At 73.1% G+C, this 56010-nt stretch carries 51 protein-coding genes (2 of these 51 only partly in view); 36 read left to right on the plus strand and 15 right to left on the minus strand.

Annotated features, from left to right (window positions below; genetic code table 11):
* Window positions 1–127 carry the start of a S41 family peptidase gene (locus ACH4E8_RS08705; protein ID WP_398445711.1) on the minus strand. The gene continues 3269 nt to the left of window position 1, outside the view, so the window shows 127 of its 3396 coding nt (coding positions 1–127); the start codon lies at window positions 125–127; its stop codon lies beyond the left edge, outside the window.
* A gap of 221 nt (window positions 128–348) precedes the next feature.
* On the opposite strand from ACH4E8_RS08705, the gene ACH4E8_RS08710 reads away from it, so the two are divergent.
* The 4 genes from ACH4E8_RS08710 (at window position 349) to ACH4E8_RS08725 (ending at window position 6875) form a co-directional block, all read left to right on the plus strand.
* Window positions 349–924, plus strand: a complete 576-nt coding sequence (locus ACH4E8_RS08710) for a TetR/AcrR family transcriptional regulator (RefSeq protein WP_398445713.1) — start codon at window positions 349–351, stop codon at window positions 922–924.
* 301 nt (window positions 925–1225) lie between these two features.
* The gene (locus ACH4E8_RS08715; RefSeq protein WP_398445715.1) at window positions 1226–3457 is read left to right on the plus strand and encodes an MMPL family transporter; all 2232 of its coding nucleotides are present in this window, start codon (window positions 1226–1228) and stop codon (window positions 3455–3457) included.
* Between the two features lie 203 nt (window positions 3458–3660).
* Window positions 3661–5799, plus strand: a complete 2139-nt coding sequence (locus ACH4E8_RS08720; RefSeq protein WP_398445717.1) for a DUF362 domain-containing protein — start codon at window positions 3661–3663, stop codon at window positions 5797–5799.
* Window positions 5800–5807: 8 nt separating this feature from the next.
* On the plus strand, window positions 5808–6875 hold the full coding sequence (locus tag ACH4E8_RS08725) for an NAD-dependent epimerase/dehydratase family protein (protein ID WP_398445719.1): 1068 nt from the start codon (window positions 5808–5810) through the stop codon (window positions 6873–6875).
* Window positions 6876–6906: 31 nt separating this feature from the next.
* Here ACH4E8_RS08725 and ACH4E8_RS08730 read toward each other — a convergent pair whose 3' ends face one another.
* Together ACH4E8_RS08730 and ACH4E8_RS08735 are read right to left on the minus strand one after the other, a co-directional pair.
* Window positions 6907–7311, minus strand: coding sequence for a hypothetical protein (locus ACH4E8_RS08730; RefSeq protein ID WP_398445721.1), 405 nt, complete (start codon window positions 7309–7311; stop codon window positions 6907–6909).
* 30 nt (window positions 7312–7341) lie between these two features.
* Window positions 7342–8604: a hypothetical protein gene (locus ACH4E8_RS08735; RefSeq protein ID WP_398445723.1), complete on the minus strand. Its 1263-nt coding sequence runs from the start codon at window positions 8602–8604 to the stop codon at window positions 7342–7344.
* Window positions 8605–8829: 225 nt separating this feature from the next.
* Here ACH4E8_RS08735 and ACH4E8_RS08740 point away from each other — a divergent pair, with 225 nt between their 5' ends.
* The gene (locus ACH4E8_RS08740; RefSeq protein ID WP_398445724.1) at window positions 8830–9297 is read left to right on the plus strand and encodes a hypothetical protein; all 468 of its coding nucleotides are present in this window, start codon (window positions 8830–8832) and stop codon (window positions 9295–9297) included.
* A 58-nt stretch (window positions 9298–9355) separates the two neighbouring features.
* On the opposite strand, the gene ACH4E8_RS08745 is transcribed toward ACH4E8_RS08740, so the two are convergent.
* Window positions 9356–9706, minus strand: a complete 351-nt coding sequence (locus ACH4E8_RS08745; protein WP_398445726.1) for an SsgA family sporulation/cell division regulator — start codon at window positions 9704–9706, stop codon at window positions 9356–9358.
* Window positions 9707–10089: 383 nt separating this feature from the next.
* Here ACH4E8_RS08745 and ACH4E8_RS08750 point away from each other — a divergent pair, with 383 nt between their 5' ends.
* From ACH4E8_RS08750 to ACH4E8_RS08770, 5 genes are all read left to right on the plus strand, one after another.
* Entirely contained in the window at window positions 10090–11283 is a 1194-nt protein-coding gene (locus ACH4E8_RS08750; protein ID WP_398445728.1) for an energy-coupling factor ABC transporter permease, read from the plus strand.
* 2 nt (window positions 11284–11285) lie between these two features.
* Window positions 11286–12068, plus strand: a complete 783-nt coding sequence (gene cbiQ, locus ACH4E8_RS08755; protein WP_398445729.1) for a cobalt ECF transporter T component CbiQ — start codon at window positions 11286–11288, stop codon at window positions 12066–12068.
* Entirely contained in the window at window positions 12065–12847 is a 783-nt protein-coding gene (locus ACH4E8_RS08760; RefSeq protein ID WP_398445731.1) for an energy-coupling factor ABC transporter ATP-binding protein, read from the plus strand. The genes cbiQ and ACH4E8_RS08760 overlap by 4 nt, the downstream gene beginning before the upstream one ends.
* A gap of 269 nt (window positions 12848–13116) precedes the next feature.
* On the plus strand, window positions 13117–14280 hold the full coding sequence (locus ACH4E8_RS08765) for a serine hydrolase domain-containing protein (RefSeq protein ID WP_398446104.1): 1164 nt from the start codon (window positions 13117–13119) through the stop codon (window positions 14278–14280).
* Window positions 14277–15092: an SDR family NAD(P)-dependent oxidoreductase gene (locus ACH4E8_RS08770; protein ID WP_398445733.1), complete on the plus strand. Its 816-nt coding sequence runs from the start codon at window positions 14277–14279 to the stop codon at window positions 15090–15092. Before ACH4E8_RS08765 ends, ACH4E8_RS08770 begins: the two co-directional genes overlap by 4 nt.
* Before the next feature lie 91 nt (window positions 15093–15183).
* On the opposite strand, the gene ACH4E8_RS08775 is transcribed toward ACH4E8_RS08770, so the two are convergent.
* On the minus strand, window positions 15184–15675 hold the full coding sequence (locus tag ACH4E8_RS08775) for a hypothetical protein (protein ID WP_398445735.1): 492 nt from the start codon (window positions 15673–15675) through the stop codon (window positions 15184–15186).
* On the opposite strand from ACH4E8_RS08775, the gene ACH4E8_RS08780 reads away from it, so the two are divergent.
* Entirely contained in the window at window positions 15674–15982 is a 309-nt protein-coding gene (locus ACH4E8_RS08780; protein ID WP_398445737.1) for a hypothetical protein, read from the plus strand. The genes ACH4E8_RS08775 and ACH4E8_RS08780 overlap by 2 nt on opposite strands.
* Before the next feature lie 298 nt (window positions 15983–16280).
* Window positions 16281–16886: a GNAT family N-acetyltransferase gene (locus ACH4E8_RS08785; protein ID WP_398445738.1), complete on the plus strand. Its 606-nt coding sequence runs from the start codon at window positions 16281–16283 to the stop codon at window positions 16884–16886.
* A gap of 555 nt (window positions 16887–17441) precedes the next feature.
* Here the strand turns inward: ACH4E8_RS08785 and ACH4E8_RS08790 are convergent.
* Entirely contained in the window at window positions 17442–18605 is a 1164-nt protein-coding gene (locus ACH4E8_RS08790) for an NADAR family protein (protein ID WP_398445740.1), read from the minus strand.
* Between the two features lie 179 nt (window positions 18606–18784).
* Between ACH4E8_RS08790 and ACH4E8_RS08795 the strand changes: the two genes are divergently transcribed.
* The 3 genes from ACH4E8_RS08795 to ACH4E8_RS08805 all read left to right on the plus strand — a co-directional run bounded on the left by ACH4E8_RS08795 (window position 18785) and on the right by ACH4E8_RS08805 (window position 22968).
* Complete coding sequence (locus ACH4E8_RS08795; RefSeq protein WP_398445742.1) at window positions 18785–21574, plus strand: BTAD domain-containing putative transcriptional regulator; 2790 nt, start codon at window positions 18785–18787, stop codon at window positions 21572–21574.
* A 61-nt stretch (window positions 21575–21635) separates the two neighbouring features.
* Complete coding sequence (locus ACH4E8_RS08800) at window positions 21636–22166, plus strand: VOC family protein (protein ID WP_398445744.1); 531 nt, start codon at window positions 21636–21638, stop codon at window positions 22164–22166.
* Window positions 22150–22968 (plus strand): MerR family transcriptional regulator, encoded by an 819-nt coding sequence (locus tag ACH4E8_RS08805; RefSeq protein WP_398445745.1) that lies wholly within the window; start codon window positions 22150–22152, stop codon window positions 22966–22968. The genes ACH4E8_RS08800 and ACH4E8_RS08805 overlap by 17 nt, the downstream gene beginning before the upstream one ends.
* 288 nt (window positions 22969–23256) lie before the next feature.
* Here the strand turns inward: ACH4E8_RS08805 and ACH4E8_RS08810 are convergent, their stop codons facing one another.
* Both ACH4E8_RS08810 and ACH4E8_RS08815 read right to left on the minus strand, forming a co-directional pair.
* A complete protein-coding gene (locus tag ACH4E8_RS08810; protein WP_398445747.1) occupies window positions 23257–24117 on the minus strand; it encodes an ABC transporter permease in 861 nt (286 codons plus the stop codon).
* The gene (locus tag ACH4E8_RS08815; protein WP_398445749.1) at window positions 24114–25004 is read right to left on the minus strand and encodes an ABC transporter ATP-binding protein; all 891 of its coding nucleotides are present in this window, start codon (window positions 25002–25004) and stop codon (window positions 24114–24116) included. Before ACH4E8_RS08815 ends, ACH4E8_RS08810 begins: the two co-directional genes overlap by 4 nt.
* A gap of 220 nt (window positions 25005–25224) precedes the next feature.
* On the opposite strand from ACH4E8_RS08815, the gene ACH4E8_RS08820 reads away from it, so the two are divergent.
* The 3 genes from ACH4E8_RS08820 (at window position 25225) to ACH4E8_RS08830 (ending at window position 27991) form a co-directional block, all read left to right on the plus strand.
* Window positions 25225–26232, plus strand: a complete 1008-nt coding sequence (locus ACH4E8_RS08820) for a helix-turn-helix domain-containing protein (protein WP_398445751.1) — start codon at window positions 25225–25227, stop codon at window positions 26230–26232.
* A 102-nt stretch (window positions 26233–26334) separates the two neighbouring features.
* A complete protein-coding gene (locus ACH4E8_RS08825; protein WP_398445753.1) occupies window positions 26335–27354 on the plus strand; it encodes a DUF5954 family protein in 1020 nt (339 codons plus the stop codon).
* Between the two features lie 181 nt (window positions 27355–27535).
* A complete protein-coding gene (locus tag ACH4E8_RS08830) occupies window positions 27536–27991 on the plus strand; it encodes a GNAT family N-acetyltransferase (RefSeq protein WP_398445755.1) in 456 nt (151 codons plus the stop codon).
* Between the two features lie 301 nt (window positions 27992–28292).
* Here ACH4E8_RS08830 and ACH4E8_RS08835 read toward each other — a convergent pair whose 3' ends face one another.
* The 3 genes from ACH4E8_RS08835 to ACH4E8_RS08845 form a co-directional block, all read right to left on the minus strand.
* Window positions 28293–28790 (minus strand): YbaK/EbsC family protein, encoded by a 498-nt coding sequence (locus tag ACH4E8_RS08835; RefSeq protein WP_398445757.1) that lies wholly within the window; start codon window positions 28788–28790, stop codon window positions 28293–28295.
* A gap of 69 nt (window positions 28791–28859) precedes the next feature.
* The gene (locus ACH4E8_RS08840; RefSeq protein ID WP_398445759.1) at window positions 28860–30500 is read right to left on the minus strand and encodes a penicillin-binding transpeptidase domain-containing protein; all 1641 of its coding nucleotides are present in this window, start codon (window positions 30498–30500) and stop codon (window positions 28860–28862) included.
* Between the two features lie 141 nt (window positions 30501–30641).
* Entirely contained in the window at window positions 30642–32366 is a 1725-nt protein-coding gene (locus ACH4E8_RS08845; protein WP_398445761.1) for a dolichyl-phosphate-mannose--protein mannosyltransferase, read from the minus strand.
* Window positions 32367–32501: 135 nt separating this feature from the next.
* On the opposite strand from ACH4E8_RS08845, the gene rsmI reads away from it, so the two are divergent.
* The 6 genes from rsmI to ACH4E8_RS08875 all read left to right on the plus strand — a co-directional run bounded on the left by rsmI (window position 32502) and on the right by ACH4E8_RS08875 (window position 38575).
* The gene (gene rsmI / locus ACH4E8_RS08850) at window positions 32502–33395 is read left to right on the plus strand and encodes a 16S rRNA (cytidine(1402)-2'-O)-methyltransferase (protein WP_398445763.1); all 894 of its coding nucleotides are present in this window, start codon (window positions 32502–32504) and stop codon (window positions 33393–33395) included.
* A gap of 340 nt (window positions 33396–33735) precedes the next feature.
* Entirely contained in the window at window positions 33736–34197 is a 462-nt protein-coding gene (locus tag ACH4E8_RS08855; protein WP_398445765.1) for a hypothetical protein, read from the plus strand.
* Between the two features lie 106 nt (window positions 34198–34303).
* On the plus strand, window positions 34304–35176 hold the full coding sequence (locus ACH4E8_RS08860; RefSeq protein WP_398445767.1) for a TatD family hydrolase: 873 nt from the start codon (window positions 34304–34306) through the stop codon (window positions 35174–35176).
* A gap of 168 nt (window positions 35177–35344) precedes the next feature.
* Complete coding sequence (locus tag ACH4E8_RS08865) at window positions 35345–36730, plus strand: ubiquitin-like domain-containing protein (RefSeq protein ID WP_398446106.1); 1386 nt, start codon at window positions 35345–35347, stop codon at window positions 36728–36730.
* 19 nt (window positions 36731–36749) lie between these two features.
* Entirely contained in the window at window positions 36750–37643 is an 894-nt protein-coding gene (gene rsmA, locus ACH4E8_RS08870) for a 16S rRNA (adenine(1518)-N(6)/adenine(1519)-N(6))-dimethyltransferase RsmA (RefSeq protein ID WP_398445769.1), read from the plus strand.
* On the plus strand, window positions 37640–38575 hold the full coding sequence (locus ACH4E8_RS08875; RefSeq protein ID WP_398445771.1) for a 4-(cytidine 5'-diphospho)-2-C-methyl-D-erythritol kinase: 936 nt from the start codon (window positions 37640–37642) through the stop codon (window positions 38573–38575). Before rsmA ends, ACH4E8_RS08875 begins: the two co-directional genes overlap by 4 nt.
* Before the next feature lie 193 nt (window positions 38576–38768).
* On the opposite strand, the gene ACH4E8_RS08880 is transcribed toward ACH4E8_RS08875, so the two are convergent.
* A complete protein-coding gene (locus ACH4E8_RS08880; RefSeq protein WP_398445773.1) occupies window positions 38769–39188 on the minus strand; it encodes a winged helix-turn-helix transcriptional regulator in 420 nt (139 codons plus the stop codon).
* 74 nt (window positions 39189–39262) lie between these two features.
* On the opposite strand from ACH4E8_RS08880, the gene ACH4E8_RS08885 reads away from it, so the two are divergent.
* From ACH4E8_RS08885 to ACH4E8_RS08935, 11 genes are all read left to right on the plus strand, one after another.
* Window positions 39263–40087, plus strand: a complete 825-nt coding sequence (locus ACH4E8_RS08885; RefSeq protein WP_398445775.1) for an SDR family NAD(P)-dependent oxidoreductase — start codon at window positions 39263–39265, stop codon at window positions 40085–40087.
* Window positions 40088–40365: 278 nt separating this feature from the next.
* The gene (locus ACH4E8_RS08890) at window positions 40366–40632 is read left to right on the plus strand and encodes a hypothetical protein (protein ID WP_398445777.1); all 267 of its coding nucleotides are present in this window, start codon (window positions 40366–40368) and stop codon (window positions 40630–40632) included.
* A 131-nt stretch (window positions 40633–40763) separates the two neighbouring features.
* Window positions 40764–41603, plus strand: a complete 840-nt coding sequence (locus ACH4E8_RS08895) for a glycosyltransferase family 2 protein (protein WP_398446108.1) — start codon at window positions 40764–40766, stop codon at window positions 41601–41603.
* Between the two features lie 74 nt (window positions 41604–41677).
* Window positions 41678–43498 carry an ABC-F family ATP-binding cassette domain-containing protein gene (locus tag ACH4E8_RS08900; protein WP_398445779.1) on the plus strand — a complete coding sequence of 607 codons (1821 nt, stop codon included), beginning with the start codon at window positions 41678–41680 and terminating at the stop codon, window positions 43496–43498.
* A gap of 394 nt (window positions 43499–43892) precedes the next feature.
* Window positions 43893–45683, plus strand: a complete 1791-nt coding sequence (locus ACH4E8_RS08905; RefSeq protein ID WP_398445781.1) for a PQQ-binding-like beta-propeller repeat protein — start codon at window positions 43893–43895, stop codon at window positions 45681–45683.
* An 88-nt stretch (window positions 45684–45771) separates the two neighbouring features.
* On the plus strand, window positions 45772–47682 hold the full coding sequence (locus ACH4E8_RS08910) for a PQQ-binding-like beta-propeller repeat protein (RefSeq protein ID WP_398445783.1): 1911 nt from the start codon (window positions 45772–45774) through the stop codon (window positions 47680–47682).
* A gap of 252 nt (window positions 47683–47934) precedes the next feature.
* Window positions 47935–48609, plus strand: a complete 675-nt coding sequence (locus tag ACH4E8_RS08915; RefSeq protein WP_398445784.1) for a LuxR C-terminal-related transcriptional regulator — start codon at window positions 47935–47937, stop codon at window positions 48607–48609.
* A 512-nt stretch (window positions 48610–49121) separates the two neighbouring features.
* The gene (gene galT, locus ACH4E8_RS08920; RefSeq protein ID WP_398445786.1) at window positions 49122–50174 is read left to right on the plus strand and encodes a galactose-1-phosphate uridylyltransferase; all 1053 of its coding nucleotides are present in this window, start codon (window positions 49122–49124) and stop codon (window positions 50172–50174) included.
* The gene (galE, locus tag ACH4E8_RS08925) at window positions 50171–51136 is read left to right on the plus strand and encodes a UDP-glucose 4-epimerase GalE (protein WP_398445788.1); all 966 of its coding nucleotides are present in this window, start codon (window positions 50171–50173) and stop codon (window positions 51134–51136) included. Before galT ends, galE begins: the two co-directional genes overlap by 4 nt.
* Window positions 51133–52266 (plus strand): galactokinase, encoded by a 1134-nt coding sequence (gene galK / locus ACH4E8_RS08930; protein WP_398446110.1) that lies wholly within the window; start codon window positions 51133–51135, stop codon window positions 52264–52266. The genes galE and galK overlap by 4 nt, the downstream gene beginning before the upstream one ends.
* 378 nt (window positions 52267–52644) lie before the next feature.
* Entirely contained in the window at window positions 52645–53436 is a 792-nt protein-coding gene (locus ACH4E8_RS08935; protein WP_398446111.1) for a LuxR C-terminal-related transcriptional regulator, read from the plus strand.
* On the opposite strand, the gene ACH4E8_RS08940 is transcribed toward ACH4E8_RS08935, so the two are convergent.
* Window positions 53395–53892 (minus strand): MarR family winged helix-turn-helix transcriptional regulator, encoded by a 498-nt coding sequence (locus tag ACH4E8_RS08940; RefSeq protein ID WP_398445789.1) that lies wholly within the window; start codon window positions 53890–53892, stop codon window positions 53395–53397. The genes ACH4E8_RS08935 and ACH4E8_RS08940 overlap by 42 nt on opposite strands.
* 130 nt (window positions 53893–54022) lie before the next feature.
* Here ACH4E8_RS08940 and ACH4E8_RS08945 point away from each other — a divergent pair, with 130 nt between their 5' ends.
* Window positions 54023–54850, plus strand: coding sequence for a trans-aconitate 2-methyltransferase (locus ACH4E8_RS08945; RefSeq protein WP_398445791.1), 828 nt, complete (start codon window positions 54023–54025; stop codon window positions 54848–54850).
* Between the two features lie 270 nt (window positions 54851–55120).
* Here the strand turns inward: ACH4E8_RS08945 and ACH4E8_RS08950 are convergent, their stop codons facing one another.
* Both ACH4E8_RS08950 and ACH4E8_RS08955 read right to left on the minus strand, forming a co-directional pair.
* Window positions 55121–55804: a TetR family transcriptional regulator gene (locus ACH4E8_RS08950; protein WP_398445793.1), complete on the minus strand. Its 684-nt coding sequence runs from the start codon at window positions 55802–55804 to the stop codon at window positions 55121–55123.
* Window positions 55801–56010: the final stretch of an acyl-CoA desaturase gene (locus ACH4E8_RS08955; RefSeq protein ID WP_398445795.1), read on the minus strand. Its footprint extends 846 nt past the window's final position; only the last 210 of its 1056 coding nucleotides appear in the window; its start codon lies off the right edge, out of view — the gene reads right to left on this strand; the stop codon is at window positions 55801–55803. Before ACH4E8_RS08955 ends, ACH4E8_RS08950 begins: the two co-directional genes overlap by 4 nt.

Consider the following 56010-nt stretch of genomic DNA (forward strand, 5'->3'; position numbering starts at 1 on the left):
AGGCCCGCCCCGGGCGTTCGCCCGCCGGGACGAGCGGGGCGACCCACAGGTCGTCCTCGGCGGCGAAGCACACCAAGTCCTCGTGCAGGTGCGGATAACGGAGGTACGCCACGTCGTCGTCGCTCACGCCCCAATGCTTTCCGGGCGCGGCGGGCGAGGCAACTCCTCATCCTTTATGGAACTCATGTCGGGGTCGGAAGGTTGAGCGCCCTTCGGGTGATGAAACCCACAGCGAAACGATTTCGTTTCGCTTGGACCTTCGACTATCGTATTTTGAGTACGAAACCGTTTCGTTCGTTTCCGAACGAGTCGCCCGAGTCCCCGCGAGTCCCGAAGGGAGGCCGACCGATGTCCCGCAGCCGACTGACCCCCGAGCGCGAGGCCGAGCTCTTCGACGCCGTGCTCGATCTGCTGCGCGAGGTCGGATACGACTCCCTGACCATGGACGCGGTCGCCGCCCGGACCCGTGCCAGCAAGGCGACCCTGTACCGGCAGTGGCACAACAAGCCGGAACTGGTCACCGCGGCGCTGCGGCACCACTCGGGACCCGGTGCCGACAGGGTCGACACGGGGAGCCTGCGCGGCGACTTCCAGGAAATGATGTTGCGGGTGGACGACTGCCAGCTGGAGAAGGACTCGGCGCTGATGCGGGGCCTGACCCTGGCGGTCAACACCAACCCCGATCTGCTCCGGGTGCTTCAGGAGAAGCTGATCGAACCCGAGCAGAACGAGTTGCGCGTGGTGATCGACCGGGCGGTGGCGCGGGGCGAGGTCCGTACGGACAACCCCGCGCGCGAGTTCGTGCCGCACATGCTCTTCGGAGCGTTCTTCGCCCTACAGATGATCGAGGACCGGGTCCCCAACCGGGATTTCCTCACCCGCTACATCGACGCGGTCGTGCTGCCGGCCCTGGAGGCACGATGATCCGTCGTGGTTTTCCTGCCGGGGGTCCGGGGGTCGTCCCCCGGGGGATGCAGCATCGACGCGGTCGTGCTGCCGGCCCTGGAGGCGCAATGACCTCCACGAACCGGTGCGCACCCGTCGCGGACCGATGTAGCGCGATGTAGTCCCACGAGGCCCGGACTCCCCGTCTCCCGGGCGCCCTCGACTCTCCCCTCCCCAGCAGAACCGCTCAGCCCCAGCTCGAAACCTGACGCGCGCCGCTCTCGTCGTCGGGCCGACTCCCCCTGCCCTGTATACGTCTCACCAACGGGAGTACGCCCTCGTGGCCACGTTCCTCTACAAACTCGGGCGGTTCGCCTTCAGGCGCCGCAAACTAGTCGCCCTGCTGTGGGTGGCACTCTTCGCGATCGCCGGTGTCGCCGCCTCCTCCGCCGCTAAGGCCGAGGACCCGGGCTTCGCCCTGCCGGGCACCGAATCCCAAAAGGCGTTCGACCTGATGGAGGAGCGGTTCCCGGGGGCCAGCGCCGACGGCGCGTCCGCGCGCATCGTCTTCAAGGCGCCCGCCGGTCAGAAGATGACCGACGACGGGCCCAAGGCCGGGGTGAACGAGTTCATCGCGGACCTGAAGAAGGGCTCCACCGAGATCGCGTCCGTCGTGGACCCGTACTCCGGCAACGCCGTCTCCCAGGACGGCAGCACCGCGTACGTCTCGGTGTCCTACAAGGTCAACACGATGGAGCTCGAAGACAAGAGCAAGGAGTCGCTGACCGACGTCGCCAAGGAGGCGCGCGACTCCGGGCTCACCGTCGAACTCGGTGGTGACGCCACCATGGTCGAGCAGCACAGCACCGGCGCCGAGATGATCGGCATCCTCATCGCCGCCGTCGTCCTGGTGATCACCTTCGGTTCGCTCATCGCGGCCGGTCTGCCGCTGTTGACCGCCATCATCGGCGTGGGCATCGGCATCTCCACGATCACCGCGCTGGCGAACGTGCTGGACCTCGGCACCACCACCTCCATGCTCGCGATGATGATCGGCCTCGCGGTCGGCATCGACTACGCGCTGTTCATCGTCTCCCGCTACCGCGCCGAGTTGGCCGAGGGCCGGGAGAAGGAGGAGGCGGCCGGTCGCGCCGTCGGCACCGCGGGCTCCGCGGTCGTCTTCGCCGGTCTGACCGTCGTCATCGCCCTGGCCGGCCTCGCGGTCGTCAACATCCCGATCCTCAGCAAGATGGGCTTCGCCGCCGCCGGCACCGTCGTCATCGCCGTCGTCATCGCGATCAGCCTCATCCCGGCGCTGCTGGGCTTCGCCGGGGACCGCATCCTCGGTCGCAAGGCGCGCAAGGCCCGCAAGGCCGGCGCCCACACCAACAAGGGCCTGGAGGGCGAGAAGCCGAAGCTGGGCGTCCGCTGGGCGCGCTTCGTGCTGCGCCGCCCGGTCGCGGTGCTGCTCACCTCGGTGGTGGGCCTCGGTCTGATCGCCGTCCCGGCCGCCTCGCTCCAGGTGGGTCTGCCGGACGAGGGTTCCTCGTCGCCGGCCTCCACCCAGCGCAAGGCGTACGACCTGCTGTCGGACGGCTTCGGCCCCGGCTTCAACGGTCCGCTGAGCATCGTCGTGGACGCCAAGGGCAGCAAGGACGCCCAGGGCGCGGTCGACGAGGCCGCCGCGATGATCGGCAAGATGGACGGGGTGGCCGCGACCATCCCCGGCGAGCTGAACAAGGCCGGCGACACCGGCATGATCACCGTCGTGCCGAAGGAGCGGCCGTCCTCCGTGGAGACGGAGAACCTGGTCGAGAACATCCGCGGCAAGAAGGACGACCTCAAGGCCGACACCGGCGCCACCCTGTTCGTGACCGGCGCCACCGCGCTGAACATCGACTTCTCGCAGAAGATGAACGACGCGCTGGTGCCCTACCTCGCGCTGGTCGTCGGACTCGCCTTCCTGCTGCTGGTGCTGGTGTTCCGCTCGATCCTGGTGCCGCTGAAGGCCGCGCTCGGCTTCCTGCTCTCCGTGGTCGCTGCGCTCGGTGCGGTCGTCGCGGTGTACCAGTGGGGTTGGCTCGCGGACCTGTTCAACGTCGAGCAGCCCGGCCCGATCATGTCGATGATGCCGATCTTCATGGTGGGCGTGGTCTTCGGCCTCGCCATGGACTACGAGGTCTTCCTCGTCACCCGGATGCGTGAGGCGTACGTCCACGGCGAGCGGCCGGGCGAGACCGTCGTCACCGGCTTCCGGCACGGGGCGCGGGTCGTCTCCGCCGCCGCGATCATCATGATCGGCGTCTTCGCCGGCTTCATCAGCTCCGGCGAGCAGATGGTCATGATGATGGGCTTCGGCCTCGCCATCGCCGTCTTCTTCGACGCGTTCGTCGTCCGGATGGCGATCGTCCCGGCGGTGCTGGCGCTCCTCGGCGACAAGGCGTGGTGGCTGCCGCGCTGGCTCGACAAGGCGCTGCCGAACGTGGACGTCGAGGGCGAGAAGCTGCACAAGCAGCTCGCGGACAGCCCGGAGGACCCGGACGGGGACCGCCAGCTGGTCGGCGTCCGGTAAGCGGACGACGTCCGCCGGACGTGCACAGGGCCGTGCCCACCACTTCTCCGGAGGTGGTGGGCACGGCCCTGCTGCGCGTACGCCCGATGTGCGTACCCCGCCTTCCGGTCCGGACACGAGGCGTCCGCCACCCGCCGGCCGCCGTTGCGTGCAGTAGCATCCCCGTACCGATTTGGGGTGTTGTGTACCCAGAGGTGGAGACCATGGAGACGCTCCCGGAACCCAGCGCGCCGACCGTCGTCGCCGTGGTGCGTTCCACGCGGACCCGACCGCTCCTCCCGCGGCAACTGCTCTCGGACGCCGTCGCCCGGGCGGGCCTGTGGGAACGGCTCGCCGCCCGCACCGCCGGCGGCCCCGGGGAGCCCGCGGTCCTGCTGACCCCCGGGGCCTCCTCGTACGGCGACGCCACCACCGCCGTGAGCGCCCCGCTGGTGGAGCACCTGGTGGACCTGCTGTACGAACGGGGCTACCGGAACGTCGCCGTCGGCGGCGCCCGCTGCGGCCCGGACACCTGGCTCGCGGGCACGGGCGACGCCCACCACCGGCTCGGCTACCGCGGACGCACCGCGCAGGGCAACGCCTACCGGCTCGTGGACCTGGCGCAGGACGTCGTCCCCGTCGACTTCCCCGCCGCCAGCACCCTCCACGGCAGCGGCATGTCCCGCCGCTGGCTGGAAGCGGACTTCCGCATCAACATCGCCAAGAACAGCACCCACCCCGAGTACGGGTACGCCCTGTGCCTGGCCAATCTGCTGGGCGTGCTGCCGCATGCCGACAAGCACCACCACTACCGGGCCAGGCGCGACGCCGCTGAGGTCGTCGCGGCCCTCCTCGCCACCTGCCCGCCGGACTTCCACGTCGTCGACGCCGTGGTCAGCAGCCACGGCTGCGCCGGGTCCCACGTGGGCCGGCCCCTGGAGACGGGCACGGTCGTCGCCGCCCCCGACGGCGTCCTCGCCGACCTGGCCGGGGCCCTGCTCATGGGCGTGGACCCGGTCTCCTCGCCGCTCACCGCACGGATCGCCCAGCTCAGCGGAGTGCCCGCGGACTACCGCGTGGACGGCGACCTCACGCCGTACCAGGGCTGGCGCAACCCCCCGCGACTCCTCACGGAGGCCGTCCGCAGGCTGCACCCGGACGGGCGGGCGCACCGGCTGTTCAGCATCGCGGCCTGGCGGGTCGACCCCGGCGCCGCGACGGTCACCGACACGGCCCTCGCCCGCCTCTCCCGGGGCCTGACCGCCCTGATCCGGGGCGCGGACGAGAACCCGGTGGCCCTGGCCGCGCTCTGCACGACGGTCGGAGCCGCCGCCACCACGTCGGCCACGGTCCAGGCGTGGCGCAACGGCTACGGGAAGGAGCGGATCCGCCGGCGGGAGGTCTCCCTCGGCGTCGACCCCCACACCTACGCACTCGCCGACTTCGACCGCATCGACGACGTCCTGCGCCCGGTGGAGGGCATCGTCGACGCGCTGCCGGCGGACGCCTGGCGGATGCGGTGGCAGCACGTGGGCCACGCGATCCTCTTCGGCTGCGAACGCACCGTCCGCGCCCCGTACGCGGAGTTCGTCCGCCGGGTCGAGATCTGCCGCTCCATCAGCTACATGACCGACTACCTCGGCGGCCGGGTCCACGTGGTGTCCCGGGACGCCCACGGCCGGCCGACCCGGCAGATCGAACGCAACATCTACCTCGCACAGCCCAACTACCTGGCGTTCTACGGCGGCCCGCCCATCGACGTCTGCAAGCTGGAGTCGATCGCCTACGAGGAGCGGTCCCAGCGGATCTCCTGGCGCACGGTCCACAGCCCCAACCGCTCCGCGGACTACGACGACGGCTCGGTGACCTACTCCCCGGCCGACGACGGCCGCGCGACCCGGATCGCCATCCGGGTCCGGCAGAAGTTCACCCTGCCCCTGACCTGGCAGGTCTTCCGCCCAGAGACCCGCCCGGCGGTACGGGACCCGCTGGTCCAGGACTCGTACCGGAGGTTCTTCACCCGCACCCTCGACAACTTCGAGGCCCACTACGAGGGCCGCCCGTACCGGATCGGCCGCCGCTGGGACGAGCGCGACGACGCATGGGCGTCCGAACTGCCCACCCAACGGTTCACCGACGCCGTCCACCTGGTGCGGGGCGCGGCCCGGCAGGCCCTGGCCGCCGGGCGGCTGCACGGCAGCCCGGGGCCGGACGGCTACCGGCACGTGGCCCCCGGCGACGCGCCGCCCGGCTTCCAGCCCTTCGAGGAGCTGCGCGAGACGCTGCGCCCGGCGTTCAGCGGCTTCGGCCGGGGGCTGTGGGAAGCGGTGGCGCGCGACAGGTCCCCGAGGCAGCCGTCGTGAGGGCCTGTGTGACCGGCGCTTCCGGACTCGTCGGGGCCCGGGTGGTCCAGGCCCTGCGCGACGCCGGCCACGACGCCGTGGCGCTGGTCCGCCCCAGCAGCGAGACCGGCCGGCTGGCCGCGCTCGACGTCCCCGTGGCGCGGGCCGGGCTGGACGACCGCACCGCGCTGCGGGCCGCGTTCGAGGGCTGCGACACGGTCTTCCACTGCGCCGCCGTCTACACGTACTGGGACGCCACCCTGGCGGAGCTGACCCGCGACAACGTGGACGGCACCCGGGCCGCCCTGCTGGCCGCGGCCGAGGCCGGGGTCCGCCGGGTGGTGGTGACCTCCTCGTCCGTCACCTGCGGCTCCTCGGGCGGGCCGGTCGCCCGGGACGAGGACTGCGTGCCCGGCGGGGAGTACCTGCCCGACTACTTCCTCAGCAAGACCGAGCAGGAACGGGTGGCCCTCTCCTACGGCGCCGAACTGGGCCTGGAGGTGGTGGCGGCCTGCCCGACCATCGTCGTCGGCGGGCCCGACCGGCGACTCGTTCCGAGCAACGCCCTGCTCGTCCGCTATCTGGCCGACCGGCTGCGCACCAGCTACCCCGGCGGCTGCAACATCGTCTCCGTCCGGGACGTCGCCCGCGGCCACGTCCTGCTCGCGGAGCGCGGCACCGCCGGGGGACGCTACCTGCTGGGCGGCGAGAACTGGGCCTGGCGGACCATCCACCAGACGGTCTCCGAACTGTGCGGCACCCACGGGCCCTGGGCGAACGCCTCGCACACCGGTGCGTACCTGGCGGCGACGGCGGCGGAGGTCCGAGCGCTGCTGAGCGCCCGTCCGCCGGCGACGACCCGGGCGGAGGCCCGGACGATGGGGCGCTACTACTGGTACCGCCACGACAGGGCCGCCGCCCTGGGGTACGCGCCGCGGCCCGCGCGCCGGGCCCTGGCCGAGGCGCTCGGCTGGCTGGTGACCAGCAGGCACCTGCCGGACCGGATCCGGGCCGGCCTGAGGCTGCACCCCGAGGTCACCGACAGCCGCGAACTCGTCCCGCGGCCGCTGGACGGGGAGACGGGCACGCCGGGCTGAGCGGGCGGAGCGGTCCGGGTGGCGGCGGGGGTCACTTCTTCGTGCTGCGGGACCTGCTCTTCGCGGCCGTTCCCCCGCTCTTCGCCTGCGGCGCGCCGGCCTGCTCCGCCCGGGCGGTGTCCTCCGCGACGGCGTGGAAGCGCTCCGCGAGCCGCTGCTCGTACTCCCGCGTCAGCTCCGTCACGCTCCGGGCGTAGTCGATGCCCAACTCGGCCTGCGCCATGGCGAACCGGGCGCCCTCCTCGCTCACGAACCTGTAGTACGCGGTGTAGGCGTCGGCCAGCGTGGGGCGGCCGGTGAGCAGCCCCGCACCGAGCCGTAGCTCGTCGCTCCACAGGGCGGCCTGGAGTTCGGCGACCCGGGTCGCGGCGGTCCGGAAGCGCTCCCACGCGTCCTCGATCTCGGTGCTCTGCTGACTCGTGCTGGTGGTGGCCATGGGCGTTCGTCCTCCTCGGAACGGTTCGGGTCAGGCCGGGGACGCGGCCGGTGGCGGCGCCGGGGCGGGCTCCGGGCTCAGCAGGGTGCTGTGGTGGAACCCGAGTCGGGGGTCGGTCCAGACGGGCAGTTCGGGGACGTAGTCGCGCAGCTCCGGCATCCGGGCCCGCAGCCGCACGGTGTTCGCCGGGTAGTCGTACACGGTGATGGTGTTGAGCCCCCGGTTGGCGGTGAACAGCAGGCTCTGGTCGGCGGAGAGCTGGCAGGCGTACACCGAGTCGAGCAGGGTGCCGCGGGTGACCCGCAGGGCCCCGACGAAGTGCTTGCTGCTGGGGATGGGCGATCCCCGGGTGAAGGCGTCGGTGACCTGGCGGGCCGCTTGGCGGGCGGAGCGCACCTGCGTCGCCAGGCGCGGCCGTTCGTCGATGACGCGGTAGGAGGCGAAGTCGGCGAGGTCGATCATGACGATGGTGCCGCTGCCGCCGTTGCAGTAGATCAGCTCGCGGTCGGAGATGCAGACGTCGGAGTTGATGTGGGCGGGCACGTGCTGGCTGCCCGTCCAGTGCCGCAGGATCCGCCCGGACTCGGCGTCGATCTCGAACACGTACTCCTTGAAGTAGGCCGCGGCCCACTCGTGCCAGTCCCAGCCCTCCTGCGGTCGCACCCGGAACGACAGCGCGTAGAACCGGTCCTCGCTCGGATGGCAGGCCACGTGCCAGCAGGTCGTCGGCAGCGGAATCCGGCGGGCGGTCCGCTTCTCCAGGTCGAAGACGCCGACCTCCGCGGCCTCGCCCCGGCCCGGGTGGTCCATCCCGCCGTAGACGAGGTAGCGGCCGGACGCGGTGCGCTTCATGGCGTGCGGGAGTTTGAGCAGGTGGTCGCCGATGCGCTCGGCCCGCGTGGGGCGGTCGAGGTCCAGCAGCCACAGCCCGTCGCCGATCGCGGTCACGCCGTGCGTCCCGTCCAGCCACACCATGTGGGTGCTGCTCTTGATCGCCGCGTCGGGCGTCTCGAACCGCAGCGTGGAGACCCGATCGGACTCGTCCAGTGAGCGGACGTCGTAAAAGAGGAGCTGCTGACCCGCGTTCCCGAGAAATCCGAATTTCCGGTCCGGGGTGATGCTGACGGCGTGCCCGCCCGCTACTCCGTCGTAGTACTGCACCCGGTACGCATATTCGCCGCTGATCGGGTTGTAACGGAATGCGCAGACGCCGGCGGCGCCCTCCAGGCCGTTCATGCCGTTTCCGTCGAGGGCGATGTGAAAGGCGTAGGGATATCGGTCGGAATGGGCCATGGGAGTCATTAGGGGCCGTTCTGGTGACGCCGTGGCGCAAAGGAGTTCAGGCCGTTTTCATCATCCCACCATGCGGGCTCACTTTCCTGCTTTGGGTGAACCCCGGGCCCTGTCGTTCCGGCGGGTCACGGCAGGTTCACATACGGTGAAAAAGGAAGTCCGGGGTGGCCTTCCCCGACCCGGTGGGCGGCTTGGCCCCGGCCAGTAGCCTTCGAGAGGAAAGAAATGGTCGACGCGCAGCACAAATTGAAGATCCTCCAGGAGAACGCCGCGGTGGGGCATCACGGTGACGGCGGGCTCTATAGCTTTACCGTCGACCTGCACGCTCTTCCGAACATGACGAGCAAGGTCGACGAGAAGGGCGTCGTGCACACCTTTGAGGCCCCCAAGAACTGGGACTGGGTCAAGTACGCGGCGTACTACTACTACAACAGCACGGATCAGACGATCGTCGGGTCGGGCACCATCGATCCCGGCACGCTCAAGGTCGAAGGAAAGAAGCTGACGTTCACGCGCGACGTGCAGCTGAACACCGACAAGGCGCACAGCGATTTCCTCTGCTACAACCTGGCCCTCACTCCCCAGGACGACGCGGACTCGGGGGAGACGCACGACGGCACCGCGGCGCTCGTCGGATCGGACGGCAAGGAGCTCGCCAAGAAGGTCTTCCTGTACGCGATCATCGACAGCTGAGCCGCCGCGGCGCGGCGTCGACCGGTGGGGCGGGCCCGGGGCCTGGCCGTCGGGGGTGTCAGGCCCTGGGGGCGGTCGCGGCTGCCGCGTACGTGTGGCGCAGGAAGCTCTTGAGGACGGTGGTGTCGAACTGGACCACCGAGACCCCGTCCGCGGAGTGGAACTCCACCACGGCCTGCACCCGGCCGCAGGGCCAGACCTCCACGTCACCGCTGCGGGCCGGTGCGCGCAGGCCGGACTCCAGCAGTTCGCGGGGGAAGGTCCAGCCCGTGCCGCCGGGGAAGTCGAACCGCACGGCCTTGGGGTCCTCGTCCGGCTCGTAGGACATGGCGACGCGCACCGGCCGGTACTGGGGAGCGTCCGTGACGATCCGGCCCCATGCGTGGTCTTCGACGGTGGCGGCGGGCATCGGTCGCTCCTCACGTCATGCAACACTCTTAGGCTTTTTTAACTTTTGCGTCTAATGTCCCATATTTTGGGCTACGGCCGCTCGACGGCCCTTGTGCAATTTTTTGCGTTCACGCTTCTTTTGTGACCGAGGCGCTCTTGCACACCATGTGCAGGTGGGCGCAGTCTGTGCTGCTGTCCGCACCGCGCACACCGCACTGCACAGCACTGCCACTGCACAGCACTGCACGCTCCGCATCGAGCGTGCACCGGTCCGCTCTGCCGACGTTCGCCCGCACCGCTGCCACCTGCCCGCACCGCTGCCTTCTGCTCGCGCCCGCATCGCTCGCCGCGCTCTTCTCGGTTCGCCTCGGTTGTCATCGCCTTTCCGATCCGGAGCCAGCCATGCATGTTCCCGACGGATTCATCAACGCACCCGTTTCGGCCGCCTCCGCCGTCGCCGCCGCCGGGGTCGTCGCGATCGGCCTGCGCGGCGCCCGCCGCGAGCTGTCCGGCGCCGGCGCCCCCATCGACCTCGGGGGCGATCGCACCGCGCCCCTCGCCGGGCTCGTCGCCGCCTTCGTCTTCGCCGCGCAGATGCTGAACTTCCCCGTCGCCGCCGGCACCAGCGGGCACCTCATCGGAGGCGCGCTCGCCGCGGTCCTCGTCGGGCCCGCCACGGGCGTGCTGTGCATCACCGTCGTCCTGCTGCTCCAAGGAGTGCTCTTCGCGGACGGCGGCCTCACCGCGCTCGGCGTCAACGTCACCGTCATGGGCGCCGTCGCCGTCGGCACCGCGTACGTCCTGTTCCGCGGGCTGCTCGCGGTGCTGCCGCGCCGCCGCGGCTCGGTCACCGTCGCGACGTGCGTCGCCGCCTTCGCCTCCGTCCCGGCATCCGCCGCGGCCTTCACCCTCCTCTACGCCGTTGGAGGGACGACGGACGTGCCGATCGACACGGTGCTGACCGCGATGGTCGGCGTGCACGCGCTCATCGGGATCGGCGAGGCCGCGATCACCACGCTCACCGTCGGCGCGGTCCTCGCCGTTCGCCCCGACCTGGTGTACGGGGCCCGCGCCCTGGTCGCACCGCTCAAACTGCGGGTCGGCGGCGAACTGGTCGACGCCCGACCGGCGGCCCGCGCCGCCGCGCTCGGGCTGGGGGCGCACCGCTCGCCCCGCTTCCCCCGCGCGCTGTGGCTCACCGGGCTGGTCGTCGCGGTCGGACTCGCCGGATTCGTCTCCCACTACGCCTCCGCCGAGCCGGACGGGCTGGAGAAGGTCGCCGCCGACGAGGGCTTCGACCGGACGGCGGAGGAACACGCGAGCGCCGAGTCCCCGCTCGCCGACTACGGCATCGACGGCATCGCCGACGCCCGGCTCTCCGTCGGGCTGGCCGGGGTGATCGGGGTGGGGGCGACCGCGGCCGTCGGCACGGGGGTGTTCGCGGTGGTCGTGGTGCGCCGGCGCCGCACCCGCACGGCGGGGGAGGGCGCGCCGCCGACCGCCGAACTCGGCCCCGGGCGCGGGGACGGTTCCGGCCGCGGGGACGGTTCCGGGCGGGCGTACCCACCGCCGGTCGACCCGGGCGAACGGGCCTGAGCGTGGGCGCCGGCCATCGACCGCACCGGCTGTACGTCCCCGGCCGCTCGCCCGTGCACGCCCTGCCGCCGCACTGCAAGCTCGTCGCCGTCCTCGCCTTCGTCCTCGTCGTCGCGGTCACGCCGCGCGAGGCGGTCTGGGCCTTCGGGCTGCACGGCGCGCTGCTCGCCGCCGTCGCCCGCGCGGCCCGCGTACCCCTGCGCCGGCTGGCGAAGCGGCTGCTGATCGAGGTGCCCTTCGTCGCCTTCGCGCTGCTCATGCCGTTCGTGGTGCCCGGCGAACAGGTCGATGTGGCCGGTGCGGAGCTGAGCGTCCCCGGGCTGTGGGGCGCGTGGAACGTCCTCGCGAAGGGCACGCTCGGCGTCGCCGCCGCCGCGCTGCTGGCCGCCACCACCGAACTGGGCTCCCTGCTGCTCGGCCTCCAACGGCTGCGGCTGCCCGGGCTGCTGGTCCAGATCGCTTCGTTCATGGTCCGGTACGGCGACGTGGTCGCCGACGAGATGCGGCGAATGGCCGTCGCCCGGCGCTCGCGGGGCTTCGAAGCGCGCGGCGTGCACCACTGGGGCGTGCTGGCGAGGTCCGCCGGCGCGCTCTTCATCCGCTCCTACGAACGCGGGGAACGGGTGCACCTCGCGATGCTCAGCCGCGGATACGCGGGCGAACTGCCGCCGATCGACACCGACACGGCGGACGGGGCGGCGGCGAGCCGGGCGCAGTGGTCGTGCGCCGCCGCGCTGCCGGCCGCAGCCCTGGCCGTCTGCCTCCTGGGATGGAGCACCCGATGAACGAGCCCGCACCGCTGTCCGCCCCGCTCCCGCCGGCGCCCGCGTCCCTGCGCGTCCAGGGCCTCGCCTACGCCTACCCCGACGGTCACCAGGCCCTCTACGGCGTGGACCTGACCGTCGCCCGAGGCGAACGCGTCGCCCTCCTCGGCCCCAACGGCGCCGGGAAGACCACCCTCGTCCTCCACCTCAACGGCATTCTCGGCGGCGGCCTCGGCACGGTCGCCGTCGCCGGGCTCCCCGTCGAGCGCCGCCACCTCGCCGAGGTCAGACGGCGCGTCGGCATCGTCTTCCAGGACCCCGACGACCAGCTCTTCATGCCGACCGTCCGCGCGGACGTCGCCTTCGGGCCGGCCGCCGCCGGGCTGCGCGGACCGGAGCTGGAGGACAGGGTCACCGCGGCGCTGCACCGGGTCGGCATGGCCGAGTACGCGGACCGGCCGCCGCACCACCTCTCCTTCGGGCAGCGCCGCCGCGTCGCGGTGGCGACCGTCCTGGCGATGGAGCCCGAGATCCTCGTGCTCGACGAGCCCTCCTCCAACCTCGACCCGACCTCGCGCCGCGAACTCGCCGACGTCCTGCGCTCCCTGACCGTCACCGTCCTGATGGTCACCCACGACCTCCCCTACGCACTGGAACTCTGCCCGCGCTCCGTGATCCTCGACGAGGGCGTGATCGTCGCGGACGCCCCCACGGGGGCACTTTTGTGCGACCGCGAACTGATGCGGAAGCACCGACTGGAGCTGCCCTTCGGGTTCGACCCCAGCTCCGTGACGCCTTGACCCGCCGACTCCATGACTGGGTGGTCACTGCACCCGACTGACCCGGAAGTCATCAGGGCCCGCCGACGTTGCACCATGGACGGATGCGTGGAAGCGGAGCGGAGGGGACGACGGTGGACGTACGGGGCACGGCCGACACGATCGACACGGCAGGCGTGACCGACACGGCGGCCGGCGCGGTGGACGTACGGGACGCACCGAACGCCCACGGCACGGGGGCCGCCCGCGGCACGGTCGATGTGCGCGCTGTGGTCGATGCGCGTGGCGTGGTGGACGTGCACGGCACGGTGGCTGCCGGTTACGAACCGGTGCGGGACGCCTTCGTCCGCAACTTCCAGCAGCGCGGCGACCGCGGCGCCGCCGTCGCGCTCTACCGCGACGGTCGCCAGGTCGTCGACCTGTGGGCGGGCACCCGCGACGTGGACGGCGACGAACCCTGGACCGCCGACACCGCGCAGATCGTCCGCTCCGTCACCAAGGGCGTTGCGGCGGCCGCCGTCCTGCTGCTCCACCAGCGCGGCCGGATCGACCTGGACGCCCCCGTCGGCAGGTACTGGCCCGAGTTCACGGCGGGGGGCAAGGAACGCGTCCTGGTCCGCCACCTCCTCGCCCATCGCTCCGGCGTGCCCGCCCTGGACCGCCCGCTCACCCCCGCCGAGGCCATCGACGGCGTCACAGGACCGGCGGCAGTCGCCGCCCAGACCCCCGCGTGGGAGCCCGGCACCGCCCACGGCTACCAGGCGCAGACCCACAGCTGGCTGCTGTCCGAGCTGGTGCGCATGGTCACCGGCCGCACCATCGGCCGCTGGGTCGCCGATGAGATCGCCCACCCCCTCGGTCTGGACTTCTGGATCGGGCTCCCCGCGCAGGAGGCCGGCCGGGTGGGCCGGATCGGCCCGGTGGCCGAGCCGGCGACCGCGGACGGCGGCGGCCTGCGGCTCCGCCCCAAGCGCTCCGTCTCCGAGGCGTACCGGGACCCCGAGTCCCTGACCCGCCGCGCCTTCGGGGCGATCACCCCGCTGCCCGACGAGAACGACCCCGCCTATCTGGCCGCCGAACTCCCCGCCTCCAGCGGGGTGTCCACGGCCCGCGCCATCGCCCGCTTCTATGCCGCCACCATCGGCGAGGTCGACGGCGGGCTGCGGCTCTTCGCGCCCGCGACGCTCGCCCTCGCCCGCACCGAGGAGTCCGCGGGGCTCGACCGGGTCCTGGTCGTCCCCACCCGCTACGGACTGGGCTACATGCTCCACGGCCCCGCGGCCCCACTGCTGGGCCCCGGCTCCTTCGGCCACCCCGGCCGCGGCGGCTCCCTCGGCTTCGCCGACCCCGAGAGCGGGGTCGCCTTCGGGTACGTAACCAACGGGCTGCGCAAGGGAGTCACCGCCGATCCCCGTGCCCAAGCGCTGATCCGGGCGGTACGTTCGGCCCTATGACCAGTGGACTGAAACGTTTCGACGGATACGGCGTACTGATCACGGGCGCGGCGCGGGGCATCGGTGCGGCGACCGCCCGCCGGCTCGCGTCCGAGGGCGCGCGGGTCCTCATCACGGACATCGACGCCGCGGCCGCGGAACGGACTGCCGCCGAGATACCCGGCGCCGAGCACTTCGGCTGCGACGTCGCCGACCGCGCCCAGGTGGAGGCGGCGGTCGCCCGCGCCGTCGAACGCTTCGGCACCCTCGACGTCCTGGTCAACAATGCCTTCTCCTGTTCTCCCGACGCTCCGGTCTTCGAAGACGAGTCCGACGCGACCTGGGCGCTCGACCTCGACATCACCCTCAGCGGCGCCTTCCGCTGCGCCCGTGCCGCACTGCCGCACCTCGCGGCGTCCGGGCGGGGCGCGATCGTCTCCATCGGCTCCGTCAACGCCGAGGCGGACTTCGGCAACCACGCCTACAGCGCGGCCAAGGCGGGCCTCGCCTCGCTGACCCGTACCCTCGCCGGCTCCGCCGCGCCCCGGGGCGTACGCGTCAACCAGGTCAACCCCGGCACGATCCGCACGCCCGGCTGGGACGGCCGCGAGGCCGCACTGTCCGCGCTCGGCGAGCGCGTCTATCCGCTGGGCCGGGTCGGCGAACCGGAGGACATCGCGGCGGCCGTCGCCTTCCTCGCCTCGCGCGACGCGGCGTGGATCACCGGAACCGTGCTCAGGGTGGACGGCGGCCTGCTGGCGGTGCGCTCGGAGTTCACCCGCATCATCACGGAGGCGGGCGAGGGAGACGCGGAGGAGCCGGCGTGGGCGTGACGGACGCGGGACGGATGCGTGAGGGGCGGGGGGAGAGAGGCGGCGATTGGGGTCGACCGGCTCCGGCCCGTCAGGGGGATGGCCCTTCCCGTCAGCGACGGCCGTCCATGACGCGGTAACCCCCCTCGATCACGTCCGCATCGGGCGCCTTGACGGAGCACTTCGGCACTTCGGGCCGGTCCGCTGCCGCAGGGGGCGTGATGGCCACGCGGCTCGGGCCCTTGCCCCCCTTCGGTATGTGGAAGCTCAAGCCCATCCGGGCGGTCGGCTTGCGCTCCAGGAACTCCTGCCAATACGGGCCGGCTTCGACGATCCGACCCGTGACGGCCACCTCGGAGCCGTCGACGCGGAGGCAGTCGACCTTGAAGTTCCCCCAGTTGAACAACGGGGGCCGGCCGTCCGGCTGCGGCACCAGATGCTGGATCCGGAACGTGCCCCAAGCCTTCGCTCCAGCCGTCGCACCGGATGCGGCCCCGGCGCCGGCAGCGGACCCAGCTCCTGCCCTCGCCCCGTCGCGCGCAGGGACGGTGCCACGGGCATCGACGAAGATGCGGATCTCGTCCTCCGGCACGGGATAGTCCATGCGGCCCCCACCCTTGATGCCCACCACGGCCGGCGCCGCGGCCGCCGCGATGACCGGGCGCTCCGCCGGCCTGTCGGAATCCGCACTGGCCGGGGCGCTGGCCACGCCCATCGTCGCGAGGACGACGGCGAGCGGGACCACGAAACGCACGGACGACTTCAGCGTGGACTTCGGCGCTGACTTCACCGTGAACTCCGACGTGGGCTCCGACGCGAACTCCGACGCGGACTTCGGTGCCGACTCCGACGCGGGCGTCCACGCGGACTTCGGTGGCGACTCCGACGCTGACTTCGCAGTCGACCTGTGAGCGGACTGCAACGGTGACTTGAACATGGTGGCCTTCCCCCTTCGCGCTGGGCCGCAGGGCCGAGACAGCCGCAGCGACACCCGGCAGCCGCCCACCGCGACGGCCGCTCAGGTCCACCTCCGATCCTGCTGGAACGACCGCCCCCAGCCATCGCGCGCAGGAGCGAATTCCCTCTCCCCCGTTTGGGGGAGCGCCCCGAGAAAGCACCTCCCCACTCAGCCGACCCCGCAGGTCACAGCCGTTTCCGCGACCAGACCCCCGCCCCCGCTCCCATGATCACCCTGTGCAGAATGTCCGCATGGCGATAAAGAGCATGCCGAAGCCGGCCGTGATCGAGGACGCCGCGCAGATCAGTCGTTCCCTGGCGCTGGCCTTCGACGACGACCCGATGATGCGCTGGTTCTTCCCCGTGGACTCCTCCCGCGAGGCTTCCCTCACCAGCTACTTCTCCACGATCTTCACCCGGCAGTACGTCCACAACGGCGTGTGCGAGCGCACCGCCGACGCCGCGGCGTTCTGGGTGCCCGCCGAGGCGCAGGACAAGGCCGTGCCCGACGCGGAGACCATTCAGCACCTGACGGACCTGCTCGGCGAGCGCGCGGGCCTGTTCAAGGACGCCGTCGAGACCGCCGCGCAGCACACCCCGCAAGAGCCGCACTGGTCCCTGGCGCTGATCGGCGCCGACCCCGCCTGCCAGGGCCAGGGGCAGGGCGCCGCCCTGGTCCGCTCCGGCCTGGCGAAGGCCGACGACGCGGGCCTGCCCGTCTACCTGGAGTCCTCCAAGAAGTCCAACCTGCCCTTCTACGAGCACTTCGGCTTCACCGTGCGTCACGAAGTGCAACTCCCCGGCGGCGGCCCGGTGCTGTGGGGCATGTGGCGCGAGCCGCGCCCGACCGGCGCGTAACCGCAGCGCTGCCGACGGCACGCGGGACGCCCCCGCGTGCCGTCCCCCGTGCCGCCGCCGCGCGCTGCGCAGCCGCTCCGCACCGCCGCCGCGCCGGCTGCGCACCCCTCATGACCCCGTAACCACCGTGCGCACGAGGGACGGTCGATCACTCGATGGGGGAACGGCGGTGCCGGCGCCCATGCGCGTGGCTACGCTCCCCGCCATGTCCGTGCTTGAGCCCCCGCGGTGTCCCGCCTGCCCTGGCAGACCGTCCCTCTGGAAGGACACCACAAGCGTCGTGCCCGCACGGCCCGACCGGTGGCGCTGGTACTGCACGGGCTGCCGGGGCGAGTGGGAGCCGACGTTCGAGCAGCGGATGAAGTTCACGTACGGATCGCACGGATCGCACGGAGCACCCGGATCGCACGGATCGCACGGAGCACACGGATCGCACGGAGCACACAGAACATCCGAAGCGTCCGAAGCATCCGGGATGCCCAAGGCTCACGGCAGCGCGACCGGTTCGCGCGAGGGGGACCAGGAGACGCACCGCCCGCCCCGCGGCTGACGGCGTCAGCCGACGCCCGCCGCCTCCGCGTGCAGTTCCGCGCGCACCAGTTCCAGCAGGCGCCCCATCCAGTTGCGCCCCCGGCCGCCGTTGTCGCCCCAGAAGTCCGAGTCGTCGTCGTAGAGGACGGTCGCGTCGCCCGTGCCCCGCAACACCGCAGCCAGCTCGGGGTGCTGGGCGTACTTGGCGCGCAGCAGACGGGTCATGACGGCCGTGCGCGCGCCGTCGAAGCCCTCGCGGCGCGGCGCCGCCGTCGCGAGCCGGCGAGCTTGGTGCGCGGACTCCGCCGCCGCGACCGCCGCCCGCGCCGCGGGCTCCGTCCCGGCCACCGACAGCGCCCAGTACGCGTGCGCCACCGTCGGATAGGTGGTGCCGTCGAGCTCGATCGGTGCCGGGTAGCCGTTGCGCAGCGCCGACTTGCCCGGGTTCTCGGAGCGCCCGTTCGGGAAGGTCTGGTAGATCTGCAGCGCCGGCCCGTACGACTGCTCCGGACCGTCGACCGGAGTGCGCGCCGCGTACTCCGCCGCCCACCGGTCGCGCTCCTCGAAGTACGCGACGGCCTCCTCGTACTCCTCCGCAGTCACGACGTCCGCGCTCGCGCCCTCCGCGTCGCCCGCCGCCTCCGCGTCGTCCTCCGAACCGTCCGGCAGCGTCCCGCCCGGCCCCGCGACCAGCGCTTGCAGCGGCCAGTCCTTGTAGTCCATGTCGCCGAGCGCGTAATGGCGCTGGGACTCGGGGATCGCCAGGTACGCGGTGCGCGCCGCGGCGCGGTTGGCCTCCGTGCGGTCCGCGAGGAAGACGTCCACCAGGGCAAGGCACCGGCCCGTGGAGTCCGGACGGCCGTTCAACCGGGCGATCGTGTCCCGGATTTCCGCGAGCAGCAGCTCGGGCGTGATCCACGTGTACGGCTCGGCGAACTTCCAGCTCGCCAGTTCGTGCCCGGACGCCCGGGCGCCGTCCTCCAGCGTCGTCGCCACCCAGCCGCTGGCCAACTTGCGTTCGAACTCCGCCAGCGTGACCAGTTCCCAGCAGTCGACGAGCCCGTCCGCGTAAATGGTGAGGTCGGTGAGGTAGTAGTTGCCACCGTTGAGGATGAAGGCGTGGCGCCAGGTGCCGGGTATGCGGCGGCCGTCCGCCGTGCGGTGGATGGTGCGATTGCTGCGGATCATGCGGTCATTGTGCCGGTCGGGCCGGAGCAGGTTCGCGTCATTTAGGCGGCTACGCACCGGAACGCGCCGTGGAGCGTGGACCTTTGCGTGAGCACGACACCTCCCGGGTATCTTCGGTCCGGCCCCGGCACCGACCGTCCGGGGCCGCACCGACCGGGGGACGACGGGGCGAGCACACCTTGAACACACCGCACGACGCGGCACGGCCGCACGCCCTCGCCTTCCAACTGCTGGGACCGGTCACCGCCCGCACCGCCGACGGACGGCCGCGCCCGCTCGGCTCGCCGCAGCAGCGCGCCGTCCTCGTCGCGCTGTTGCTGCGCGAGGGGCGGCCGGTCACCACGGAGGAGATCGTGGACGGCGTCTGGGGCGAGGCGACCCCGCGCTGCGCGTACGGCGCGGTCCGCACGTACGTCTCCAACCTCCGCACCGCCCTCGCCCCCGAAGCGCCGACGGGCCCCGGCACCGACTCCGGCCCCGACCGCGGCCCCGCCTCCGACCGTGACCGTGACCGTAAAGCCTGTGATCGCGGGCGGTCCGTGGTGTCCGTGCCCGGTGGGTACGCGCTACCGCTGACCGGCCACCTCGTCGACGCGCTGCTCTTCGAGCGCGAGACCGCCGACCGCTCCGGCGACGCGCGCACCGTCCACGACCGGCTCGCCCGTGCCCTGGAGCGCTGGCAGGGCGTCCCGCTCGCCGGCGTCCCCGGACCGTACGCGGAACGCCAGCGAGCCCGGCTAGCGGAGGTCCGCCGCAGCGCCCGGGAAGCCCTCCACGGGTGCGCGCTCGACCTCGGCCGGCACGCGGACGCCGTCCCCGCCCTCAGCGCGCTCGTCGCCGAAGAGCCCTTCCGGGAGCGGCCGTACGAACTGCTGCTGCTCGCCCTGCACCGCGCCGGCCGCCGGGCCGAAGCCCTGGAGGCGTACGGCCGCGCCCGACGGCTCTTCCGCGCGGAACTCGGCATCGAACCCGGGCGCCAACTCGCCCTCCTGCACCGGCGCATCCTGACCGCCGACCCGGAACTCGCCACCTGGACCTCAGGCGTACCCGCCGCTCCACCGGTCCCCGTGACCCGCCCCGAACCCGCCGTCCCGCAAACACCGGCACCACCCCAGGGTGCAACCGGAACAACCGCAACTCCCGCAATCACGGGAACGACTGCAACAACCGCAACACCCGGAACGACTCCGCCCCAGCAACTCCCCGCCGACACCGCCGACTTCACCGGTCGCGCCGCCCTCGTCGACGAGCTGCGCACCCTCCTCGCCCGGGCCGCCCACGGCAGCGACGGACGGGCCGTGACCGTGGTCACCGTCACCGGCACGGCCGGCGTCGGGAAGACCACCGTCGCCGTGCACGTCGCGCACGCGCTGGCCGCCGAGTTCCCCGACGGCCGCTTCCACGTCGACCTGGGCGCCGGCAGCACCCCCGCCGACCCCTCCGCCGTGCTCCTCGGCTTCCTCACCGCCCTCGGCGCCCCGCCCGACCGCATCCCGCTCGACCCCGAACAGCGCGCCGCGTACTTCCGCACCGCCCTCGCCGGCCGCCGGATGCTGCTCGTCCTGGACAACGCGTACGACGCCGAACAGATCAGGCCCCTGCTGCCCGGCACCTCCGGCTGCGCCGTGCTGATCACCACCCGCTCCCGCTCGCTGGCCGTCCCCGGCGCGCACCGCCTTGACATCGATGTCCAACCGGAGGACGAGGCGTTGACGCTGCTCGCGGCGATCGCCGGGCCGGAGCGGGTGGCCGCGGAGCCGGCCGCCGCCCGTTCGCTGGTCGCCGCGTGCGGCCGGCTGCCGCTCGCCGTGCGGATCGTCGGCTCCCGGCTCGCCGCCCGCCCCGGCCACGGCCTCGCCGCCCTCGACGCCAGGCTCCGCGACCAACGCGCCCTCCTCGACGAGCTGCACGTCGGGGACCTGGCCGTCGAGACCGCCTTCCACCTCGGCTACCGCAACCTCGCCCCCGAACCCGCCCGCGCCTTCAGGCTGCTGTCGCTGCTGGACGCCCCGAGCCTGCCGCTGCCCGTCGCCGCCGCGCTCCTCGGACAGGACGAGCGCACCGCGGAGCGGCTCGCCGAAACCCTCGTCGACGCCGGCGTGCTGGAGCCGTACGGCCCCGAGCGCTACCGCTTCCACGACCTGCTGCGGCTGTACGCGCGCCGGCTCGCCGAACGCACCGACGGCGACGACGAGCGCGGCGCCGCGCTCCACCGCGTCCTGGACCTGCTGTGCGCGAGCGTCGTGCGGGCGGCGCGGGCCGCGGTGGACCCGCCGCCGCCCGCGGTGTGGATCGAGCCGGTCGGGCACGAAGGCATGCCCTTCGCCGGCATAGACGAGGTCAGGGCGTGGTTCCGGGCCGAACGCGCGCTCCTCGCCGGCACCGCGGACCAACTGCTGCGCTCGGGGCCGCGGTCGCTGCGCGGGACCGTCGACCTGCTCGCGATCACCGCGGTCTGCGGCATCTTCGAAGGGCAGGCGCACTACCAGGAGCTGGGCCGGATCGCCGGGGTCGCGGCGGAGCGCGCGGCCGGCTCCGGCGACCTGCTGTACCGGGCGAAGGCGCTGCACATCCGGGGGTGGCTCGCCTTCGTCACCCAGCGGTACGCCGACGCGGAGGCGGAGTTGCGGGCCGCGCTCGACTGCGCGGAGGAACTGGACTGCGCCCAGCGGCGGCACGTCTCGGGGACGCTGCTGGCGCTCGTGCTGTGGGGCCGGGGCCGGCCGGCGGAGGCGGAGGAGGCGATGCGCTGGGCGCAGCGGTACGCGGGGGACCCGGCGGACCCCGACAGCCCGGCGTCCGTGGTGCGCTACACCGCGCGGCTGCACACCGCGCTGGGGCCGGACCGGCAGGACCGCACGGGCGTCAGCCACGTGCTGCGGGAGGTCGACGCGACGGGGACCTCGCTGACGACGCCCGAGGGGGTGCGGAAGTTGGGCGCGGCCCTCCGGGACGGCTCGCGCGGCTGACGGGCCGCCCGCCCGGAACCGGCTTGACCCTCACGTAGCGTGAGGCCGGAGGGTGAGCGGCATGAGCAACCACTACGACGCGTTCGAGTTCAGCCCCGTCCCCCCGCCCGGCCCGGACGCCGTGCCGCCGGAGCCGTTCCGCGGCATCTACGGAATGCCCGCCTTCTTGACCATCCCCACCGGCGACCTGGCGGCGTCGGTGGACTTCTGGACCCGCGGCCTCGGGTTCTTCGAACTCTTCAGCATCCCGGGAGAGTTGGTGCACCTGCGTCGCTGGGCGTTCCAGGACGTACTGCTCGTTTCGGGGAGCCCCGCGGAGCAGACGCCGGCGATGAGCGTCAGCTTCGCCTGCGTGCTCAACCAGCTCGACGCCCTCGCCGATGCGTGCCGCGCGCTGCGTCCGACCTCGGTCGACGGTCCGGTGGACACCCCGTGGACCACCCGCGACGTGGCCGTGATCACCCCGGAGAACGTACGGGTCGTCCTCACCGCGGCGAAGCCGTTCGACCCGGACAGCGAGGAGGCGCGCAACCTCGCGGCCATGGGGATCACTCCGCCCGGCGTCGGCGGCGACAATGAGGTCCATGCCTGATGACCTCGACATCGACCTCGACGGCCTGACCGTGGGGCAGGTCTCGACGTGGGTGGGCGTGACGGTCCGCGCGCTGCACCACTGGGACGAGATCGGCCTCGCGCGGCCGTCGCTGCGCACGCCCGCCGGCTACCGGCTCTACACGGCCGGTGATCTGGAACGCCTCCACCGGATCGTGGTCTACCGGGAGGTCGGCCTCGGCCTGGACAAGATCCGGGCCGTCCTGGACGGCTCGACCGCGGACGTGCCCGGGGCGCTGCGCGCGCAGCGCGCCCAGGTCACCGAACGGATCGAACGACTCCACCGACTCGGCGCCGGGCTGGACCGGATGATCGACGCCCACGAACGCGGCCTGCTCCTCACCGTCGAGCAGCAGGCCGCGATCTTCGGCTCCGGGTGGAACCCGGACTGGCCGGCGCAGGCCCGGCGGCGCTACGGGGACACCCCGCAGTGGCAGCAGTACGCCGAACGCTCGGCGGCCCGCAGCCCGGAGGAGTGGCAGGCCGTCGCGGCGGCCGTCTCCGCGCTCGACCTGGCGCTCGCGGACGCGATGGACGCGGGCGTCGAGCCCGGCGGCCCGGAGGCGAACCGGCTGGTGGAGCGGCACCGCGAGGTCTTCGCCGCGTACTTCCCGCTCAGCAGGCGGATGCAGGTCTGCCTGGCCCGGATGTACGAGGCGGACCCGGCGTACGCGGCGCACTACGACGGCATCCGCCCCGGCTTCGCCGCGTGGTTCCGCCGCGCCGTCGACGAGAGCGCCCGCGCGCACGGCATCGACCCCGCGACGGCGACGTGGGAATGAGCCCCCTCCCGTGCGTGCGGCGCGGGAGGACGCCTTGTGCCGCCGTTTCCCTGCGGGCGCATTGCCCGCTGCGGCCCGGTGGTGGGTTGCTCGCGCAGTTCCCCGCGCCCCCAAAAGCCCACGCCCTGCGCGAACAGCCCACCGCGGTCTGCGGACGAACAGGGGGTTAGGGGCGCGGGGAACTGCGCGAGCAACCCACCACCGGGCCGCAGTGGGCAACGCACCCGCAGGGAAACGGCGGCGGGGACGTCCGGGGCGTCCGGGGGCGCGGGTGCTCGGGGCGTACGGCTAGGTCGGGCGGGAGAGGGCGCGGGCGCGGCGGGCGGAGAGCGACGAGCCCGACTCGCCCCGCGCCATCCGCCTAAGGACCCGCGGGGCCACCGTCAGGCCCACCACCGCCCACACCCCCAAGACCCCCGCCGACTCAAGTGCGCGCCAGGACTCCCCCAGCTCCAACCCCACCGCCGCGTCTGGCAGCAGCGCCGATCGCATGCCGAGGCCCAGCCAGTAGACGGGGGTGAGTTGGGCCAGCCACTGGACCCACTCCGGCAGCGCCGTGACGGGGTAGAAGATCCCGGAGATCCCGATCATCGCGAGCACGGGGAGCTGGATCAGGCCCTGCGCGCGCGTCGAGGTGAGCACCGCTCCCAGCACCGCCCCGATCGGCAGCGTCGCCAGCATGCCGAGGACGAGCACCCACGCCAGCGTGAGCCATTCCCGTACGCCGCCGACCGAGAGGCCGTCGATCAGGAGCAGCCCGGGGACGAGCAGGATCGCGAGGTCCGCCAGCAGCCCGCCGCCGACGCTGACGACCTTGCCGACGAGGTAGCCGCGCACTCCGTGCGGCGTGGCCCGGGCCCGTAGCAGGGTGCCGTCCTCGCGGTCCGCGGTGAGGATCTGGCTCATGCTCACCATCCCCATGGCGACGTTCATCCCGAGGATGCCGGGGAGCGCGAGCGTGCCGAGGAGGTGGCCGGAGGAGTCGTACTCCCGGTCCCGTAGGAAGTACAGGACCACCAGCATCAGCACCGGCCACAGGAAGTGCGACGTCAGGTCGGCGCCGTTGGTCAAGGACTGCCGCAGTTCGACGAGCCCGCGGCGGCAGCCGGTCCGGAGGGCGGGCAGCGCGGTGTGCACGGGCGTCGTCATCGGACGGCCTCCTCGCCCTCGCGCACCAGCGCGAGGTAGGTGTCCTCCAGGGAGGCCCGGTGGACCTCCAGTTCGCCGACCTGGTCACCGAGGCGCCCGAAGAGTTCGCGGACGAAGGCCGTGGAGTCCGCGGGCGCGGAGGCGAAGCGCCGTCCGCCGTGCGTCCAGCGCACCTCGTCGCGGACGGTGGCGCGGCGGGCGAGTTCGGCGGAGGTGCCGTCGGCGACGATCCGTCCGCCGGTGAGGACGAGGATGCGGTCGGCGAGCTTGTCCGCCTCGTGGAGGTCGTGGGTGGTGAGCAGGACCGTGGTCCGCTGGTCCGCGGCGAGCCGTTTGACCAGGTCGTGGAAGTCGGCCCGGGCCTCGGGGTCGAAGCCCGCGGTGGGTTCGTCGAGGAAGAGCACCTCGGGCCGCCCCACGATGCCGATCGCGACGTCCAGCCGGCGCCGCTGCCCGCCGGAGAGCGTCCGCAGCTTGTGGTGGGCCTGCTCCGTCAGCCCCACCGCGGCGATCAGTTCGTCGGTGTCCCAGGGGCGCGGGTGGGTGGCGTCGGAGTACGGCGCGTAGTAGCGGCCGAGGTGGGCGAGGAGTTCCCGGACGCGCCACTTCCCGTGGTCGCGCCAGGACTGGAGGACGACGCCGACGCGGGCGCGCCACGCCTCGTCGCCGTCGGCCGGGTCGACGCCGAGGACCGCGGCGCGCCCCGCCGAGCGGGTCCGGAAGCCCTCCAGGATCTCGACGGTGGTGGTCTTGCCGGCACCGTTGGGGCCCAGCAGGGCCAGCACCTCGCCGTGGCGGGCCTGGAAGGTGACGTCCCGCAGGACGTCGTCGGTCCCGTAGCGCATCCGTAGCCCGGCGACGTCGACGGCCGCTCGCTGATCGCTCATTGCACTGCCTCTTCCTTCACGATTTCGCGAAGGCTATGTTGCGTTGGTGGTGCGTCAAGGTGCGATCGACGGATCGATGTCGCAGGAGAGAGCGTAAATTCTGCCGTTGTTGCAATGGCGTTGACGATGAATGCACCCAGGGCTCCGATTGCGTTCGTTGCAATGGGCTGCCGCTGAACGCATACTGGCGCGTACGACGACGAGGGAGGCGGGCAGCGCGATGCCGGGCGGCAGGCTGAGCCACGAGGAGCGCCGCGCCATCGCTGCCGGGCTGGCCGAAGGGCTCGGTTACGCGGAGATCGCCAGGCGGCTGGACCGACCGACGTCGACCGTCAGTCGGGAGGTGGCGCGCAACGGCGGCCGGAGCCGCTACCGCGCCGAGTACGCGCACCGGGCGACGGGGTGGCGCGCCCGCCGCCGCAGCCCGACGGCCTCCGACGCACCGGTCGACACCGAAACCGGCACCGACACCGAAACCGGCACCGGCACTGGAACCGACGCGCTGGACGCGAACTCCGCCCCGGACCCCGTCGACGCCCGCGCCTTCCGCGAGCAGTTCACCGAGATGATGGTCGGCACGGGCCTGCCCCGGATGGTCGCCCGGGTCCTCACCGCGCTCTTCACCACCGACTCCGGCAGCCTCACCGCCGCCGAACTCGTCCGCGAGCTGCGCGTCAGCCCCGCCTCCGTCTCCAAGGCCGTCGGCTACCTCGCCGGACTCGACCTGCTGCGGCGCGAGCGCGAGGCGGGGCGCCGGCACGAGCGGTACGCCATCGCCGAGGACGTCTGGTTCGGGGCGTGGTCCTCCAGCGCCCGCACGACCGCGGTGTGGGCCGACACCGCGCGCCGCGGCGCCGAGCTCTTCGACCCCGCGTCGCCGGCCGGGGCCCGGCTCGATCAGATGGCGCTCTTCTTCACCCGCCTCAGCGAAGACATGGCGGGCGGCCCCGTCGCCACCGCCGCCGGGGAGAACGCGCTGACCGTGGTCGCGGCCCTGGCGCACGCCGGCGTCCCGCTCACCGTCGCCCAGTTGGCCACCGGCCTCGACTGGCCCGTGGACCGCGTCCTGCGGGCGCTCGCGGACGCGGAGCGGCACCCCGACCTCACCGACCCCGTCGTCCCGCGGCGGGTGGCGCCCGACGCGTACGCGCTCGGCGTGCGCGCGAGCCGGTTGAGCGCCACCCAGTGCGCCGCCCTGACCGTGCAGGCCCGCTCCACCACCCCGTGAATGTGCCCGCACGTTCGAAGCGTCCCCCAAGTGGGCACTGTCTTCTGGCCACTTGACGCTTCACCAACTGCCCCGCCAGTGCGCCGGGACAACAATGTGCTTATGGCTGATGACTGGAAGCGACGGATCGACGAGCTCCACGAGAACCTGGTGCGGCGGGACGATCCCGCGGCCTGGGTCACCGAGGCGGACGCGGTCGAGGCGTCGTACCGCTATCCCGACCTCCTCGTGCGCGGCCCGGTCTTCGGGGTCGCCGCCCAAGAGCGGGAGCGCCCCGGCGAGTGGCGGTTACTGATGCCGGTGATCAGCGGCACCCCGCAGGAGGCCCGGGACGGCCTCAACTCCCATCTGTGGTTCCGGGCCAAGGACGAGACCGACGACCCGCGCGAGCGCCGCGGACTGCTCGACGCCGTCGCCGTCCTGGAGACCGACCCCGTCGACGAGGTGGAGGCGCTGGGCACCCGCTACCGGGTCGTGCGCGCCGACGAGTTCGCCCGCCGCGGCCCCGAGGGACTGGAGCCGCCCCGCCCCACGGACCCGGAGCCCCTCGACCGCACCTGGGAGAGCCAGCGCAACCGCACCTGGACCGACGTGGGACAACTCATCGACCCGGACCGGGAGGAGGGGCTGATGGCGGGCGCGATGAAGCTGGGGCTGCGCACCTTCTGCTACGCGGGCGGCGCCTTCTCCGACGAGATGCTGCGCGACGCGGCCCGGGCGATGGGGGAGTACCCGGAAGTCGCCCTGCTGCCGGTCGGCTTCAGCGTCGTCGAACGGCACGACGGGACCTGGACCACCCGCGGCGTGCTGATGCCGTCCCCGCACGACGCCCGCCGCGTCCTCTACGACGGGCTCAACGAGTTCTGGCCCCTCATCTACCGGCTGAAGGAGGAGGACCGGGAGGCGTACGGTCGCGCCGCGAAGGAGTTCCGCGCCGCCGGCCGCACCAACGACGCCCGCGTCGGCGGCTCTCTCTTCCGCGTCTGCCGCATCGAACGCGCGATCCGCTACGGCCCCGACGGCCCGGAGCCCCCGCGCCCGTCGGACACCGACCAGTGGGGCCCGATGAAGCTCCATCCGACGATGGACGACGACGGCACGATCCACCACGGCAGCGACTGAATCGCGCGCGACGGACGGCGCCCGGCGCGGCGCGCGGACTCGTCGGTCGTGTCCGTAGCCAACGCCCCCATCTTGCTGGCGCCCGGCGCGGCCCCGCCCGGCTGACCGGGCCAGCGCCGGCTCGTCAGGGCGCCAGGTGCGGGGCTCCACCGAATCGCGCTGGAGATTCTAGGCTCGGCGCATGCGGATCACTGTGCGGGCAGCGGTTGAGGCGGACCTGTCGGCGTTGCTGGCTCTCTACCGCGAGTTGAACCCGGACGACGCCCCCTTGCCCCGGGCGTCCGCCGCTGCCGTCTGGGCAGCCATGTCAAGGCAGCAGGGACGGACGATCCTGGTGGCTGATGCCGGCGACACCGTGGCCGGAACGGCTGATTGCATCGTCCTGCCGAACCTGACGCGCGGCGGCCGGGCCATCCTGTTCGTCGAGAACGTCGTGGTGTCCAGCTCCTTCCAGCGGCGCGGTGTCGGCCGGCAGTTGATGGAGTCCGCCGTCCGACTGGGCGAGTCGGCCGGGTGCTACAAGGTCCAGTTGCTGGCGGCGGACGACGAGTACGTCCACACCTTCTACGAAGCGTGCGGTTTCAAGCCCCTGGCAAAGGGCTTCCGCCGCTACATCGCTCAAGGGCCTCGCCCCTGAGGCGATGTCCGCCGAGGGCATGACGGGACCTGCGCTGCCTTGCGCGCGCACCTCCCGTCCCCTGCTCGTTCGTCCTCGGGCCGGTGGTGGGTTGTTCGCGCAGTTCCCCGCGCCCCTAACTCCTCCACCTGACCCGCAGGTGAATGACGGGGACAGCGAAACAGGGCGCTGGGGGTGCCACCACGCCCTCTGGGCGTAGGGGGCGGAACTGCGCGGGCAACCCACCGTCAAGCCGCAGAGGCCATCGCTCCCGCAGGGAAACCGGGGGATCCGCCCAAGCCCGCCCCCCCCGCCCGGAGGGCTACCGCTGGCGGGCGTCGACGAGGGTTGCGTTCGCGTGGGCGATCAGGTCCTTCGGGGGGAGCGGGAACACCGTGTGCGGGGTGCCCGCCGCCGCCCACACCACGTCGTGGGTCAGCAGCGCGCGGTCCGCCAGGACCCTCGTGCGCGTCAGGTGGCCGAACGGCGGCACGCCGCCGATCGCGTAACCGGTCGTCGCCCGGACCAGATCCGCGTCCGCCCGCTTCACCGCGGCCGCGCCGAGCTCCTCGCGCACCCGCTCGACGTCCACCCGCGAGGCGCCGTCCACGAGGACCACGACCGGCTCGCCGTCCGCGGTGAAGATCAGCGACTTGACGATCTCGCTGACGTCGCAGCCGATGGCGGCCGCCGCCTCCGCGGCGGTGCGGGTCGCCTCGGGGAAGCGGCGGACCGGGACGTCCAGGCCCAGTTCAAAGAGGGCCGCGGCGAATCGGGGGTGGGCTTCGGTGCTGCCGTGGGTGCTGTCTTGGGTGCTCATGCCCCGGCACCGTACCGATCCGCGCGGCCCCGGGCGAACCGGTGATCCCGCGGGGCGTGCGTCACCGACTCAGCCGGCCTTCAGGACCTGCGCCACCACCGGACCCGCCGACTCCCCGCCGCGTCCGCCCGACTGCACCGCCGCCGCAGCGGCCAGGTCACCGGCGAACGCGGTGAACCACGAGTTGCTCTTGCTCTGGCCGCCGACCTCCGCGGAACCCGTCTTGGAGCCCTTGTCGCCCGGCACCGCAGCCATCGCCTTCTGCCCCGAACCGCCCGTCGCGTCCGCCCGCATCAGCGCGCGCAGCGTGTCCGCGGTGGCCGTGGGCAGCGGGGTGGCGGTGGCCAACTCCCGGTCGTCCAGGGACTGCGGCACGATCACCGGCTGCTTGAACGTGCCGTGCTTCGCGGTCGCGCTGATCGACGCCATCGTCAGCGCGTTCATCGTGATCTTGCCCTGGCCGATGTACGACGCGGCGGTCTCCGTGCCGCCGGACTCCGGGACCTTCCCGTCGTAGCTGGACGCGCCCGTCTTCCAGTCGAGGCCGATGCCGAAGTACTTGCGCGCCGTCTCGCCGAGCGCCGTCCCCGCCACGCCCTTGTCGGTGAGCGGCTTGATCGCCTTGATGAAGGTGGTGTTGCAGGACCGGGCGAACGCCTGCCGGAAGGTGGGGTCGGCGAGTTCGAACTGCTTCAGGTTCTCGAAGGTGCGGCCGTTCCACTGCACCGTCTTCGGGCACTCGACCTTGGTGTCCGCGCCCTTGACCAGGCCGTGCTCCAGCATCATCGCCGCCGACACGATCTTCATCGTGGAGCCGGGGGCCTGCGCCCCCAGCATCGCCGTGTTGTAGCCGCCCGCGGGGCTGTTGGCGATGGCGCGGATCTCGCCCGTGCTGGGCTTGACCGCGACGACCGACGCCTGCCCCGCACCCTTCCCAGCCTGCGCCGCTGCTTCCTGCACCGCCTTCTCCGCCGCCGCCTGCACCGCAGCGTCGATGGTGGTCTTCAACTCGCCCGGCTTGCCCTCGGTGAGGGCGAGCAGGGTGTGGTCGGCGACGTTCTCGTCCGGGGAGGAGACCACCAGCTCCACGCCGGGCGTGCCGCCCGCCGCCGCACCGTACTTCTTGCGCAGCGCGTCGACGACCGCCGTCAGGGAGGGGTACGCCTCCTTCGACAGCTCCTTGCCGTTGCGGTCCACCGCCTTGATCGGCGGGGCGGACGCCGGGGCCGTCTTGAGGGTGGCGCCCTTCGTCAGCTTGGGGTGGAGCACCGTCGGCTTCCAGTCCACCAGCGCCTTGCCGGTCTTCACCCCGCGCACCACGGTCAGCTCGGAGGCGTACGACCAGGGCTTGCTGGTGCTCTCGTGGGTCACCGTCGCCCGCACCGAGAACGACACCTTCGAACCCAGCGTCTCGCCCGCGGTGAACTTGGCGTCCGAGACCTTGGCCTCGGTGCGGTAGCCGGCGAGCAGCGGCTCCGCCGCGGCGGCGTCGGTGGTCAGCCGCGCGGCCTTCGCCGCGTCCCCGCTCGCCCAGGCGGCGAAGAAGTCCTCCGTCGTCTCCTGGACCTCCTCGGCCGTGGGCGGCCCGGTCTTCTTGGCCGGCGTGTTGTCGTCGCCCCCGCCGAGGAGGGTGTAGCCGCCGTACGCGACGCCCCCGGCCACCACCACGAACACTCCGCCGACGACGGCTACCTTCGCTCCACTGCGCATGATCCGCGGTCCCTCCCGAACACCAACTGCTGCGACTCCTTGAACGCGTTCAAGACCCTAGGACTACCAGGTGGCAGACGGGCGGAACTGTTACGGGACCGCTACGTACGACCGCTCGGCACGCGTGATAAGGGACGTGCGTCACACCCAGGTGTCCAACCACATCCGGGCCCGCCACTCGTCCATCGGGATCAGCGTGCCCGTGTACAGCGGGTGGAAGTAGATGAAGTTCCACAGGATCAGCAGCACCAGCACGCCCGCGCCGATCGCGCCCACCGCCCTGCGCCGTTCGTCCGTGCCCGGCGGACCCAGCATCGCACCGATCATCATCGACACCGCGAGGCACAGGAACGGCACGAACACCACCGCGTAGAACACGAAGATGGTGCGCTCCTGGTACAGGAACCACGGCACCCAACCGGCCGCGATGGCGCAGGCGATCGCGCCCGCGCGCCAGTCGCGGCGGAAGAACCAGCGCCACAGCACGTACAGGATCGCAAAGCAGCCCGCCCACCACAGCAGCGGGGTGCCGAGCGCCAGCACCTCGGCGGCGCAGTTGCCCCGGGTGTCCGCCGGGCAGCCGCCGACGCCGGGCTTCGGGTCCTCGTAGTAGTACGAGACCGGGCGGCCCATCACGATCCAGCTCCACGGGTTCGACTGGTACGTGTGGCCCGAGGTGAGGTTCACGTGGAACTCGTAGACCTCCGTCTCGTAGTGCCACAGGCTGCGCAGCCAGTCCGGGACGAAGCCCCAGGAGGTCTCCCGGCCCGGGCCCGTGGACGCCCACTGCCGGAAGTGGCCGTTGTCGGTGAAGATCCACCCCGACCAGGTCACCACGTACGTGACCAACGCCACCGGGACCGTCGCGACGAACGCCGGCACCAAGTCGCGCCGGGCCACCGCGCGGTAGGGCCGCACCGCGCCGGCCGTGCGCCGGGCGCCCACGTCCCACAGGACGGTCAGCAGCCCGAACGCGGCCATCATGTACAGCCCGTTCCACTTGGTGCCGGCCGCCAGGCCCAGCATCACGCCGGCCGCGATCCGCCACGGCCGGGCACCGAGCCGCAGCGTCTGCGCGAGGTGCGCGTCCGGCCGCAGCACCCCCTCCGCGTCCACCGGCAGCGCCGCCGCCAACCGCGCCCTGGCCCGGTCGCGGTCGACCAGCAGACAGCCGAACGCGGCGAGGACGAAGAACATCAGCACCAGGTCGAGCAGTGCGGTGCGGCTCATCACGAAGTGCAGGCCGTCCACCGCGAGCAACAGGCCCGCCAGACAGCCGAGGAAGGTGGAGCGGAACAGCCGACGGCCGATGCGGCAGAGCATCAGCACCGAGAGCGTGCCCAGCAGGGCGACCATGAAGCGCCAGCCGAAGGGCGTGAAGCCGAAGAGCTTCTCGCCGATGCCGATGATCCACTTGCCGACCGGCGGATGGACGACGTACCCGGGGTCCGTCGGGATCGAGACGGCCGACGGGTCCTTCAGGATCTCCTTGTCGACGTCCTTGGGCCAGGCCCCCTCGTACCCCTGGTTGATCAGGGCCCAGGAGTCCTTGGCGTAGTACGTCTCGTCGAATATCACCGCGTCCGGCTCGCCCAGGTTCCAGAACCGGAGCGCGCCGGCGACCAGGGCGACCAGCAGCGGGCCCAGCCAGGCGGCGGCCCGCAGCAGCGGCTCGACGCGTTCGGGCGGCAGCCCGAACACCGACCAGATCCGCTCGGACGGCTTCGCGTACGGCGGCACCAGCCGCTCGCGCAGCCCGATGACGGGCCTCGGCGCGTACCCGAACCGCCGCAGGCGCTGGGGCCAGCCGGGCGGTTGCGGATCCGTTTCCCTGCCGCTGAGGGGCGATGGCGCGGTACTGGTCACCGCGCCATCGTAAGGAACCCGTCCACGGCCCACCCCCGTCCGCGCCCAGTTGCCCCCGATGCGACGGGCCGGGCCGGGGCACGGACGGTCCCGGGCCGGTCCGCGCGGCGGGGGAGCGGCGGGGACAATGGCGGGGTGAACAACGCGTCGCCGCAGGCAGCCCCCACCGATGGCCACACCGCCGGCACCCTCGTGCTCGCCGGCACCCCGATCGGCGACGTGGCGGACGCCCCGCCCCGCCTCGCCACCGAACTCGCCGCCGCGGACGTCGTCGCCGCCGAGGACACCCGGCGGCTGCGCCGGCTCGCCCAGGCGCTGGGCGTGCAGCCGGCCGGCCGGGTCGTGTCGTACTTCGAGGGGAACGAGGCCGGGCGCACCCCGGAGCTGGTGGAGGCGCTGTTGCGCGGGGAGCGGGTGCTGCTGGTCACCGACGCCGGCATGCCGTCCGTCTCCGACCCGGGCTACCGCCTGGTGGCCGCGGCCGTGGCGCAGGACGTCCGGGTGACCGCGGTGCCCGGCCCGTCCGCCGTGCTCACCGCGCTCGCGCTCTCCGGGCTGCCGGTGGACCGGTTCTGCTTCGAGGGGTTCCTGCCGCGCAAGCAGGGCGAGCGGCTGAGCCGACTGCGGGAGAACGAGCGGGAGCGCCGCACGCAGGTGTACTTCGAGTCGCCGCGCCGCCTCGACGACGCGCTCGCCGCGATGGCCGAGGTCTTCGGGCCGGAGCGGCGCGCCGCGGTGTGCCGGGAGCTGACGAAGACGTACGAGGAGGTCAAGCGCGGCGGTCTGGGGGAGCTCGCGGCCTGGGCGGCCGACGGCGAGGTGCGCGGCGAGATCACCGTCGTCGTCGAAGGCGCCCCGGCGCCGGGGCCGGGCGACGTCGACGCGGGCGAACTGGTCGCGCGGGTGCGGGCGCGGGAGGAGGCGGGGGAGCGCCGCAAGGAGGCGATCGCGGCGGTGGCGGCGGAGGCCGGGGTGCCCAAGCGGGACGTGTTCGACGCGGTGGTCGCGGCGAAGAAGGCGGGAGCGTGAGCGGTTTCGCGCGGTTTCGCGCGGGCGAATCGCGCCTGTGCGTGAGCGCTTGAGCCGTATCCGTGTCCGCACCCGGGTCCGTATCCGTATTCGTCCGGCGATTTCCGCGGATTCCACGGCCGCGGTGTGCAAAATCCGGGTGCGGGGCCCGGGATCCCTTGCGGGGCACGGGTTCCCGACCGGTCAAGTAGTCGGTAAAGGACTAACCTTGAATGCAAAGCATTGACCGGGTTCGATCCCCGCAGGGCATGGAAAGTCCCAAGCCCGCACCATTATTCGACAGGCGCTGATGCGCTCCCGCCGAAAAGGGCGTCCACTGGGTCAGTGGAGAGGAGCTGGCATGAGTGAGATCACCGGCGCGGCACGGGTCCACGAGGCGTACGCCTTCGCCTGCATGCGCTGTGGACACGGTTGGGAACAGGCGTACGAGATCGAGCACCACGTCGACGCCGTCGGGCGCAAGTACGTCGTCTACCGGGCCGACGGGGAGCGGGTGCCGTCCCCCCTGTCGAGTCCCACCTGCACGAACTGCGGCGGACACGTCGTGCGGATCATGCGCGCCGGACAGGTCTCCTCGGTGCTGGACCGCGCGGCCCGCTCCGCCTACCCAGGGCGCGCGCCCCGGCCCGGCGGGCCGGTCGAGCGGCGCCCCGTGCCGATCGCCGGGCCCCTGGGCGCGGAGGAGTACAGCTTGGAGGGGGACGGGGACGAGTCGGCGGAATCGCCCCGGCCACCGCGTCAGCACCACAAGCACCACTGGCACCTCTCCGACCTGCTCCACCCCTTCCAGCACCGCCGGTGACCTCCGACCACCCCCGGCAGCCGCGGGTTCCGGTGCTCACCGGTGACCGCCGGGGGCGCGCACCACCCGTGATCGTCGTGGGCCGTGCCCTCGTACCATCGGCCCCATGAGTGCCAAGTCCGCCCCGCCGCCGCTGCCCGAACCGCTGCGGGTCCCCGTCGCCGACTCCCACACGCACCTGGACATGCAGGGGGGCACCGTCGACGAGGCCCTCGCCAGGGCGGCGGCGGTCGGCGTCACCACCGTCGTCCAGGTCGGCTGCGACGTCGAGGGCTCCCGCTGGGCGGCCCGCACCGCCGCCGAGCACGCCGCGGTGCACGCGTCCGTGGCGCTGCACCCGAACGAGGCCCCCCGGATCGTCCACGGCGACCCGGGCGACGGCGGGCCGCGGCAGAGCGTGCGCGCGCCGGGCGGCGACGCCGCACTGGACGAGGCGCTGGCGGAGATCGACGCGCTGGCCGCGCTGCCGCACGTGCTGGCCGTCGGCGAGACCGGGCTCGACCACTACCGCACCGGACCGGAGGGCGTCGCCGCCCAGGAGCGCTCCTTCCGCGCCCACATCGAGATCGCCAAGCGCCGCGGCAAGGCGCTGGTGATCCACGACCGGGACGCGCACGCCGACGTGCTGCGGGTGCTCGCGGAGGAGGGCGCGCCGGAGCGCACGGTCTTCCACTGCTTTTCCGGAGATGCGGAAATGGCGAAGACGTGCGCGGACGCGGGCTACTACATGTCCTTCGCGGGAAACGTCACCTTCAAGAACGCCCAGCCCTTGCGGGACGCGCTGGCGGTCGCGCCGCGCGAACTCGTGCTCGTCGAAACGGATGCGCCCTTTCTCACGCCGGCGCCGTACCGCGGACGGCCTAATGCGCCGTATCTCATTCCCGTCACGCTGCGTGCCATGGCCGTGGTGAAGGGTTTGGACGAAGACGTGCTGGCCGCGGCGGTCGCGGCGAACACCGCCGAGGCTTTCGGGTACTGACGCATAACGCTTCGTAGCCCTTCGGAGGCTCTCCCGTCCGGGTGGTCCGCCGCGCGGGGCGAGTGGCTGGCTTTGGCGAGCGACGGCCCTCGGATAGCGTCCCGGCGCATCACATCGGGGCACCCCGCGGGAGCGCCCCCCACGGGCGGACGGAGCGTCGTGAGCGATCTGGGCACTGCGGGCGGTGGCTGGGGCACGAGGGCGGCGCCCCCTCGGGACGGCTCGGGGACGGGGCCCGCGGAGCCCCGACCGGACCTGCGGCGGGTCCCCAGCGGGCTGCCCGAGATCGCCCGGGCACAGGCGGTACGGGGAGCGACGGACCCGGACCCGACGTTCTCGGTCCCGGTGCAGAGCACCGCCGCCACCTCGGCCACCGCCGCCCCGGTCACCGCCGCCGCGCCGGCCCCGCCCCCACGCACCGACCGCCGCCGCCGGACCGCCGCGCGCACCGGACGCCCCGGCCGCCCCGACGCCGCCCTGCGCAAGCTGCTGCCGCAGGCCCTCGTCGTCGCCTTCCTCGCCGGCGGCACCTCTGCGTTCCTCGTCAGCGACAAGTCGATCCGGCTCACCGTCGACGGCGTGCCCCGCACCCTGCACACCTTCGCCGACGACGTCGGGGAACTGCTGGACCAGGAGGGCCTGGACGTCGGCAGCCACGACATCGTCGCCCCCGCGCCCGGCACCGACCTGGTCAACGGGGACGACGTGGTCGTCCGCTACGGCCGACCGCTGACCCTCACCCTCGACGGGGTGCGCCGCCGCGTCTGGACCACCGCCGAGACCGTCGAGGACGCGCTGCGCCAACTCGGCGTGCGCGCCGAGGGCGCCCACCTGTCCGCGTCCCGCTCCGCCGCGATCTCCCGCCGCGGCACCGTGCTGGACGTGCGCACCGAACGCGCCGTGACCTTCCTCGCCGACGGCCGCGCCCGCACCGTCCGCACCAACGCGGCGACCGTCGCCCAGGCACTCGCCGAGGCGGGCATCGCGCTCAGCGGCCAGGACACCACGTCCGTACCGGGCGACGGCTTCCCGCGCGACGGACAGACGATCACCGTGCTGCGGATCACCGCCTCCCGCGAGGTGCGCGAGGAGCCCGTCCCGTACGACGTCGTCCGCACCGCCGACCCGACCGCGTTCGTCGGCACCGAGGTCGTCGTCCGCCCCGGCCGCCCCGGCGCCCGCCGCGTCACCCACGCCCTGCGCAGCGTCAACGGTGTGCCCCAGCCGCCCCGCAAGCTCGCCGACGAGGTGGTGCGCGCACCGGTCACCCAGCACGTCCGCTTCGGCACCCGCCCCCGCCCGCGCTCCGTCGCCGGCGCGGACGGCCTGGACTGGGCGGCCCTCGCCCGCTGCGAGTCCGGCGGCCGCCCGGACGCGGTGGACCCCTCGGGAACGTACGGCGGGCTGTACCAGTTCGACGTCCCCACCTGGCGCTCCCTCGGCGGCACCGGACGCCCCCAGGACGCCCCCGCGCACGAACAGACCTTCCGTGCGAAGAAGCTCTACGTCCAACGCGGCGCCAGCCCCTGGCCGCACTGCGGCCGCTACCTCTGACCACCCTTAGGCTGTATCGGTGAGCACCACTGAGCCTTCCGGCGCGCCCGAACCCGCCGCGACCGACGTCCGTGACGCCCTGCTGAGCCCGGCCGACGTGCGCGAGCTCGCGGCGGCGCTGGGCGTGCGCCCCACCAAGCAGCGCGGCCAGAACTTCGTCATCGACGCCAACACCGTCCGCCGCATCGTGCGCACCGCGGACGTCCGCGCGGACGACGTCGTCGTGGAGGTCGGCCCCGGACTCGGCTCGCTGACCCTCGCGCTGCTGGAGGCCGCGGACCAGGTCGTCGCGGTCGAGATCGACGACGTGCTCGCCGCGGCGCTGCCCAGCACGATCGTGGCCCGGATGCCGGAGCGGGCGCTGCACTTCTCGCTCGTGCACTCCGACGCGATGCTCGTCGACGAGCTGCCCGGGCCCGCGCCCACCGCGCTCGTCGCCAACCTGCCGTACAACGTCGCCGTCCCCGTGCTGCTGCACATGCTCGACCGCTTCCCCAGCATCGAGCGGACCCTCGTCATGGTGCAGGCGGAGGTCGCGGACCGGCTGGCGGCGGGACCGGGGAACAAGGTGTACGGCGTGCCGTCCGTGAAGGCGAACTGGTACGCCGACGTCAAGCGCGCCGGCGCGATCGGGCGCAACGTCTTCTGGCCGGCCCCCAACGTGGACTCCGGCCTGGTCTCCCTGGTGCGCCGAGAGCCGCCGAAGACCACGGCCACCAAGGCGGAGGTCTTCGCCGTCGTCGACGCCGCCTTCGCGCAGCGCCGCAAGACGCTGCGCGCGGCCCTCGCCGGCTGGGCGGGCTCCCCGGCCCGCGCCGAGGAGGCGCTGGTCGCGGCGGGCGTCTCGCCGCAGGCCCGCGGTGAGTCCCTGACGGTGGAGGAGTTCGCCCGGATCGCGGAGGCGAAGGCGTGAGCAGCGGCACGGCGGAGGGCGGCACGGTGAACGGCGGCACGGCGGTGACGGTCCGGGTACCCGCAAAGGTCAACATCCAGCTCGCGGTCGGCGGCGCCCGGCCCGACGGCTTCCACGACCTGGCGAACGTCTTCCTGGCGGTGTCGCTGTACGACGAGGTCACCGTGCGGCCCGCGACGGCGCTCACGGTGACCTGCGAGGGCCCCGACGCGGACCAGGTGCCGCTGGACCGCACGAACCTCGCCGCCCGCGCCGCGCTGCTGCTGGCCGAGCGGCACGGCATCGAGCCCGACGTGCACATCCACATCACCAAGGACATCCCCGTCGCAGGCGGCATGGCCGGCGGCAGCGCCGACGGCGCCGGCGCGCTGCTCGCCTGCGACGCGCTGTGGGGCCTTCGCTCCTCCCGCGCCGAGCTCCTCGACATCTGCGCCGAGCTGGGCTCCGACGTGCCGTTCAGCCTGGTCGGCGGGGCGGCGCTGGGCACCGGGCGGGGCGAGCGGCTGACCCCGCTGGAAGTCGGCGGCACCTTCCACTGGGTGTTCGCGGTCGCCGACGGCGGGCTGTCCACCCCGGCGGTGTACGGCGAGTTCGACCGCCTCAACGAGGGCGTGGCCGTACCGCCCCCCGAGGCGTCCGAGCCCCTCCTCGCGGCGCTGCGCGCCGGCGACCCCGTCGCGCTGGCGGCATCCCTCAGCAACGACCTCCAGGCGGCGGCGGTGTCGCTGCGGCCGTCCCTGCGGGAGGTGCTGGCGGCGGGTCTCGCCGCGGGCGCGCTGGGCGCGCTGGTGTCGGGCTCGGGCCCGACGACCGCGTTCCTGACGAAGGACGCGGACGCGGCGACGCAGGTGGCGTCCGCCCTCCTCGCCTCGGGCACCTGCCGCACCGCCCGCACGGCGACGTCCCCCGCGGCGGGCGCGACGGTTCTCTAGTGCCGTGACCGGCAAGCTCTGCCCTGTCGTCCCGTCCGGCACGCGCCCTCGCCGCGTTGGCCGAAACCCCTGGTAGGCCCCCTGTGCCCTGCGGGCACGGGAGGTACCCCCACCGCTACCAGAGCTTCCGGCCGCCTTGCGATCGCACGCACCGGACGACACTCCTCACGGGCAAACATTGCCGGTCACGGCACTAGTCCTCCGGGGCGTCGTCGCCGTGGCGGGACCTCGCCTCGGTGATCTCCGCCTCGTGCCGCACCGCCCAGTCGGCCAGCGCCGACAGCGGTTCGAGGAGCGTGCGCCCGAGCGGGGTCAGGCTGTACTCGACGCCGGGCGGCACCGTCGGCTGCACGTCCCGCCGCACCAGTCCGTCCACCTCCAGGCCGCGCAGCGTACGGGTCAGCATGCGCTGGCTGATGCCCTCCACGGCGCGGTGCAGCTCGTTGTACCGGTACGGGCGCGCGCCGAGGAGGATCACCAGCAGCATGCTCCACTTGTCGCCCACCCGCCGGAAGACCTCCCCGACCGGGCACGCGGCCAGTTCGTCGGCGGGCACCGGGTGGGGCAGTTCGTGCGCGAGCACCGAAGGAACACCGCTGTTCGTACCGGACATGAAAGTGCCTTCTTTCGGCCAGGGGCGGGGCGTCTCACGATGGAGCGGTCACCGCCGAGCCTATGGAGGACGCCGTGCCCGACCAACCGCCGAAGACCGTGCTGATCAGCGGTGGCACCGACGGCATGGGCCGCGCGACGGCGCTGGCGCGGCTCGCGCGGGGCGACCGCGTCACCGTGATCGGCAGCAACGAGGCCAAAGGCCGCGCCCTGTTCGACCAGGCCGCGCACCCCAACCTGACCTTCCTGCGGGCGGACCTCTCCTCGATCGCCGAGACCGAGCGGGTGGCCGACCGGATCGTCGAGCGGTACGACTCCCTCGACGCGCTGGCGCTCTTCGCCAACCGGGTCCACCCCGAACGCGTGGAGACCGCCGAAGGGCTGGAGTCCACCTTCGCCCTGTACTACCTGAGCCGCCATCTGCTCGGCCAGCGCATGGCCCCGCTGCTCGACGCCGCGCCCGATCCGGTGGTCGTGAACGTGGCCGGCGTCGGGAACACCGCGGGCCGCATCCACTGGGACGACCCCCAGCTGACGCGCGGCTACGGCCAGGTGCGGGCCCAACTCCAGGCGGCCCGGGCGAACGACCTGCTCGGCGTCGCGTTCGCGGAGGGCGCCGTCAGCAAGGCGCGGTACGTCCTCTACCACCCCGGCTTCACCCGCAGCGGCGCGGACGGCCACCCGAGCCCGCTGGTCCGGGGCTCGATCAAACTGCTCGCGAGGTTCTTCGCCCGCGAGGTGACCGACGCGGTCCGCCCGGTCGTCGACTGGATCGACCACCCCCCGACGGCCCCCCTCACCGCGGTGGACCGGGGCCGCCCGGTTGCGGCGTCCCTGAAGACGCTGGACCCCGCGGCGGCGGCGCGGCTCTCCGCGTACACGGAGACCTTGCTGCGGTAGCCGGCTCCGCCGGGGATCACGGAACAGCCCTCGGCGGGAGGCAACCCGGGGGCGCTGGGGGTCCCCCAGCGCCCCCGGGCCGCCCCGTCCGGACGCTTCCCGGAGGAGCCGCGCACCAGCGCGAGAGGGGTGGACTGGCGTGCGTACACGACGGTGGGGTGGGAGATCTTTCGGGTGATCAGACCGCTCGGACGGTGTGTGGTGCCACCGCCACCGCACCGCGCGTGATCGATTGAGCCCGAGCCCCGTCCGGATGACGGGCGCTCGGAGAGGAACCCATGAAGAGCATGCTGGGCAAGGCGCTGGTGACCGCCGGTGCCGCGCTGGCCCTTGCCGCCGTGGCGGCCCCCGCGCACGCGTACAACGGCGTGACCGCCGGTGGCGCCGGCGAGTACGTCGCCTCCGCGCACCCGACCCCCTTCGTCGCGGGCTGGGGAATCGGCTTCGCCGAGACCCCGCACGCCTTCGCCGAGGGCGGCGGCTTCGGCTGGGCCACGGACACCGCCGCCGGCGGTGGCTTCGAGGGCGTCGCCGGCACTCGCTGACGCACCTGCCGACCCTTCCGGCCCCGTGCCGTTGCCGCACTCCGCCAACGGTTAGCATCGCCACGCATCACCCTTGAGGAGCGGAGAGTTCATTGGTGCGTCACCCGAGCATCGGCGTCGCGATCCTGACCATGGGCAACCGCCCGGCCGAGCTGACGGAACTGCTCGAATCGGTCGCCCGGCAGGACACCCCCGCGGCCCGGATCGTGGTCGTCGGCAACGGCGCGCCCCTGCCCCCGCTGCCCGACGGCGTCACCGGCGTCGAACTCCCGGAGAACCTCGGCGTCACCGGGGGCCGCAACGCCGCCATCGCGCGGCTGCGCGAGTTCGGCGACGTGGACGTCGTCGTCGACCTCGACGACGACGGCCTGCTGATCGACACCGACGTCTTCAGCCGGCTGGTGAAGCTGTACGAGCAGGACGAGCACCTCGGCGTCGTCAGCTTCCGGATCGCCGACGAGCGCGGCCGCACCGCCCGCCGCCACGTCCCGCGGCTGCGCGCCAGCGACCCGATGCGCGGCGGCTACGTCACCACCTTCCTCGGCGGCGGCCACGGCCTGTCCATGCGGATGCTGGACCAGACCGGCGACTGGCCGGAGGCGTTCTTCTACGCGCACGAGGAGACCGACCTCGCCTGGCGCGCCCTGGACCACGGCTGGAAGATCCTCTACGAGCCCGAGCTGGTGCTCCGCCACCCCTGGACCTCGCCCACCCGGCACGCCGTCTTCCACCGGATGGTCGCCCGCAACCGCGTCTGGCTGGCCAAGCGCCATCTGCCGGCCCCCCTCGTCCCGCTCTACCTGGGCGTGTGGACGCTGCTCACGCTCGCCCGCACCCGCTCCGCCAGCGGGCTGCGCGCCTGGTTCGGCGGCTTCGTGGAGGGCGTGCGCACGCCCTGTCCGCCGCGCCGCCCGATGCGCTGGAGCACGGTGTGGCGGATGACCCGGCTGGGGCGCCCGCCGATCATCTGACCGGTGCGGGGCGGGGCCGACCGCACTCCGACTACCCTGGTAGGTCGATCCGTCCCGCCCCACGCAGGAGAGTAATGGCCGTCAACCTGGTCAATGTCGAGGCCGTCAGCAAGGTGTACGGGACGCGGGCCCTGCTCGACACCGTCTCCCTCGGCGTCTCCGACGGCGACCGCATCGGTGTCGTGGGGCGCAACGGCGACGGCAAGACCACCCTGATCCGCATGCTGGCGAAGCTGGAGGAGCCGGACGAGGGCCGGGTCACCCACAGCGGCGGGCTGCGCCTCGGGGTGCTCACGCAGCACGACTCGCTGGACTCCGCGGCCACCGTCCGCCACGAGGTGATCGGCGACCTCGCCGACCACGAGTGGGCGGGCAACGCCAAGATCCGCGACGTGCTCACCGGCCTGTTCGGCGGGCTGGGCATGCCCGGCTTCCCGCAGGGCCTGGACACCGTCATCGGCCCGCTCTCCGGCGGCGAGCGCCGCCGGATCGCGCTCGCCAAGCTGCTGATCGCCGAGCCGGACCTGATCGTCCTCGACGAGCCCACCAACCACCTCGACGTCGAGGGCATCGCCTGGCTCGCCGCCCACCTGCGGGCGCGCCGCTCCGCACTGGTCTGCGTCACCCACGACCGCTGGTTCCTGGACCAGGTCTGCACCCGCATGTGGGACGTGCAGCGGGGCACGGTCTACGAGTACGAGGGCGGCTACAGCGACTACGTGTTCGCCCGGGCCGAGCGGGAGCGGATCGCCGCCACCGAGGAGGTCAAGCGGCAGAACCTGGTCCGCAAGGAGCTGGCGTGGCTGCGCCGCGGCGCCCCGGCCCGCACCTCCAAGCCGCGCTACCGCATCGAGGCGGCCAACGAACTCATCGCCGACGTGCCGCCGCCGCGCGACACCAGCGAGCTGATGAAGTTCGCCAGCGCCCGGCTCGGGAAGACCGTCTTCGACCTGGAGGGCGTGACCGTCCAGGCCGGCCCCAAGCTGCTGCTGCGCCAGCTCACCTGGCAGCTCGGCCCCGGCGACCGGATCGGCCTCGTCGGCGTCAACGGCGCCGGCAAGACGTCCCTGCTGCGGGCGCTCGCGGAGGCCGCGGAGAGCGACGGCGAGAAGCAGCCCGCGGGCGGCCGGGTCGTCGTCGGCAAGACCGTACGGCTGGCGTACCTCTCGCAGGACGTGACCGAACTCCCCGCGCAGCTCCGCGTCCTGGAGGCGGTGCAGCAGATCCGGGACCGGGTCGACCTCGGCAAGGGCCGGGAGATGACGGCGGGGCAGCTCTGCGAGCGCTTCGGCTTCGGCAAGGAGAAGCAGTGGACGCCGGTGGGCGACCTCTCCGGCGGCGAGCGGCGCCGCCTCCAACTCCTGCGGCTGCTGATGGACGAGCCGAACGTCCTCTTCCTCGACGAGCCCACCAACGACCTCGACATCGAGACCCTGACCCAGCTCGAAGACCTGCTCGACGGCTGGCCCGGCTCGCTGGTGGTGATCTCGCACGACCGGTTCTTCATCGAGCGCACCACGGACCGCATCCTCGCGCTGCTCGGCGACCAGACGCTGCGGATGATGCCGCGCGGCATCGACGAGTACCTGGAGCGGCGCCGCACCGCCGTGGAGGCGGCGGCCGCGGCTGCCGCGCCGGCCCGGCCCGCGGCCCCCGCCGCCGACGCCGTACGGACCAAGTCCGCGGGCGAGTTGCGGGCGGCGCAGAAGGAGCTCCAGCGCATCGAGCGCCAGTTGGACAAGGTCTCCAGCAAGGAGTCCGCGCTGCACGCGCAGATCGCCGAGCACGCCACCGACTTCGAGAAGGTCGCCAAGCTCGACGCCGAGCTGAGGGAGCTGGTCGGACAGCGCGAAGAGCTGGAGATGCGCTGGCTGGAGCTCGCCGAGGACGTCTGATATCGGCCAGTGGCGTCCGGCGCTGACCGGGCGCCGACGCCGGCGTGAGAGCCGCGTGCAGGTCTCGTAACAACGGCATCACGACCCGGTCCGCCCGTGGCCCGGTCCCTGGCCGGGCCCGTTCGGGACGGGGCGCGAGTGATAGAAAGAAGCTCCGCTCGACTGCCGTGAGAACGCGGCTCCATGTCCGAAAACGCTCCTTTCCGGGATACGGCACACGCGTCGAAGTGCGCACCGGAACAGCGGGGGAGGCAGTCGGGCAGTGGACCGCACGAAGGGGGATGCGCTGATGTCTCAGCCGCCCAACCAACCACCGTCGGGGGGCTTCGGAGCGTCCCCGGACGCCTATGGTCCTCCGGAACCCGGGGCCCCGCAGGGGGCCCAAGGACCTCAGGTGCCTCCGCCGCCGCAGGCACCGCCTCCCACACCGCCGATACCGCCCGCCGCGCCCCCGTTCGTACCGCCGCCGGTCGCGCCTCCGTCGCCGCCGGCCGGGTACGGCTACCCGGGCGGCGCCCCGCAGGCCGGTCAGCCCGGCCCGTACGCACCGCAGCCCGCCGGGCCCTACGGCCAGCAGCCGGGTCCGTACCAGCCGGCGCCCGGACCCTACGGCCACCCCGGCGCGGACGCACCGCACCAACAGGGCGCCTACCCCGGGCCGTACCAGAGCGCCTACCCGGGCCCGCCGACGACGCCCGCACCGCTCCCGCCCCGGGGCGGCGGCCGCTTCAAGGGCCGGGCCGCGGTCATCGTCGCCGCTTCCGTCGCCGCGCTGCTGGTCATCGGCGGCGGTACGTACGTCGCCCTCAGCGGTGACGACGGCGGCGCGGACGCCAAGGGCGGCGGGCAGGGCACGCCGAGCCAGGGCACCGACCCCGAGCCGTCCGGCTCCGCCGCCGCCTCCACGGGCGGGGGCACCGGCACCGGCGCCGGCCTCGGCGAGGGCGACGAGGACCTCAACGCCGGGAGCGGACCCGGCGACGCCAAGGCCCTCTTCCGGATCAAGAACGACGTCGACCTGCCGCGCTCCGGCGCCGAGGTCTTCGGCCCGTGGGTCGTCGGCGACACCGTCGTCAAGGCGATGTACAAGCAGGTCGTCGGCTACTCGGTGACCGACGGCCGGGTCAAGTGGACCGTGCCGCTGGAGAACGAGGCGTGCTCCGCCACGCCGCAGCCGTCCGCCGACGGCAAGGTCGTCGTCGGCTACAAGAACGGCCCCACCGACAAGGCCAAGTGCCGCAACCTCCAGATGATCGATGTCGCCGCGGGCAAGGCCGGCTGGCAGAAGGCGATCCCGGAGGTGGACGGCTTCCTCGGCCTGTCCGACCACACGCTCACCATCGCCGGCACCACCCTCGCCGCGGGCGGCACCGGGGTGTCGTACGGCTTCTCGCTCGCCGACGGCCGCGAACTCTTCAAGAGCCCCGCGTCCGGTTGCAAGCCCTTCTCCTACGCGGGCGGACCGAAGCTGCTGGCCGCGGTCAGCTGCCCGACGAAGGACTACAACAAGCCGCGCCACCAGCTCCAGGAGGTCGACCCGACCACCGGCAGGGCGAAGTGGACGTACAGCACCCCCATCGGCTGGGAGATCGACAAGGTCTACTCGGCCGACCCGATCGTGATCTCGCTGACCCGGCGCGAACCCAAGGGCTGGACCGTGCTGGCGCTGCGGTCCGACGGCAAGCTGCGCTCGCAGATCGCCGGCGGCAAGGACAAGTTCCAGGTCCGGTGCGGCGGTTCCTTCGTGGTCTTCGGCCAGAACCTGGAGGGGTGCACCGGAGTCGTCGCCGACGCCCGCAACCTCTACCTGGGCACCGCGCCCGCCCGCGCCGGCGGGGCGAACGAGGTCGTCGCCTTCAACCTCGACACCGGGAAGCCGATCTGGCGCGCGCCCGCGGGCGGCGAGACCTCGGTCGTCCCGCTGCGGATGGACGGCGACCGGCTCGCGGTCTACCGGGAGCCGTCGTACGACAAGGGCGGCGCGGTCGCCGCCATCGCCCCGGCCGGCGGCGCGCCGCAGGTCGTCCTGCAACACCCGGACGGTGCGGCGGAGGCCGAGAACTCGCTCTACTCGCCGCGCCTGGTCTACGCCGACGGCCGGCTCTTCCTCGCCTCGGGCCGGGTGAGCGCCCGGGACGACAAGGCGGAGGCGGAGACGACGACGATGCTCGCGTTCGGCAAGTGAGCGCGCCCGCCGCCGTGGTCCGCACGAACTCCTGCTTCCCGTGCCCTCGAAAGGTCCATTCCGAGGGCGACTTCCAAGGACACCAGTCATGACACAGCCTCCGTCTCCGCCCCCGCCGCCCAACCAGCCGCCGCAGGGCGGTGGGTTCGGTGCGCCGCAGACCCCGCCGCCGGGCGGGTTCGGTCCGCCGCCGGCGTCGCCGCCGCAGCCGCCGACCCAGCCCGCGCAGCCGGCCGTGCCGGCGCCGCCCGGACCTCCCGGACCTCCCGGTCCGCCGCCCGCCCCGCCCGCGCAGGCGCCGCAGGGACCTCCGGCGCCTCAGGCGCCCCAGGGCCAGCCCGGGTTCCCGCCGCAGGCACCGCCCGGTTACGGCTATCCGCAGTCGCCGCCGGCCGCCGCGCCGTACGGCTACCCGGGCCAGCCGCAGCAGCCCCAGCAGCCGCAGGGGTACGGCTACGGCTTTCCGCAGGGCCCCGGCGGACCCGCCGGCCCGGGCGGCTTCCCGACCCCGCCGCCCGCGCCGCAGCCGCCCCGCAAGGGGATGACCACCCAACTGAAGATCGTCGTCGCCGCGGTCGCCGCCGTGGTGCTCATCGTCGGCGGCGGCGTGGTGTACGCCGTCACGCAGGACGACGGCAAGAAGAACGACACCTCCTCGTCCGGCTCCAAGAAGGGCCGTGACAAGGGGGACGACAAGGGCGAGGGCTCGGCGGCCGACGGCGACGGCAAGGAGAAGGCGCCCGACGACGTCAAGTCCCGCGTCGCCTTCCAACTGGCTCCGCCGCCGCTGACGGACGTCACCAGCTTCGACGGCTCCTGGGCCACGGACAAGGCGTTCGTCAAGCCGCACCTGAACTCGGTCGTCGGCTACGACCGCGACAAGGGCAGCCAGCTCTGGCAGATCCCGCTGCCCGGCCAGATCTGCGGGGCCTCGCGCCACAAGTCCGACGACAACAAGGCCGCGGTCCTCTTCGAGGACGGCAAGCGCACCGGGTCCGGCACGAAGAACTTCCTGCCGTGCACCGAGGTCGGCGTCATCGACATGGCGAACGGCAAGCTGCTGTGGTCCGCCTCCGTCACCTCCGACACCAGCGGCGACCGCAAGATCCGGTTCTCCGAGGTCACCCAGTCCGGCACCACGGTGGCCGCGGGCAGCCTCTACGGCGGCGCGGCCTTCGACCTGAACACCGGCAAGGTGCTCTGGAAGCCCACGGCCAACGCGGACGAGTGCGAGGACCAGGGGTACGCCGGCGGGGCCGAGCTGGTGGCGGTCCGCAAGTGCGGTGACTACAACAACGAGCAGCTCACCATCGAGCCGCTGGACCCGACGAACGGCAAGCCCCGCTTCTCGTACAAGATGCCGGCCGGCGTCGAGTACGCCAGCGTCATCAGCAGCAAGCCGCTGGTGGTGGCGGCGGATGTCGGCGACACCGGGAAGTTCGGCATCTCCGACTTCTTCTCGATCGACGACAAGGGCGCGCTGAAGGCGAAGATCTCGGCGACCGGCGACAAGTACGAGGCGCGCTGCCGCTCCACCGAGGTCGAATCCTGCGTCAAGGTCGTGGTCGGCAACGGCCGGATCTATCTGCCGACCGCCGAGACCCAGGCGTCGGGCGAGTCGTACGGCCGCACCAACTCCATCGTCTCCTTCGACCTGAACACCGGAAAGCCGCTGTCGGGCCGGGCGGACGCGGGCGAGAAGTTCACCATGTTCCCGATCCGCATGGACGGCGGGAACGTGATCGCGTACAAGGAACCGCCCTACGCCAAGGGCGGTCAGGTCGTCTCCCTGCACGGCACCACGCTCAAGGAGACCGTGCTCATGGAGAACCCGGACAGCAAGCCGACGCAGGAGGCGGAGACCAGTTTCTCCTCCGACTACGCCGAGTACGTTTACGAAGACGGCCGTTTGTACATCAGCTCGGTTCTGCTGAACAAGGGATCGGGCGGCGACGCCTCCCGGCGGTGGTTGTCCATTGCATACTCGACAGCCGACTGAATAACGACCCCGGAAGTCCCTTAAGATCCTGCGGAATTCCCCGTCCTGCCCCGGAACGGGTTGACTCGTGGGACAGTAGCGACCCGACGCACCGGAAATTCCGGGCGTCGGGTCGCCGCCTTTTGGTCGCCTTTCGGTCACGGGGCACTCGTGCGATTGCGGCATATGGGGGCGCGCGGAGCCGAACGAGCGTGTAGCTTGCCGGGGCACGTGACGCCGGGACGGCGGGACGCCGGGGATGGGAGGAGCTCGATGGGCGTGCGGCTCATGGTGGTCGACGACCACCGATTGCACGCCGAGGCGCTCGCCTCGGCGCTCAAGCTGCGCGGGCACCGGGTGCTCGCCGCGACGGCGCCTGCGGCGGGCGCGGCGGAGTTGGTGGTGGCGCGCGCGCCCGAGGTGTGCCTGCTCGGCACGGCGGCACCGGCGGAACCGGGCGCCTTCGACCCGGTCGTACGGATCAAGCGGGAGCGGCCGCAGGTGGCGGTGGTGGTGCTCGGCCCGGTGCCCAACCCCCGCGGGATAGCCGCGGCGTTCGCGGCGGGCGCGTCCGGGTACGTGCGCCACGACGAGCGGATCGAAGGCGTGGAGCGCGCGCTGATCAAGGCGCGGGCGGGGGAGGCGGTGGTCGCCCCGACGCTGCTCCAGGGCGCGTTCGCGGACCTGTTGAACCCGGTCGCCCAGCCCGACGACGAGGGCCAGCGACTGCTGCGGCTGCTGACGCCGCGGGAGGTGGAGGTGCTGGTGCGGGTGGCGGAGGGCGAGGACACCCGGCTGATCGCGGTGGGCATGGGCATCGCCCCGAGCACGGCGCGCACGCACGTGCAGCGGGTCCTGATGAAGCTGGGTGTGGGCTCCCGCCTGGAAGCGGCCGCGTTGGCCGCGCGCACGGGCCTCCTGGACCGCGCGTCCCCCGGCACGGTCTGACCCACCCGCCCCGGCCCTCTGGCAACCTCGCCGTTGCCCGGCGGGCGCGTTGCCCTCCGCGGGCGATTCGTGCCTGCTCGCACGGTTCCGGGCCCTGTGCCCTGCGGGGAGGCGGCCCCCCGACGCCACCTGTTTCGCTGCCCCGTCGACTGTCTGCGGACCGGGGCTCCAGCGCTCCTGATCCGCTGCTCCCGTCATTCGGTTGCCGGCTGAGGGCAGGGGTTTTAGGGGCGCGGGGAACTGCGCGAACAACCCCCACCGGGCGGTAGGGGCCGATGCGCCTGTGGAACTACGGTGGGTGTGCCTAGGGGGGCACAGAGCGCGGGGAACTGCGCGAACAACCACCACCAGGCCGCAGAGGTCAACGCGCCCGCGGAGCAACGGCGAGGTCGCCACCGCCCCAGGCCCACGGCCCACCGCACAGCGCGAGCGACCCCGCTCGTTGACGGCGAGTGTTGGGTTGTGGTTGTTTCTGTGTTGGGTTGTGTTGGATAAGTTAGGGGGCGCCTCCGGTGAAGAAGACCTCCACCCGGCTCGCCGACGGGCGCGAACTCGTCTACTACGACACCCGCCACCACACCCCCCGCGACGCCGTCGACCGCCGCCCGCTCGCGCTTGAACCGCCCGGCGCCACCGCAGCCGAGATCCGGTGCGACCCGCTCCTCGGCGACTCCGTCGCCATCGCGTCGCACCGGCAGGGCCGGACGTACCTGCCGCCCGCGGACGAGTGCCCGCTGTGTCCTTCGCGGGACGGACGGCTCAGCGAGATCCCCGCGGCGGACTACGACGTCGTCGTCTTCGAGAACCGCTTCCCCTCCCTCGCCGGCCCCACCGGCCGCTGCGAGGTCGTCTGCTTCACCTCCGACCACCACGCCTCCTTCGCCGACCTCGACGAGGAGCGCGCCGCGCTCGTGCTCGACGTGTGGACCGACCGGACCGCTGAACTCGCCGCGCTGCGGCAGGTCGAGCAGGTCTACTGCTTCGAGAACCGGGGCGCCGAGATCGGCGTCACCCTCGGGCACCCGCACGGGCAGATCTACGCGTACCCGTTCGTCACCCCGCGCACCGCGCAGATGCTGCGCTCCGCCGCGGCGCACCGGGAGCGCACCGGGCGGAACCTCTTCGACGACGTCGTGGCGCGCGAGGTCGCCGAAGGAACGAGGGTGGTCATCGGCGCGGACCACTGGGTCGCCTTCGTGCCGTACGCGGCGCACTGGCCGTACGAGGTGCACCTCTACCCCCGCCGCCGCGTCCCCGACCTCCGCGCACTCGACGACGCCGCGCGCACCGAGTTCCCCGGGGTCTACCTGGAGCTGCTCAGGCGCTTCGACCGGCTCTTCGGAGCGGGCCAGGCGCCCACGCCGTACGTCTCCGCCTGGCACCAGGCGCCCTACCGCGCCGCCGGACGTGCGGCGTTCGGGCTCCATCTCGAACTCTTCACGATCCGACGGGCCGTCGGCAAGCTGAAGCACCTGGCGGGGTCCGAATCCGGTATGAGCGTGTTCATCAATGACGTGCCGCCGGAGACCGCGGCACGGCGACTGCGGGAGGCGGCAAGCGGATGAGCGAGCACAAGTACCTGGTGACCGGCGGGGCGGGCTACGTCGGCGGCGTGGTGGCGCGCCACCTGCTGGAGGCGGGCCACGAGGTCGTCGTGCTCGACGACCTGTCCACCGGGTTCCGCGAAGGCGTGCCCGCGGGCGCGGAGTTCGTCGAGGGCGACGTCCGTGACGCCGCCAAGTGGCTGGACGCCTCCTTCGCCGCGGTGCTGCACTTCGCCGCGTACTCCCAGGTCGGCGAGTCCGTCGTGCACCCGGAGAAGTACTGGGAGAACAACGTCGGCGGCACGATGGCGCTGCTCGCCGCGATGCGCACGGCCGGGGTCCGCACCCTCGTCTTCTCCTCCACCGCCGCGACCTACGGCGAACCGGCCGGCACCCCGGTCACCGAGTCCGACCCGACCGCGCCGACCAGCCCGTACGGCGCGACGAAGCTCGCCGTGGACCACATGATCGCCGGCGAGGCGCGCGCCCACGGCCTGGCCGCGGTCTCGCTGCGCTACTTCAACGTGGCCGGGGCCTACGGCGACCTGGGCGAGCGGCACGACCCCGAGTCCCATCTGATCCCGCTGGTCCTGGACGTCGCCCTCGGCCGCCGCTCGTCGATCGCGGTGTACGGCGACGACTACCCGACGCCCGACGGCACCTGCGTGCGCGACTACATCCACGTCGCCGACCTCGCCGATGCGCACCTGCTCGCCCTGGCCGCCGCCCGGCCCGGCGAGCACCTGATCTGCAACCTCGGCAACGGCAAAGGCTTCTCCGTGCGCGAGGTGATCGCGGCGGTGCGGCAGGTCACCGGCCGCGAGGTGCCCGAAGCCGTCGCCGGGCGGCGCCCCGGCGACCCGGCCGTCCTCGTCGCCTCCGCCGACGCCGCCCGCGAACGGCTCGGCTGGACCCCGGCCCGCCCCGACCTGACGACCATCGTCGCCGACGCGTGGCGCTTCGCCCAGGCGCGGCCGCGATGACCGGGGTCGACGCGGTGCGCGCCGGGGAGTGGGCGGCCCCGGGCCGGGTGAACCTGATCGGCGAACACACCGACTACAACGACGGTTTCGTGCTGCCCTTCGCGCTGCCCCAGCAGGTCACCGTGGCCGCCGCGCGCCGTGACGACGGACTGCTGCGGCTGTGCTTCCCGGCCGCGGCCGGCGGTGGCGAAGGCGCCGTCGAGCTACGGGTCGACGCGCTGGAGCCCGGGCGCGGGCCGCGCGGCTGGGCCGGCTACGCGGCCGGCGTCGTCTGGGCGCTGCGGGACGCGGGCCACCCGGTGGGCGGCGCGGAGGTCACCTTCGCGTCGACCGTGCCGCCCGGCGCCGGGCTGTCCTCGTCGGCGGCGCTGGAAGTCGCCTGCGCCCTCGCCCTGAACGACCTGTACGGGCTGGGCCTGACGGGCGGGGCGCTGGCGGTGCTGTGCCGCCGCGCGGAGAACGCGTACGTCGGCGCCCCCACCGGGATCATGGACCAGGCGGCCTCGGCGTGCTGCACCCCGGGCCACGCCCTCTTCCTGGACACCCGCGACCTGACGCGGCGCCACGTCCCCTTCGACCCCGCCGCGCACGGCCTCGCGCTCCTCGTCGTCGACACCCGCGTCCAGCACGCCCACGCGGACGGCGAGTACGGTCGGCGCCGCGCGGGCTGCGAGGCCGCGGCGCGCACACTGGGCGTACGGGCGCTGCGCGACGTGCCGCACGGCGAGCTGGCCGCGGCGCTGCGCCGGCTGCCGGACGCCGCCGCCCGGGGCCTGGTGCGGCACGTCGTCACCGAGAACGCCCGGGTGCTGCACGCCGTCGACCTGCTGATGGCGGGTGACCTGCCGGCGCTGGGCCCGGTCCTGACCGCGGGCCACGCATCGCTGCGCGACGACTTCCGGGTCTCCTGCCCCGAGGTGGACCTCGCGGTGGCCACCGCCCTCGCGGCCGGCGCACTGGGCGCCCGGATGACGGGCGGCGGCTTCGGCGGCTCCGTGCTGGCGCTGGTGGCACGGGGCGCCGAGGAGCAGGTGGGGGAGGCGGTCGCGGCGGCGTTCGCCGCGGCGTCGTACGCACCGCCGCGCTGGTTCCGGGCCGCGGCGTCGCCCGGCGCCCGGCGGCTGTCCTGACACCGTCGGGCAGCCGTACGGGTTCGCGTCGAGGGTTCGCGTCGCACGGGACAGGTGGCCGATTTCCGTTCGGCTCCTTCGACACCAACCGCCCCACCCGGCGCAGCCACCCCCGTAGGCACACCGCGCCTCGATCCGAGCGGATGGACTGTCCCATGCCCTGGTCATCAGTTGTGCAAATACACTTCCGCTTCCGCCCACCGCCCGTACCCTGATGCTCAACGCCGGTGGGGGCCGGCGTTGATCAGGGGACAGGACAGCGGGGTACGACGCCCGGGGTGGGGTATCAGTCACTGCGCGGCGGCGGCCGGGCGGGCTGGAGCCCGGTCGGGCGGCGTATCCGAGCCCGAGCCGTCCTCCGACACAGGGGGTGTGTCTGTGATCCGTATCCGGGTCCTGGTGGTGGACGACCACCGAATCTTCGCCGAGTCCCTGGCCGCCGCGCTGGCGGCCGAGCCCGACGTCGACGTGGCGGCGGCGGGCAGCGGACCTGCCGCGCTGCGATGTCTGGAGCGGGCGGCGGCCGACGGCCGCCCGTTCGACGTGATGCTCGTCGACGGCGACCTCGGGGTGGGCGCGCCCCATCCGCCGGGCGGCCGGGCCGCCGTCGCCCGGGCCGTCCCCGACGAGGGCGAACACGCGGTCGTGAGCATCCTGGACGGGCTCTCGCTCGTCGCGGGGGTGCGTTCCGGCCAGCCCGCGGTGCACTGCGTGGTCCTCGCCGAGAAGGACGACCCGCACCGCGCCGCCCTCGCGCTCCAGGCCGGCGCCTCCGGCTGGGTCGCCAAGGACTGTTCGCTCCAGCGACTGCTGGCCGTGATCAGGGGCGTGCTGCGGGACGAGACGCATCTGCCGCCCGCGCTGCTCACCGGTGTGCTGCGGGAGCTGACGGCCGCGCGCAAGCACCGCACGGAGAGCGAGCGGCTGGTGGAGTCGCTCACCCCGCGCGAGCGCGAGGTGCTGCGGTGCATGGTGGCGGGCCTGGGGCGCAAGGCGGTCGCCGAGCGCCTGTTCCTGTCGCCGCACACCGTCCGTACGCACATGCAGAACGTGCTCGGAAAGCTCGGCGTGCACTCGACGCTGGCAGCGGTGGCGCTGGCCAGACGCGCCGGCGTCGGCCCGGTGGACCTAGCCGGGGACGTTGTCGAACGGGGCGGTCAGCTGGCGTAGCAGCGCGGCCAACTCGGCCCGCTGCGCGCCGGACAGCTCCACCAGGATCGCCCGCTCCTGGGCCAGCAGCCCCGCGAGCGCCCGGTCCGCGCGGTCCCGCCCCTCGGGGGTGAGCCGCACCAGCACGCCGCGCCGGTCGGAGGGGTCCGGCAGCCGCTCGACCAGGCCGCGCTTGGCCAGCCGGTCGATGCGGTTGGTCATGGTGCCCGAGGTCACCAGGGTCTGGGTGAGCAACTGCCCGGGGGAGAGCTGATAGGGCGCGCCGGCGCGCCGCAGCGACGTCAGGACGTCGAACTCCCACGGCTCCAGGTCGTGCTCGGAGAAGGCGATGCGGCGCGCCCGGTCGAGATGGCGGGCCAGCCGGGAGACCCGGCTCAGCACTTCCAGCGGTTCCACGTCGAGGTCGGGGCGCTCACGGCGCCACGCCGCGACCAGTCGATCGACCTCGTCCTCCATGACGATCAGTGTAGAGGGTCTGTCGACATGAAGTCTCTTGACGTCAAGAGATATTTCGCGTGAGTCTTGGGCATGGACGGGCCGGACCCGTTCCGTTTCGGCCAAACGATCTTGCTAGGGGGCACGAACCATGCCGACTGCACCCATCTGGGACCCCCGTCAGTACCTGCGCCACTCAGGTCATCGGACCCGACCCTTCCTGGATCTGCTAGGACGGATTCCGGACCTCCCTGCGACCGGCGGCCGCGCGCCGCGCATAGCTGACGTCGGCTGCGGCCCGGGCAACGTCACCGCGCTGCTCGCCGAGCGCTGGCCCGACGCCCGGATCACCGGCTTCGACAACTCGCCCGACATGCTCGACCGGGCCGAGAAGGACCACGCCGGCGCCACCAGCGGCGGCGGCTGGCTGGACTTCCGCCCCGCCGACGCCGCGCACTGGACGCCGGACGAGCCGTACGACCTGATCGTCTCCAACGCCGCCCTCCAGTGGGTGCCCAACCACCCGGAGTCCTTCGCCCGCTGGATCGACGGCCTCGTCCCCGGCGGCACCTTCGCCTTCCAGGTGCCCGGCAACTACACCGCGCCCAGCCACGCCCTCCTCGGCACCCTCTGCGGGCTGCCGCAGTGGCGCCGGCGCCTCGGCGGCCGGGGCCGCGACTACACCTACGTGCTCGACCCCGCCGACTACCTGGTGCGCCTCACCGACCTGGGGTGCGCCACGGACACCTGGGAGACCACCTACTTCCAGGTGCTCACCGGCGACGACCCCGTCCTCGACTGGGTCAAGGGCACCGCGCTGCGGCCGATCCTCACCGAACTCGGCGACGACGCCGGAGCGGTTGACGAATTCCTCGACCAGTACCGGGCCCTGCTGCGCGACGCCTACCCGCCGGGCCCGCACGGCACGGTCTTCCCCTTCCGCCGCATTTTCGCGGTGGCCCGCAAGCCCCCGGCCTGACCGCGCGGCGCGATCCGTATCGGGCGGGCGCCGCCCGTTCCGGCAGCGCATCTGCTTGGCGTGGGCGCGGTCCCGCCGTGCGGCGGGCTGTGTCGTCGCGTCTGCGGCCCGTCTGTGGCTTGTCGCGCAGTTCCCCGCGCCCCCAAACCCTCGCCCGCAGGCAAATGGCGGGGGAGGCACAACAGGGGCGCGGGGAACTGCGCGACAAGCCACAGACGGGCCGCGGAGACCAACGCACCCCGCAGGGAGACGGCGGCCGTGTCCCCGGCCTCAGTTCTTGCGGTGGCCTATCAGGCGCGGCTTCTGCTCCAGACCGTCCAGGCCGTGCCAGGCCAGGTTCACCAGGTGCGCGGCGACCTCCGCCTTCTTCGGGCGGCGGGCGTCCAGCCACCACTGGCCGGTCAGCGCGACCATCCCCACCAGCGCCTGCGCGTACAGCGGTGCCAGCTTGGGATCGAAGCCCCGGTTCTTGAACTCCATGCCGAGGATGTCCTCGACCTGGGTCGCGATGTCGCTGATCAGCGAGGCGAAGGTGCCCGTCGACTGGGCCACCGGCGAGTCCCGGACCAGGATCCGGAAACCGTCCGTGTACCGCTCGATGTAGTCGAGCAGGGCGAACGCGGCCTGCTCCAGCAGCTCCCGTGGATGCCCGGCGGTCAGCGCGCCCGTCACCATGTCCAGCAACTGGCGCATCTCCCGGTCGACGACGACCGCGTACAGCCCCTCCTTGCCGCCGAAGTGCTCGTACACCACCGGCTTGGAGACGCCCGCCTTCGCGGCGATCTCCTCCACCGAAGTGCCCTCGAAGCCCTTGTCCGCGAAGAGTGCGCGGCCGATGTCCAGCAGCTGCTCGCGGCGCTCCGCGCCCGTCATCCGCACCCGGCGCGTACGCCGCACCGATGACCTGGTCTTCTCCGTGCTACTGCTGCCGTCCGTCGCCACGTCGTCCATCATGCCGTGTCGCTGGCCCCGACGGGTCGTCGGCCGGTGTCCCGCTTGGCCTCGATGCGGGCCTCGCTCGGCCAGCGGACGTCGTACGCCCACCCCAGCTTCTCGAACCAGCGGATCAGCCGCGCACTGGAATCGAGCTGTCCGCGCAGCACACCGTGGCGGGCGGCGGTCGGATCGGCGTGGTGCAGGTTGTGCCAGGACTCGCCGCA

This window comes from Streptomyces sp. NPDC017979 (assembly GCF_044328175.1).
In the GTDB taxonomy this organism is placed as follows: Bacteria; Actinomycetota; Actinomycetes; order Streptomycetales; family Streptomycetaceae; genus Streptomyces.

What these genes read in the sequence shown, in the direction of transcription:
- ACH4E8_RS08710 (WP_398445713.1), top strand. Translation starts at nt 349, where the DNA reads ATGTCCCGCAGCCGACTGACCCCCGAGCGCGAGGCCGAGCTCTTCGAC.
- ACH4E8_RS08720 (WP_398445717.1), top strand. Translation starts at nt 3,661, where the DNA reads ATGGAGACGCTCCCGGAACCCAGCGCGCCGACCGTCGTCGCCGTGGTG.
- ACH4E8_RS08730 (WP_398445721.1), bottom strand. Translation starts at nt 7,311, where the DNA reads ATGGCCACCACCAGCACGAGTCAGCAGAGCACCGAGATCGAGGACGCG.
- ACH4E8_RS08735 (WP_398445723.1), bottom strand. Translation starts at nt 8,604, where the DNA reads ATGGCCCATTCCGACCGATATCCCTACGCCTTTCACATCGCCCTCGAC.
- ACH4E8_RS08740 (WP_398445724.1), top strand. Translation starts at nt 8,830, where the DNA reads ATGGTCGACGCGCAGCACAAATTGAAGATCCTCCAGGAGAACGCCGCG.
- ACH4E8_RS08745 (WP_398445726.1), bottom strand. Translation starts at nt 9,706, where the DNA reads ATGCCCGCCGCCACCGTCGAAGACCACGCATGGGGCCGGATCGTCACG.
- ACH4E8_RS08750 (WP_398445728.1), top strand. Translation starts at nt 10,090, where the DNA reads ATGCATGTTCCCGACGGATTCATCAACGCACCCGTTTCGGCCGCCTCC.
- ACH4E8_RS08760 (WP_398445731.1), top strand. Translation starts at nt 12,065, where the DNA reads ATGAACGAGCCCGCACCGCTGTCCGCCCCGCTCCCGCCGGCGCCCGCG.
- ACH4E8_RS08770 (WP_398445733.1), top strand. Translation starts at nt 14,277, where the DNA reads ATGACCAGTGGACTGAAACGTTTCGACGGATACGGCGTACTGATCACG.
- ACH4E8_RS08780 (WP_398445737.1), top strand. Translation starts at nt 15,674, where the DNA reads ATGCGGCCCCCACCCTTGATGCCCACCACGGCCGGCGCCGCGGCCGCC.
- ACH4E8_RS08775 (WP_398445735.1), bottom strand. Translation starts at nt 15,675, where the DNA reads ATGGACTATCCCGTGCCGGAGGACGAGATCCGCATCTTCGTCGATGCC.
- ACH4E8_RS08785 (WP_398445738.1), top strand. Translation starts at nt 16,281, where the DNA reads ATGGCGATAAAGAGCATGCCGAAGCCGGCCGTGATCGAGGACGCCGCG.
- ACH4E8_RS08790 (WP_398445740.1), bottom strand. Translation starts at nt 18,605, where the DNA reads ATGATCCGCAGCAATCGCACCATCCACCGCACGGCGGACGGCCGCCGC.
- ACH4E8_RS08800 (WP_398445744.1), top strand. Translation starts at nt 21,636, where the DNA reads ATGAGCAACCACTACGACGCGTTCGAGTTCAGCCCCGTCCCCCCGCCC.
- ACH4E8_RS08805 (WP_398445745.1), top strand. Translation starts at nt 22,150, where the DNA reads ATGAGGTCCATGCCTGATGACCTCGACATCGACCTCGACGGCCTGACC.
- ACH4E8_RS08810 (WP_398445747.1), bottom strand. Translation starts at nt 24,117, where the DNA reads ATGACGACGCCCGTGCACACCGCGCTGCCCGCCCTCCGGACCGGCTGC.
- ACH4E8_RS08815 (WP_398445749.1), bottom strand. Translation starts at nt 25,004, where the DNA reads ATGAGCGATCAGCGAGCGGCCGTCGACGTCGCCGGGCTACGGATGCGC.
- ACH4E8_RS08820 (WP_398445751.1), top strand. Translation starts at nt 25,225, where the DNA reads ATGCCGGGCGGCAGGCTGAGCCACGAGGAGCGCCGCGCCATCGCTGCC.
- ACH4E8_RS08825 (WP_398445753.1), top strand. Translation starts at nt 26,335, where the DNA reads ATGGCTGATGACTGGAAGCGACGGATCGACGAGCTCCACGAGAACCTG.
- ACH4E8_RS08830 (WP_398445755.1), top strand. Translation starts at nt 27,536, where the DNA reads ATGCGGATCACTGTGCGGGCAGCGGTTGAGGCGGACCTGTCGGCGTTG.
- ACH4E8_RS08835 (WP_398445757.1), bottom strand. Translation starts at nt 28,790, where the DNA reads ATGAGCACCCAAGACAGCACCCACGGCAGCACCGAAGCCCACCCCCGA.
- ACH4E8_RS08840 (WP_398445759.1), bottom strand. Translation starts at nt 30,500, where the DNA reads ATGCGCAGTGGAGCGAAGGTAGCCGTCGTCGGCGGAGTGTTCGTGGTG.
- ACH4E8_RS08855 (WP_398445765.1), top strand. Translation starts at nt 33,736, where the DNA reads ATGAGTGAGATCACCGGCGCGGCACGGGTCCACGAGGCGTACGCCTTC.
- ACH4E8_RS08860 (WP_398445767.1), top strand. Translation starts at nt 34,304, where the DNA reads ATGAGTGCCAAGTCCGCCCCGCCGCCGCTGCCCGAACCGCTGCGGGTC.
- ACH4E8_RS08880 (WP_398445773.1), bottom strand. Translation starts at nt 39,188, where the DNA reads ATGTCCGGTACGAACAGCGGTGTTCCTTCGGTGCTCGCGCACGAACTG.
- ACH4E8_RS08890 (WP_398445777.1), top strand. Translation starts at nt 40,366, where the DNA reads ATGAAGAGCATGCTGGGCAAGGCGCTGGTGACCGCCGGTGCCGCGCTG.
- ACH4E8_RS08895 (WP_398446108.1), top strand. Translation starts at nt 40,764, where the DNA reads ATGGGCAACCGCCCGGCCGAGCTGACGGAACTGCTCGAATCGGTCGCC.
- ACH4E8_RS08900 (WP_398445779.1), top strand. Translation starts at nt 41,678, where the DNA reads ATGGCCGTCAACCTGGTCAATGTCGAGGCCGTCAGCAAGGTGTACGGG.
- ACH4E8_RS08910 (WP_398445783.1), top strand. Translation starts at nt 45,772, where the DNA reads ATGACACAGCCTCCGTCTCCGCCCCCGCCGCCCAACCAGCCGCCGCAG.
- ACH4E8_RS08915 (WP_398445784.1), top strand. Translation starts at nt 47,935, where the DNA reads ATGGGCGTGCGGCTCATGGTGGTCGACGACCACCGATTGCACGCCGAG.
- galE (WP_398445788.1), top strand. Translation starts at nt 50,171, where the DNA reads ATGAGCGAGCACAAGTACCTGGTGACCGGCGGGGCGGGCTACGTCGGC.
- galK (WP_398446110.1), top strand. Translation starts at nt 51,133, where the DNA reads ATGACCGGGGTCGACGCGGTGCGCGCCGGGGAGTGGGCGGCCCCGGGC.
- ACH4E8_RS08940 (WP_398445789.1), bottom strand. Translation starts at nt 53,892, where the DNA reads ATGGAGGACGAGGTCGATCGACTGGTCGCGGCGTGGCGCCGTGAGCGC.
- ACH4E8_RS08945 (WP_398445791.1), top strand. Translation starts at nt 54,023, where the DNA reads ATGCCGACTGCACCCATCTGGGACCCCCGTCAGTACCTGCGCCACTCA.
- ACH4E8_RS08950 (WP_398445793.1), bottom strand. Translation starts at nt 55,804, where the DNA reads ATGATGGACGACGTGGCGACGGACGGCAGCAGTAGCACGGAGAAGACC.